At 63.3% G+C, this 56,592-nt stretch carries 50 protein-coding genes and 3 tRNA genes (1 of these 53 only partly in view); 28 read left to right on the forward strand and 25 right to left on the reverse strand.

From position 1 onward, the window contains the following. The first annotated feature begins 195 nt into the window (after positions 1-195). Positions 196-272: transfer RNA gene (locus tag CHR90_RS02430), tRNA-Met, on the forward strand. Between the two features lie 273 nt (positions 273-545). Here the strand turns inward: CHR90_RS02430 and CHR90_RS02435 are convergent. Beyond that, the gene (locus tag CHR90_RS02435) at positions 546-1,421 is read right to left on the reverse strand and encodes a GNAT family N-acetyltransferase (RefSeq protein ID WP_094407364.1); all 876 of its coding nucleotides are present in this window, start codon (positions 1,419-1,421) and stop codon (positions 546-548) included. Positions 1,422-1,554: 133 nt separating this feature from the next. Here CHR90_RS02435 and CHR90_RS02440 point away from each other — a divergent pair, with 133 nt between their 5' ends. Further along, complete coding sequence (locus CHR90_RS02440) at positions 1,555-2,520, forward strand: glycosyltransferase family 2 protein (RefSeq protein ID WP_094407366.1); 966 nt, start codon at positions 1,555-1,557, stop codon at positions 2,518-2,520. A 26-nt stretch (positions 2,521-2,546) separates the two neighbouring features. Here CHR90_RS02440 and CHR90_RS02445 read toward each other — a convergent pair whose 3' ends face one another. Genes CHR90_RS02445 through CHR90_RS02465 form a run of 5 tightly spaced genes read right to left on the reverse strand, consistent with a single transcriptional unit; the run spans position 2,547 to position 10,954 of the window. Continuing rightward, positions 2,547-3,689 carry an NAD(P)/FAD-dependent oxidoreductase gene (locus CHR90_RS02445; protein WP_094407368.1) on the reverse strand — a complete coding sequence of 381 codons (1,143 nt, stop codon included), beginning with the start codon at positions 3,687-3,689 and terminating at the stop codon, positions 2,547-2,549. Beyond that, positions 3,686-4,117, reverse strand: a complete 432-nt coding sequence (locus tag CHR90_RS02450; RefSeq protein ID WP_094407370.1) for a hypothetical protein — start codon at positions 4,115-4,117, stop codon at positions 3,686-3,688. The genes CHR90_RS02445 and CHR90_RS02450 overlap by 4 nt, the downstream gene beginning before the upstream one ends. Continuing rightward, positions 4,114-6,753, reverse strand: a complete 2,640-nt coding sequence (locus tag CHR90_RS02455; RefSeq protein WP_094407372.1) for a LodA/GoxA family CTQ-dependent oxidase — start codon at positions 6,751-6,753, stop codon at positions 4,114-4,116. Before CHR90_RS02455 ends, CHR90_RS02450 begins: the two co-directional genes overlap by 4 nt. Positions 6,754-6,813: 60 nt before the next feature. After that, positions 6,814-8,847 (reverse strand): tyrosinase family protein, encoded by a 2,034-nt coding sequence (locus CHR90_RS02460; RefSeq protein WP_094407375.1) that lies wholly within the window; start codon positions 8,845-8,847, stop codon positions 6,814-6,816. Next, positions 8,834-10,954, reverse strand: a complete 2,121-nt coding sequence (locus CHR90_RS02465) for a multicopper oxidase family protein (protein WP_094407377.1) — start codon at positions 10,952-10,954, stop codon at positions 8,834-8,836. The genes CHR90_RS02460 and CHR90_RS02465 overlap by 14 nt, the downstream gene beginning before the upstream one ends. A gap of 220 nt (positions 10,955-11,174) precedes the next feature. Here CHR90_RS02465 and CHR90_RS02470 point away from each other — a divergent pair, with 220 nt between their 5' ends. Further along, positions 11,175-11,825: a copper chaperone gene (locus CHR90_RS02470; protein WP_170941265.1), complete on the forward strand. Its 651-nt coding sequence runs from the start codon at positions 11,175-11,177 to the stop codon at positions 11,823-11,825. Positions 11,826-12,279: 454 nt separating this feature from the next. On the opposite strand, the gene CHR90_RS02475 is transcribed toward CHR90_RS02470, so the two are convergent. The 3 genes from CHR90_RS02475 to cobS all read right to left on the reverse strand — a co-directional run bounded on the left by CHR90_RS02475 (position 12,280) and on the right by cobS (position 13,905). Then, a tRNA-Thr gene (locus CHR90_RS02475) sits at positions 12,280-12,354 on the reverse strand. Between the two features lie 169 nt (positions 12,355-12,523). Beyond that, entirely contained in the window at positions 12,524-13,141 is a 618-nt protein-coding gene (locus CHR90_RS02480; RefSeq protein ID WP_094407381.1) for a histidine phosphatase family protein, read from the reverse strand. Further along, positions 13,138-13,905, reverse strand: a complete 768-nt coding sequence (gene cobS, locus CHR90_RS02485; protein WP_094407383.1) for an adenosylcobinamide-GDP ribazoletransferase — start codon at positions 13,903-13,905, stop codon at positions 13,138-13,140. Before cobS ends, CHR90_RS02480 begins: the two co-directional genes overlap by 4 nt. 166 nt (positions 13,906-14,071) lie before the next feature. Between cobS and cobT the strand changes: the two genes are divergently transcribed. From cobT to CHR90_RS02510, 5 genes are all read left to right on the forward strand, one after another. Next, positions 14,072-15,154, forward strand: coding sequence for a nicotinate-nucleotide--dimethylbenzimidazole phosphoribosyltransferase (cobT, locus tag CHR90_RS02490; protein WP_094407385.1), 1,083 nt, complete (start codon positions 14,072-14,074; stop codon positions 15,152-15,154). Between the two features lie 124 nt (positions 15,155-15,278). Then, on the forward strand, positions 15,279-15,647 hold the full coding sequence (locus CHR90_RS02495) for a YciI family protein (protein ID WP_094407387.1): 369 nt from the start codon (positions 15,279-15,281) through the stop codon (positions 15,645-15,647). An 11-nt stretch (positions 15,648-15,658) separates the two neighbouring features. After that, positions 15,659-16,867, forward strand: a complete 1,209-nt coding sequence (locus tag CHR90_RS02500) for an RNA polymerase sigma factor (RefSeq protein ID WP_094407390.1) — start codon at positions 15,659-15,661, stop codon at positions 16,865-16,867. Positions 16,868-17,122: 255 nt separating this feature from the next. Next, positions 17,123-18,838 (forward strand): DEAD/DEAH box helicase, encoded by a 1,716-nt coding sequence (locus CHR90_RS02505; protein WP_094407392.1) that lies wholly within the window; start codon positions 17,123-17,125, stop codon positions 18,836-18,838. A gap of 131 nt (positions 18,839-18,969) precedes the next feature. Further along, positions 18,970-19,890, forward strand: a complete 921-nt coding sequence (locus tag CHR90_RS02510; protein WP_094407482.1) for a bifunctional helix-turn-helix transcriptional regulator/GNAT family N-acetyltransferase — start codon at positions 18,970-18,972, stop codon at positions 19,888-19,890. On the opposite strand, the gene CHR90_RS02515 is transcribed toward CHR90_RS02510, so the two are convergent. The 3 genes from CHR90_RS02515 to CHR90_RS02525 are packed head-to-tail and all read right to left on the reverse strand — an operon-like array spanning position 19,891 to position 21,940. Then, positions 19,891-20,694 carry an ABC transporter permease gene (locus tag CHR90_RS02515; RefSeq protein ID WP_094407394.1) on the reverse strand — a complete coding sequence of 268 codons (804 nt, stop codon included), beginning with the start codon at positions 20,692-20,694 and terminating at the stop codon, positions 19,891-19,893. It abuts the gene before it with no gap. Then, entirely contained in the window at positions 20,691-21,434 is a 744-nt protein-coding gene (locus tag CHR90_RS02520) for an ABC transporter ATP-binding protein (protein WP_094407396.1), read from the reverse strand. Before CHR90_RS02520 ends, CHR90_RS02515 begins: the two co-directional genes overlap by 4 nt. After that, positions 21,431-21,940, reverse strand: a complete 510-nt coding sequence (locus tag CHR90_RS02525; protein WP_094407398.1) for a GNAT family N-acetyltransferase — start codon at positions 21,938-21,940, stop codon at positions 21,431-21,433. The genes CHR90_RS02520 and CHR90_RS02525 overlap by 4 nt, the downstream gene beginning before the upstream one ends. A 90-nt stretch (positions 21,941-22,030) precedes the next feature. Here CHR90_RS02525 and CHR90_RS02530 point away from each other — a divergent pair, with 90 nt between their 5' ends. The 8 genes from CHR90_RS02530 (at position 22,031) to CHR90_RS02565 (ending at position 28,828) form a co-directional block, all read left to right on the forward strand. Next, positions 22,031-23,563 carry an ActS/PrrB/RegB family redox-sensitive histidine kinase gene (locus CHR90_RS02530; RefSeq protein WP_094407400.1) on the forward strand — a complete coding sequence of 511 codons (1,533 nt, stop codon included), beginning with the start codon at positions 22,031-22,033 and terminating at the stop codon, positions 23,561-23,563. Between the two features lie 112 nt (positions 23,564-23,675). Beyond that, positions 23,676-24,263: an ActR/PrrA/RegA family redox response regulator transcription factor gene (locus tag CHR90_RS02535; protein ID WP_094407403.1), complete on the forward strand. Its 588-nt coding sequence runs from the start codon at positions 23,676-23,678 to the stop codon at positions 24,261-24,263. Further along, positions 24,264-25,094, forward strand: a complete 831-nt coding sequence (gene mutM / locus CHR90_RS02540) for a bifunctional DNA-formamidopyrimidine glycosylase/DNA-(apurinic or apyrimidinic site) lyase (protein WP_094407405.1) — start codon at positions 24,264-24,266, stop codon at positions 25,092-25,094. Positions 25,095-25,107: 13 nt separating this feature from the next. After that, entirely contained in the window at positions 25,108-25,470 is a 363-nt protein-coding gene (locus CHR90_RS02545; RefSeq protein ID WP_094407407.1) for a hypothetical protein, read from the forward strand. 24 nt (positions 25,471-25,494) lie between these two features. Then, the gene (locus CHR90_RS02550) at positions 25,495-26,274 is read left to right on the forward strand and encodes an enoyl-CoA hydratase (RefSeq protein ID WP_094407409.1); all 780 of its coding nucleotides are present in this window, start codon (positions 25,495-25,497) and stop codon (positions 26,272-26,274) included. 115 nt (positions 26,275-26,389) lie between these two features. After that, on the forward strand, positions 26,390-26,659 hold the full coding sequence (rpsT, locus tag CHR90_RS02555; protein ID WP_094407411.1) for a 30S ribosomal protein S20: 270 nt from the start codon (positions 26,390-26,392) through the stop codon (positions 26,657-26,659). Positions 26,660-27,197: 538 nt separating this feature from the next. Then, complete coding sequence (dnaA, locus tag CHR90_RS02560; protein ID WP_094407413.1) at positions 27,198-28,676, forward strand: chromosomal replication initiator protein DnaA; 1,479 nt, start codon at positions 27,198-27,200, stop codon at positions 28,674-28,676. A gap of 77 nt (positions 28,677-28,753) precedes the next feature. After that, positions 28,754-28,828: transfer RNA gene (locus CHR90_RS02565), tRNA-Gln, on the forward strand. Between the two features lie 12 nt (positions 28,829-28,840). Here CHR90_RS02565 and CHR90_RS02570 read toward each other — a convergent pair. The 8 genes from CHR90_RS02570 to CHR90_RS02605 form a co-directional block, all read right to left on the reverse strand. Beyond that, a complete protein-coding gene (locus CHR90_RS02570; RefSeq protein ID WP_094407415.1) occupies positions 28,841-29,179 on the reverse strand; it encodes a hypothetical protein in 339 nt (112 codons plus the stop codon). A gap of 162 nt (positions 29,180-29,341) precedes the next feature. Beyond that, positions 29,342-30,235, reverse strand: a complete 894-nt coding sequence (locus CHR90_RS02575; RefSeq protein WP_094407418.1) for a LysR substrate-binding domain-containing protein — start codon at positions 30,233-30,235, stop codon at positions 29,342-29,344. A gap of 74 nt (positions 30,236-30,309) precedes the next feature. Next, on the reverse strand, positions 30,310-31,773 hold the full coding sequence (locus CHR90_RS02580) for an NAD-dependent succinate-semialdehyde dehydrogenase (protein ID WP_094407420.1): 1,464 nt from the start codon (positions 31,771-31,773) through the stop codon (positions 30,310-30,312). Between the two features lie 11 nt (positions 31,774-31,784). Beyond that, a complete protein-coding gene (gabT, locus tag CHR90_RS02585; protein ID WP_094407422.1) occupies positions 31,785-33,059 on the reverse strand; it encodes a 4-aminobutyrate--2-oxoglutarate transaminase in 1,275 nt (424 codons plus the stop codon). 30 nt (positions 33,060-33,089) lie between these two features. After that, positions 33,090-33,884 carry an ABC transporter permease gene (locus tag CHR90_RS02590; RefSeq protein WP_094407423.1) on the reverse strand — a complete coding sequence of 265 codons (795 nt, stop codon included), beginning with the start codon at positions 33,882-33,884 and terminating at the stop codon, positions 33,090-33,092. Between the two features lie 3 nt (positions 33,885-33,887). Beyond that, positions 33,888-35,066, reverse strand: a complete 1,179-nt coding sequence (locus CHR90_RS02595; RefSeq protein WP_094407424.1) for an ABC transporter permease — start codon at positions 35,064-35,066, stop codon at positions 33,888-33,890. Continuing rightward, a complete protein-coding gene (locus CHR90_RS02600; RefSeq protein ID WP_094407425.1) occupies positions 35,063-36,130 on the reverse strand; it encodes an ABC transporter ATP-binding protein in 1,068 nt (355 codons plus the stop codon). The genes CHR90_RS02595 and CHR90_RS02600 overlap by 4 nt, the downstream gene beginning before the upstream one ends. A gap of 68 nt (positions 36,131-36,198) precedes the next feature. Continuing rightward, positions 36,199-37,248: an ABC transporter substrate-binding protein gene (locus CHR90_RS02605; RefSeq protein WP_212668593.1), complete on the reverse strand. Its 1,050-nt coding sequence runs from the start codon at positions 37,246-37,248 to the stop codon at positions 36,199-36,201. Positions 37,249-37,554: 306 nt separating this feature from the next. Here CHR90_RS02605 and CHR90_RS02610 point away from each other — a divergent pair, with 306 nt between their 5' ends. From CHR90_RS02610 to CHR90_RS02625, 4 genes are read left to right on the forward strand one after another with little or no spacing between them, the layout of a single operon-like run. Continuing rightward, positions 37,555-39,444, forward strand: coding sequence for a potassium transporter Kup (locus CHR90_RS02610; protein WP_094407426.1), 1,890 nt, complete (start codon positions 37,555-37,557; stop codon positions 39,442-39,444). Between the two features lie 42 nt (positions 39,445-39,486). Beyond that, entirely contained in the window at positions 39,487-40,704 is a 1,218-nt protein-coding gene (gene trpB, locus CHR90_RS02615) for a tryptophan synthase subunit beta (protein WP_094407427.1), read from the forward strand. Further along, a complete protein-coding gene (trpA, locus tag CHR90_RS02620) occupies positions 40,704-41,537 on the forward strand; it encodes a tryptophan synthase subunit alpha (protein WP_094407428.1) in 834 nt (277 codons plus the stop codon). Before trpB ends, trpA begins: the two co-directional genes overlap by 1 nt. Beyond that, positions 41,534-42,013 (forward strand): nucleoside deaminase, encoded by a 480-nt coding sequence (locus CHR90_RS02625; RefSeq protein ID WP_229671612.1) that lies wholly within the window; start codon positions 41,534-41,536, stop codon positions 42,011-42,013. Before trpA ends, CHR90_RS02625 begins: the two co-directional genes overlap by 4 nt. Positions 42,014-42,015: 2 nt before the next feature. Here CHR90_RS02625 and CHR90_RS02630 read toward each other — a convergent pair whose 3' ends face one another. Beyond that, the gene (locus tag CHR90_RS02630; RefSeq protein ID WP_094407429.1) at positions 42,016-43,476 is read right to left on the reverse strand and encodes a methyl-accepting chemotaxis protein; all 1,461 of its coding nucleotides are present in this window, start codon (positions 43,474-43,476) and stop codon (positions 42,016-42,018) included. A 222-nt stretch (positions 43,477-43,698) separates the two neighbouring features. On the opposite strand from CHR90_RS02630, the gene CHR90_RS02635 reads away from it, so the two are divergent. Next, on the forward strand, positions 43,699-44,064 hold the full coding sequence (locus tag CHR90_RS02635; protein ID WP_094407430.1) for a CidA/LrgA family protein: 366 nt from the start codon (positions 43,699-43,701) through the stop codon (positions 44,062-44,064). Next, positions 44,061-44,783, forward strand: a complete 723-nt coding sequence (locus CHR90_RS02640) for an LrgB family protein (RefSeq protein WP_094407431.1) — start codon at positions 44,061-44,063, stop codon at positions 44,781-44,783. Before CHR90_RS02635 ends, CHR90_RS02640 begins: the two co-directional genes overlap by 4 nt. On the opposite strand, the gene CHR90_RS02645 is transcribed toward CHR90_RS02640, so the two are convergent. Genes CHR90_RS02645 through CHR90_RS02660 form a run of 4 tightly spaced genes read right to left on the reverse strand, consistent with a single transcriptional unit; the run spans position 44,784 to position 49,617 of the window. After that, on the reverse strand, positions 44,784-46,019 hold the full coding sequence (locus CHR90_RS02645; protein WP_094407432.1) for an SAM-dependent methyltransferase: 1,236 nt from the start codon (positions 46,017-46,019) through the stop codon (positions 44,784-44,786). A gap of 1 nt (position 46,020) precedes the next feature. Continuing rightward, positions 46,021-46,827, reverse strand: coding sequence for a DUF1365 domain-containing protein (locus CHR90_RS02650; protein WP_094407433.1), 807 nt, complete (start codon positions 46,825-46,827; stop codon positions 46,021-46,023). Between the two features lie 14 nt (positions 46,828-46,841). Beyond that, positions 46,842-48,146, reverse strand: a complete 1,305-nt coding sequence (locus CHR90_RS02655; RefSeq protein ID WP_094407434.1) for an NAD(P)/FAD-dependent oxidoreductase — start codon at positions 48,144-48,146, stop codon at positions 46,842-46,844. 1 nt (position 48,147) lies between these two features. Continuing rightward, positions 48,148-49,617 (reverse strand): cryptochrome/photolyase family protein, encoded by a 1,470-nt coding sequence (locus CHR90_RS02660; RefSeq protein ID WP_094407435.1) that lies wholly within the window; start codon positions 49,615-49,617, stop codon positions 48,148-48,150. Positions 49,618-49,798: 181 nt separating this feature from the next. On the opposite strand from CHR90_RS02660, the gene msrP reads away from it, so the two are divergent. The 6 genes from msrP to CHR90_RS02690 all read left to right on the forward strand — a co-directional run. Next, positions 49,799-50,740: a protein-methionine-sulfoxide reductase catalytic subunit MsrP gene (msrP, locus tag CHR90_RS02665; protein WP_094407436.1), complete on the forward strand. Its 942-nt coding sequence runs from the start codon at positions 49,799-49,801 to the stop codon at positions 50,738-50,740. A 158-nt stretch (positions 50,741-50,898) separates the two neighbouring features. Continuing rightward, on the forward strand, positions 50,899-52,335 hold the full coding sequence (locus CHR90_RS02670; protein WP_094407437.1) for a circularly permuted type 2 ATP-grasp protein: 1,437 nt from the start codon (positions 50,899-50,901) through the stop codon (positions 52,333-52,335). Positions 52,336-52,354: 19 nt separating this feature from the next. Next, complete coding sequence (locus CHR90_RS02675; protein WP_094407438.1) at positions 52,355-53,290, forward strand: alpha-E domain-containing protein; 936 nt, start codon at positions 52,355-52,357, stop codon at positions 53,288-53,290. A gap of 51 nt (positions 53,291-53,341) precedes the next feature. Continuing rightward, on the forward strand, positions 53,342-54,211 hold the full coding sequence (locus CHR90_RS02680; RefSeq protein WP_094407439.1) for a transglutaminase family protein: 870 nt from the start codon (positions 53,342-53,344) through the stop codon (positions 54,209-54,211). 28 nt (positions 54,212-54,239) lie between these two features. Continuing rightward, a complete protein-coding gene (locus CHR90_RS02685; protein WP_094407440.1) occupies positions 54,240-54,980 on the forward strand; it encodes a proteasome-type protease in 741 nt (246 codons plus the stop codon). Between the two features lie 104 nt (positions 54,981-55,084). Beyond that, positions 55,085-56,592, forward strand: partial view of an MFS transporter gene (locus CHR90_RS02690; RefSeq protein WP_094407441.1) — the 5' portion only. 151 nt of this gene lie beyond the right edge of the window; only the first 1,508 of its 1,659 coding nucleotides appear in the window; its start codon is at positions 55,085-55,087; its stop codon lies beyond the right edge, outside the window.

The raw sequence follows: 56,592 nt of genomic DNA on the forward strand, positions 1-56,592 counted from the left end.
CAACACATATAACTCCGTCACCCTCTCCAAAAATAAACCCGCTCAAGTAGGCGCAAGCCGATAGCGCAAAAAACACCGTCCTCAAGCAGCGCTACGCGCGGTAGGACAAACAAACACCGTCCTCAAGTAGCGCTACGCGCGGTAGGACAAACAAGCGCGCTCAAGTAGGCGTAAGCCGATAGCGCAAAAAAATAACGCGGGGTGGAGCAGCCCGGTAGCTCGTCAGGCTCATAACCTGAAGGCCGCAGGTTCAAATCCTGCCCCCGCAACCAAAAAAGACCAAAATCCCCGCAAATCAAACGATCTGCGGGGATTGTTATCTCTTTATTCTGGGATCGGTGGAACTGCGGGTAGAGGCTGCTGCCGACCGCTCTATTTGGGGGCGGGGGCAGCAGATATCGCAGGATTAAATCCGCGCCACCACGCTTTTCAGTTTGCAGTAGCTGCGCAAGCCTTCCATGCCCTTTTCGCNTGCCGCTAATCTCATTCAGAGATCAGCGGCTTTCTCATTTTAACCTGAGGCCATTCAGGCTGGATGACCGACTTCAGCCGAATTCGAAAGAGCTGACACCGAAGACCCGGGAGACCGGCGGCGCGCTGTTGGCGCCGAGCACCATGCGAGCACAGCCGAAGGATTGACGCCAGCCACGCGCCTCGACGAGGTGTTGGGCAGGCCGGTTTGGTTCCGGCACGTCCAGCGCTACCGGGGCGCCAGCGATGGCGGCGAGCAGGGTTTCTAGCAGGCGACCGGCGTCTTCCGCACTGTCGGCATAGAGCGGTCCGATCTTGTAGCCGCTGTGGCAGGGGCGGGCAAAGCCATAGCCGCTGATCGCCCCGCTTTCCGACCGCACGGCAAAGCCCTTGCCGCCGGGCACCGTTAGCCAGCGACGCATGAAATCGGCGCGGTCGAGACCAGAGACCGCTGCGTCGTACCCTAGCACCGCGTCCCACCCGATCCGGTCCAGCGCCACCGCGCCTGCATCGGCTTGCCCCTGGGCGATGTCTTCATAGCGCAGGTCGCGATAGAGCAGCGTGAACCCATCGGCAGCATAGACGGGGGCCATGTTGAAGACGCCGTCCAGGCCGATGGGCGCCCCCGGCTTTAAGCGGGTTCGATGGCGGCGGAGGATGTCTTGCCAGAAGGGGCGTCCCAGCCCCTGACGGCGCAGGTCGCGGCGCAGGATATAGAGGCCCAAGAACCCGGCGGTGCCGCCATAGGCGATGATGCTGGCCCCACCCGCGAGAGCGCCATCCTGGCGCAGCGCTATAAAGGCGCCGGGATCATAACCCCAGGCGACATCGATATCGGCAAGGCCGGGATTCCATCCTTCTTCTGCCGCCCAGTCCCCGAGTTGATCGGCTTCGGCGCGCGTCATCGGCGCGATTTCATACCCTGGCGGAAAGCCCTCGATCCTTGTCATGCGCTGGTAGGCTCCCGGAAAAGACAGAGTCTTTATGCATCTGCAAGGTAGCCAATCATGCCAGTCGAAAACAGGGGGAGGATATCGGGCTTTCGCTGCGGCGGGTTGGCGCGATACAGGCTATGGTGCCCGAATGCGCCACCGCCCCCTTGTGACCCTCATCGTTCCTGGCTTTGATGTTGCGCCTTACGCGCCGGAGGCCCTCGCCTCGTTGCAGGCGCAGACCCTGACCAACTGGGTTGCGATCCTCGTCGACGACGCCTCCAGCGACGCGACCGGCGCGATCTTCGAGCGCGCTGCGGCGGCTGATCCGCGGTTCCGCGCCGTGCGGCTTTCCCGGTGCGGCGGTCTGGGGGCCGCGCGCAATATTGGCCTGGGTCACGTTGAGACGCCCTATGTCGGCTTTCTCGATGCCGACGATGTGCTGATGCCGGGGGCGCTCGCGCGCCTCGTCGGCATGCTTGAGGCGAGCGGTAGCGATTTCGTACTCGGCGCCTATGTGCGGCTGCGCCCCAACGCGGACGGCGGTTATTCGGCGGGCGAGGTGCAGCCCTGGATCGCGGCAGCGACGGCGCCGGAGCGCATCGGCACGACGATTGACGCGCACCCCGAGGCCTCCGCGAATATCGTGGCTTGGTCCAAGGTCAGTCGGCATGATTTTTGGGTCCGCCACGGTCTGCGCTTCCCCGAGGGGAAGCTTTATGAGGACCAAATCGTCGCCCAGACCATGTATGCGCGCGCCCGTCGCTTCGATGTCGTCCCCGATGTGATCGTGCAGTGGCGGGTGCGGGCTGATGGCTCGTCGATCACCCAGCGCGAGGCGCAGCTTGACGTGCTGCGCGATTGTCTGGAGGCGATGGAGGCCGGGCTGTGCGTCTTGGAGACGACGGGGCATGCGTTGGCCGCCCAAGTGCGCGTCCGCACGATCTTGACGATGGATCTGCCGCGCCTGAGCCAAATCGCGCGGGATCATCCGTCTGGTGCTTACCGCTACGCGCTCGGCCAATTCGCGCGGGGCATGGCGGACCGCGCCGTCGCCGCCCGGATCGGGCTACCCCCTGAGGCTGAGACGGCTTTGACCGAGGCCTGCGGCTGGTAATACCTGCCCGAGACAGGTGACCGACTTTATCGAGCACCTTCGAGCGTCAGGTGCGGCTGGGCTGTCCGCATGTCCGCCGGAAACGCGGAGTGTGCGAGGCGCCGGTGCCAGAACACTGCCGTCGGCCAGCGGGTTTCCGCGCGGTAATGTTGGGCAAGGGTGGCGCGGTAGTGGCTGAATTCCCCCTGCACCAAGGTCTCATAGCGGGCGCGCGCGGTATCGGCTTTGCCGTCCAAGCAGTCGAGCGCGGCATAGGCGGCGAAGCAGCCGGAGCGGAGGGCCTTGGCGATGCCTTGCGAGGAGAGCGGCTCGAACGTGCAGGCGGCGTCCCCCGCCGCGATCCAATCGGGACCGGTGAGGGGGGAAATCACGCTGGAAGAGGCTGAACAGGTATGGGTGCCGAGGAGGGTTGCGCCTTGACTCAATCCGGCCGCGATGAGGGTGGTTTTGCCCAAGCGCGCCGCCCAATCGGGGCTGTCGCGGAAACTTTGGCGCAGCAGATCGGCATCGGTCAGAAAGCCGATGGTTCGCCCGCCGCGGGGGGGTGCGGCGGCGTACCACCAGCCCTCTGGCGTGGCTTCGAGCAGAAACCGGTGGTCGCCCGGCGTCTCTTCCCGATAGAAAGCGAGATGGGCGGCCAGCCGGTCGCTTACTTGGGGTTTCGCCCCAACGGCCCCTAAAAAACCGCGCCGCCGCCCGGTAGCCCAGATGGTGAAACCGGCGTCGAGGGGCGGGCGGTGTGCGATGGATAATCGCCAGCCGCCGCCCGGTAGCGGTTGGGCAGTGGTGACGCGGGCTTTCTGGTCCAGCTTAGCCCCGCGTTCGGCGGCGGCGTGCGCGAGCAATTGATCGAAGCGGTTGCGGTCGAGGTGCCAGTCACCGCCCTGTGCCGCGAACAGGGCATTGCGTTCAGCCACCCGGTCACTGCCCCAGAGCAGCGCGAGGCCCGGGGCGGGGACGGCAGCCGGGGCCACCGCCGCCGCCACGCCCAACTGCCGGAGCATTTCGGCCCCGGCGGCGGGTAGCACTTCCCCCGGCCTGAACCGGGGGGCGTCACCGGCGTCGAGCAGCCGAACCGTCAAACCAGGGGCGTGCGCCCTGAGCGCCAGCGCCGCCGCCGATCCCGCAGGACCGGCGCCGACGATGGCGATATCGACCCGGTCGGTCACACCGACTGCCGGACAGCGTAGAAGGAGGCGACGACCCCGGCGGGGTTCACCGTCCCCGGCGAACTGCCCGAATGGGGGATAACGCGGGTGATGGAGCCGATCAGCGCCGGGGTTTGCAGCGTCGGGCTGCTATTCGGCCAGACGGGCACGGCAAGGGCGAAATAATCGTAGATCCATTCCTCGCCATTGACGACGCCCGACCCGCGAAAGCGCGTCGGTTCCGCCGACCCGAAGCCGAACCCGCCGTACAGCGCCAACTGCCAGCCGGGGCCGCCGATGGTGCCGGTCAGCGATCCGGCGGCATCTTGGGCGATGACTAACGTGCCGCGCCCAAATTCCAGATCGTTGAAATCGGTGGCAAGATTGGGATCGTTCAGCAGGCTGCGATAAGCCCAGGTGCCGATAAAGGGATTGAGCGGGGCAGTCATGGCGTATCCTTTCCACGTTCGACGCCGATGAAGCGCGGCTGATCGAGTTGAGGGCTGTTGAGCACATCGGGCGGCAGGGTGGGGTTGAGGACGACGAAGCTAAGGCCGGTCCAGCCCGTCACCATTTTCAAATCGCCCGCGCTGGTTTGCGGAATGCCGCGCGACCAGTTGAGGGCGCTGGTGGTTTGAAGATTGCCGCTGCCGTCGTCGATTAATTCGGCCACTTGCAGCGGGCGATGGGCGGGCCACCACATGGTTTCCCAGGTCTTTTGTTCGCGCGCCATCACCGGATCGGCTGGATTGGTCGGGTCGATCTGGTTCCACATCTCATAGGTGATGTTGATGGTCTGGGTGGTGCATTCGTTGAAATCCGCCTGCCAGGGCAGGGCGCTGGTCTTGGTTAGATCGCCCGGTTGCAGGCCCACGGCGTAATTACTGTCCTGGGACAGATCGTCTTCCGCATAGCCGATATAGGTCATAGGGTTGACGGTGCCCCGGCGGGCATTGGCTTGGGCGGCGGTTTCCGCGAAGCTGGCGAAGGTCGGGTCGGCCTTCAGCCGGTATGGTTCGTACCAAACGCCGGGGTTGCGGATGATCCAGCAGACCTCCGCCCCCGGGAAAAACGCCCCGCCGAGCATATTGCTGAGCACACCTTGGTCGAGCTGCCGTCCGGTAACAATCGGCCCGCGCGGGTAGGGCTGCCACGGATTGACCGCAGCCGCCGGAACGAAGCCCGCCGTTACCTCGTTGATGAATTTCCCTTCCGCCCATTGCCGCAGCAGATAAAGCTGCAGGTCGGTCAGGCGCAGGAACTTCGACGGTGTGTCATTATACTTGGGATTATCGCCCGCCAGCAGCGGCATCAGCGGCAGATGGTAGGTGCGCGTGGTGGGATCGCCCTGGACGCGGAAGACGTTTTCCTCCCCCGGACGGCGCAGCACATCGAATAGAAACTGCCGCATCGGCCCATAGGGATCGTTGAGCGCCGCTAGTTCCGCCGCTTCAAACGCCTGCACCAGCAGCCTGCCGGAACGGAATTCCGTCAGGACGCGGGCGATGGCATCGACCAAATGTTCATTCGGATCGGCGGGTTTGGCGGCCTTATTCTCCGCCCGCCGCGCCAGCAACCGGGTGACGGCCTGGGGCGGCACCAGCAGGGTGTGAACGGCATCGCGCAGGGTTTGCCCGGCTTTTTCATAGGCTTCTGTCGGCGCCTGATGCAGTTTTTGCCAGCGCTTTAAGTAAGCGTCCGGCGTTTCTTCCGGTTTCAGCGGCGCGACCGTCTGAACGAAATCGGCAAACGCCTGATTGAGTTTGACGATCAATCCGTCGAGATCGGCCCCATCCGGCGCATCCCGTTCCCGCCGCATCAGGGCCGGTTCCAGCGCTTCCGCGCCGAGGGTGCCGAGCGAATGGCTGTAGAGGGCCAACTCCTTGCGGCGCTTCAATTGCCCCGGCGACAGGAAAGGCTGTTCGCCCAGCCGGTAGGGATCGAAGGTGCCGCGCTGCGATTGGTCGTGCGGCATATTCGATTGCAGCAGGATATTACTGACCCAATTGAATTCATTGGGACGGAACAAAATCGGCCAGATATCGCGCCAGAACCACGGTTTATAGTCCGGGTTCCATTCCAGCCTGCCGTCGCGCCAGAAGCTCAATTCCCCTTCGTTGTGGGGATCGATGCGTTGCGGGTCTTTGAACGTGCCCGCCGTGCCGTAGAGATCGGGGCGATAGGCGAATTGTTGGACCGCGACATCCTCGATCACCTCATCAAGCGTGATCATATCCAGCATTTCCGGCGCATAGCGCGGATAGCCGCTGATCACCCAGGCGGGATATTCGACGTCGATAAAGCGGGTGCTCTGCACGTCTTCCGAAAACATCACCAGCCGCGCCGTGACCGAGCCATCGGCGGTATCGTCGAACCAGCCGTCGGTATTGGCGTAATTATCGATGCGCGGTTGACCGACGCCGCTTTTGTAGCTGCCGGAATTGCCGAAACCGCCGAGGACGAGCAGTCGCCCGTCGTCATCGACCAGCGCCGTGCCGAGCGTGTCGATATCCTTCGGCCAGAGGCCTTTCGGTGGAAAGGTGGTGGCATAGCCGGGGTTGCCGTCGCGGCTAAACTCCGCCCGGCGCCGGTCGCGCAGGTTCACGATCTGCGGGCCGGGGTCGATGATCAACTGCTGGCGGGCGTTCGGGTCGGTAATATCGGCATTGCGGCGCGGATGGTCCGCCGGATAGCCGGTTTCGCCGGAAAGCCCGCGAAATTCGTACCAGACCGCCTTTTTATTGGCGACATGGACCTGCCAGATAATATCGACCAGCGTGCCGCTATTGCCGCCGCCCTTGATCCGGTCGCCGATTTTCAGCACCCGACCGTCCGGGTGCTCGTCGTCGTAGACATAGAGTTGGAAGCGGGCGGCCTGGCGCTTGATGCGGCCTTCGGCATCTTTGAAGGTCGAAACCGGGATGTCCTTCAGCCCATCGGGCGTGCGCTTCGGGTTGCCAAGCGCGTCGCACTCGATGGGGCGGGCGGCGGGATGTTCGGGGGCAATATAAAACTCGTCGGGACTATTCCCCAGTCGGGCGATGCCGATAGCGGGGTGAATCTGATACCGGGGGGTGGTGGCCATTCGGGTTCCCTCGCGCTCAGGCAGAGCACTCCCTTACCAAGGGCGTGCTCTGCGGCGGCCTTAATCGTGGAAGTTCAGCGATACGCCGTCGAGGCGCAGCAATTCCTTGTCTTCCTGATAATCCGCGCCGATCACCACCAGGGTCAGGGTGATCTGCGCCGCGCCAGCGTCGATCAGCCGTCGGACGGTCTGGGTGACATCGATCCGGTGATTGCGCGGGGTATTCATCGTCCGATTGCGCGGATCGCTGGCGCGGTCCTGCACCCGGCCCTGAACGCTGGGAATATCGCAATGCCCCGGCCCGCCGTAGCAGGGGCCGTGACCGAAGACGGCGAGATACCCGGCATAGCCGGTATCGGGGCGCAGTGGCGTACTGGCGTCGGCCTGCGGATTGTTCAAAAAGACCCGGATGAAGCAGGAGCGCGGGAGCTGCGGCACGCGGTGCAACCGCACCTCCGCCGATCCGAAGCCCGCCTTGACCGCCGCCGGGACCGGAATTTCCTTGGACCGGAACCGCCCAACCGGCGCGGTCAGCCCGACCGGGACGATATGGGTGCTTTTGACATATTCATAGCCGAAGCGATGAATATCGAGCGTGTTCTGCACCGTATACCCCCAGGGGGTCATCACCGCATCCAGGTTTTGCGGCAGGCTGTCCGGGTGGGTCTGCTGCCATTCCCACCAGATGCGGTCGATGTTGGAATGCACCGGCCAAAAGACGGGATCGTAGGAGGCCGTCAGATTGCTGAACATATCGCCGAACTGCGGCTGGCTATACAGGTCTTCCCGCTTGTGGAAGCGTCGCCCCGAAACCCGCACGCCCGAAGGCGTATTGGGGTCGTACTGCGGGTTCATCCCCCCGGTCCAGATATGCATCGTGTTATGCGGGTTCTGGTCGAGGAAGCCGAAGCTGTCGTTGTAAAGACTGCCGCCGCCAAAATCGCGGTAGGTGCGCAGGCTTAGAATTTGGCGAATATCGTCAGCGGTCGGGTAATGGTAGTGGATGGCCTGATTGATCGTTTTGCCGTTGTATTCGCCGGGGTAACGCAGGGGATACCACAGCGAATTGGCTTCCAGCAGCACATCAAGGAAGGCCGGGCGCAGCGGGTTAGTAGAATAATCCACCCCGGTTGCCGCCGTCACCGCCGCGAAGAAGGTATCCTGGCTATAGAAGGTCTGGCCGACCATCGGCTGTAGCGCTTTCGCCTGCTCGGCGGGCAGCCCGGCCTTCACGAGCTCCGGCAGCGCGGCTTCGGTCAGGAAGCACATGAAGGACTGCGGGATGCGTTGACCCGTCTCCGGCTGTTCCGGGTGATAGGCCGCCATCGTGAAATCCCAGTAGGGCATGGTCACATCGGGGCAGATCGCCTGCAACGCCTGCTCGAACTCATAAAGATAGACGCGGTGCCACGGTAGGAAACGTTCCCAGCCGTGCTGGCAATGGTTCTGGTGGATCAGCGCGAGGTTATTGTAGTTGCGCGCATCCTCCGTCCATTTGTTCAGCTCATAGAGCCCTCGGAAGGCAAGGCGCAGCCGCTCAATCTGCCAGTCGCTCATGCAGTCGAGGTTCATGCGCTGCACGGGTTCGCCACGCTCGTAATGATAGGCGTTGGGATCGCCGGTTAGCAGGCCGAAGACCGGTCCCGCCAGCCCGACGACCTCGACGCGCGGCATTGCCTCGCCATCCTCAATCTCGGTGCTCAGGCTGGCCCGGCTTTCGCCAGGACATCCATCATCGATCCATTGCGCCACGGTGGCGATTTCTGCTGCTGTCAGGGCGATGCCGCCCCACGGCAGGCGGGGGTATTGCGCGCCGTCGAAGGGGGCTTCGCCCTTAAGCCCTTTGATGAGGGCCGAGCGGGCGGAGCGTGACGCCCCGCCTTTCACCGGATTGCCGCAGCACGTCAGCTCAACTTCTGGCGCGATCAGCGGCAGATCGAAAAGTTTGGCGTCCAGCAGCGCCGCGCGGTCCAGCGTCCAGAAGGCTTTCAAGCCGCCGTGATCGGCCACGGTGCCATTGGCCGCCTTTGCCAGCAGCGCCTGAACATCCGCATAGAAAACCGGTGCGTCGAGCAGGGTCTCAGTGGTGGGCATGGCTCAGGCCCCCCTTACCGTCGGGAATACCGATGGTGACGTTCTGCATCATGCCTTGGTCTTCATGGTCGAGGATGTGGCAGTGCAGAACAAACTCGCCGATATAGCGCTGATAGCGGGTGCGGATGACGATGCGGTAGTAATCCTTCGGCGGATTGGTCAATTGGCCCGGATTAAGGTTGGTCTTGACGAAGATCGTATCCTTCCACGCGCCGCTTAGGCCCGCGAATTGATTGTCGCCATCGGCCTCGGTCACGCCGGGCAGGCTGACGTCCTTACCATTCGGATCATAAACCCCGACGATCTGGAACGGGTTCACATGAATATGGAAGGGGTGGCTGACGCTGTAGGAGCGCAGTTCCCATTGTTGGGTCGCGCCGAGCAACAGATTGCGGTCCGACCGGGTAGGGTCGTAGGGAGCGGCGCCTTTCGGCACCAGATAATCGGCATAGGGAATGACGTCGAAGCTATTGCCGACCGCGAACTGCGTCGCGTTGGCATCGCCGGTGCCGATGAAGAACACCAATTCTTCCAGCTTCTGGCCGGAAGCCTTCACCTCTTCCTCCGTCACGGTCGGGTGCGGGACGAAGCGGGTCAGCTTCGGCGTCGGCTTGCCGTCCTTATCCTTGGCATTCAGGTCGGCGACGACTTCCTCCACCACGTCGGCGGGCATATGCGCCTTGGCCGATTTGGTGAGTTCTTCCACTAGCACCTTGGTCACATCCGCCGGGGCGATCTTCTTGCTGCCGCCGACCGAGACGAAGCCAAGGAAATTCACCGGTTCGTCTTGATTGGACACGCTGCCCGCCTTCGGCGTCGCGGGTTCCATCAAGCAATAAACGCCGCTTTCGGGAAAGACGGTCAGCAGATCGAAACGATAGCCAGGCTGAAGGGTTACATTCGTGCTGGTGAACGTATCCTTCATGGTCAGACCATCGGCGGCGGCGACCTGATAGGGCACCTCAAAGCCAGAACAGATCTGCTTCAGGAAGGTCGGCAGGGTCGCCTTGGTGGGCTGCGTCGGTGCGCCATTCACTGCGTTGAAGTTCGCCCGCACGATCTGCAGGTTGATGGTATCGCGCACCCCGGCGTGGATCGTGCGCCAGCGTTCGACTTGCCCGGCTTCGAGGCCCAAGAACGTCGGCAGCACGGTGCCGTTGATGCTGGTCCAGCGGCCCGACTGTTGCCAGGTGCCGGGGCCGAACTGATTGTAGCTTTCAATCACGCCGGTTTCGCCGGGTTTGCAGCTCCAATCGATCGTGCCGTCTTTATTGTACTTCAGCTTCCCCTCGGTGCCGGTGCAGGCATATTGGATCTGCTGGAAGACCAGAGTGCGGTCGGGGAAAGGTTTGGCGTCCGCCCCGGCGGAGACCAGCAGCGTATCGAGATCGCCATTGGTCGCCCCGACGCTGCCCGCCTTGCCCTGGGGCTTGCGGTCGCCCTTGATGATCAGCGCGCCCGCCATGCCGCTCGACACCTGGAGGGCGGTAGAGCCGTGGCGATGCGGATGGTACCAAAACGTGCCGGCCGGATGATCGGCGGGAATATTATATTCGTATTGGAACTTCACGCCGGGGTTCAGCGACAGCAGCACATTGTCGCTATTGCCGGTCGGGCTGACCCATAGACCGTGGGAATGAAGATTGGTGCCGTTGAAGCAATGGGGGCTGTCGGGCGTGCCGCTGGCGTTATTGCAGCTCGGATCGTCGGGAAGCTGGTTATCCAGTGAGACACGCACGGTATCACCCGGCGCCGCTTCGATCAGCGGAGCGATGAAGGGGGATTTGCTGTCGGTATCGCCGACATAGCTGCGCAGACGGACCTTCTGATAGGTATCCGTCGTTGGGTCGTAGATATCGCCTTCGGTATATTTGATGGCAAGGTCATACGCCCGTTCGGTCCCGGTGTGGGGCTTGCCCGTCGGCAGGGCGTAATTCATCTTCGGGGCGGGCAGCGGCGTCTGCTTCAGCAGCGGCGGATTGAGAAAGCTGCGCTGGGCAGGTTGCTGCGCGTGCGCGCCACCAAACCCCAGGGCGATCACCGCCGCGCCCGCCAGAACCGCCGAGACCCGCCAACCGGGGGTCTGCGTGATCAAATTTCGCCGCATGAGACACCTTTCCCATATATAAATATGCTTATAAGGCGCGATATCCTTTGACGATCGCATCGTATTTAAATACATAATAAGCAGGTTTGCGCAATTTTAAATTTAATCAGTCACAAAGGTTTAAAATTTTAAAAAAGAAGTCATGCTATAAGCACACGCATAATAATATTGGGTTGGTGCCGATAAAAAGATCAATCCTGACAGGATGAGGAGAAGCATCATGACGTTGCGTCCGTCGGCGCTGCAAATTCTTCTCCTGATGGTGGCCGCGGCGGGTTGGGGGGTGCTCTGGCATAGGGGGGGGCATCTCGCGCTGCCTGGGCAATGCGGGATTAGCTTTCATCATTGGCTAGATTGGGGATGGGACGCGCTGGCCCTGCTGATGCTGCTGAACCCGCCCGGGCCAATGCTGATGATGTGGGGGATCATGGTTGCGGCGATGATGGCGCCGCTGCTGGCCGCCCCGCTTAGCGCCGGGCGGTGGCGCGACGGTTTGGCGTTTGTGGGGATCTATTTCACGCTCTGGCTGATCGTGGGTGTGGGGGTGATGGTCTTTGCCCTCGCCCTATCGCTGCTGCCGGGCGCGCCGCTAGCCTATGGGTTGTTGATCGCCGGGCTGTGGCAGATAACCGCCTTGAAACAGCGCAGCCTGCGCCGCTGCCATGCCCACGGGCGGGACGGTGCCGTGGGCTTCACCCTCGCCTGCATCGGCGCCTGCTGGCCCTGGATGCTGCTGCCCCTGCTGGTGCCCGACAGGATGCATTTTATCGCCATGTTTGCGGCCACACTGTTGATGGCGGCGGAACGCAGTTTAGGGAGGGTGCGTTCTCTGAAAATTGGCTCGGTGAACAATAGAAAATTTTATTTTTAAATAAGATTGTAGCGGAGTCATTTATGGGGTCCGCACGGCGGCGCCATTCCAAAAGGCCACGTCTTAAGGCTGGCGAGAATAATATGTCGCGTGTTCGGGGGGAGCCTTCCCCATGTGCCGTTCGCGATACCAACCGGCTGCGTTGCGTCTCCCGGCTGGCTGGGTAAGACTTGGCGACACGCTGCACAGGTGGACCTAGTGGCCCTTCTCGTGTCCTTGCGCGCTTTCATCGGCCCAGAGACAGGCGTAGCGGATAACCGATCCCCGTTCGAGTCCGACAGGAATCTAGTGGGGCTACCGGCGGCCAACAGCTCAATATCGGCGAGGAAATGCTTCGGCGTATCAGCCGCCATGAAAGCTTGCTGGTCGAGCAGCTTTAGTCGCTTGTATTCCTCGACAGAAAGAAAACCGTTTATGGCTTCCAATCCCTAAAACGCTCATTTTTTTAGTAAACTGGTGCCGGCTCGCGGAATTGAACCGCGGACCTACTGATTACGAATCAGTTGCTCTACCCCTGAGCTAAGCCGGCAACCGGGCCTTGGGGAAACCCCACAGGCGATGCGGGCCGCACACTAGCTTTGGTCAGGGGGCTTGGCAAGAGCGAAATCTCGGCGACTCCCGTCTAATTGCACTGTCGGTCGCGTGGCGTTTCGCAGGCTCCGATAACCCCGGTCGGAGGTCGCCGTCCTTGCGAGCCGTTAACGCGCGTCGTCTTCCGATAACAGGTTGACGCCGCCGATCCGCCAACCGGGGCCGATGGCATCGATCCGCGTTAGTGATAGCGGGTCGATGCAGAACCCCAGGCTGGCGGCCAGCGGCGGCGGCTGACGGCCCTCGGTCAAGGCTAGCGCCAGGGCGGCGCGGATTGTTCCGGCGTGGGCGACGAGGATGAGATCAAGGCCTGTATGCTCGGTCGTCAAATCCCGGATTGCGGCGGCGGTGCGGGCGAACTGCGCGGCGTAGCTTTCGCCGCCGGGCGGGGCCTTATAGACCGGATCGTCCCAATAAGCGCGATAGGCGGCCTCTCCGCTGTCCCACAAATCGGCGTGGCGCTGGCTGGTCCAGGCGCCGAAATCCTGTTCCGTTAGGGCCGGTATCAGGAGGGGGCGAACATGGGTAAGGGCCTTCACCGTTTGCACGGCGCGGCGGGTGGGGGAGGCGATCCAGAGTGCCCGCGCGGGCAGGCGGCGATGCAGCGTGGCAAGGCGGGCGGCACCCGATACATCGGCCTCGGCGTCGGCATCGGGAATACGGCCCTCGGTTTGGGCGGCGGTGGGGGCGTGGCGCAGCCACCAGAAGCGGGTTGTGTCGGTCATTGCAGGCTCAAAAGACAAAGAAGGGTGATTTCAGCAATTTGTTGGCTGCCGCCGAGGGTATCGCCGGTGACGCCTTGGATTTGACGGCGGCACAGGCGGTGCATTGCCCACCAGACAAGGCCGAGGGCAAGGGCGACCGCCAGCGTAGCGGTTATTCCCTCCAGAAGAAGCGGCAGCAGCAGGCTCGGTACGGCGGCGCGTAGGCTGACCGGCAGCGCATCGGTTGCTGCGACGGCGGCGGTCAGCCCGCCCCCCTCCTCTGCGCGGCGGGCGGCGGGCAGGCCGATCCTAAGGGCGGACGGCAGCCAGCGCGACGCGCCTTGAGCGATAGCGAGCAGCGCCGGGGCGGCGGCAGGCGGTGTGGCGGCAAGCAGCCCGGCGCGGATCAGCAGCGACAGCACTAGCGCGGCGCCGCCATAGGTACCGAGGCGGCTGTCGCGCATAATCTCCAGCTTGCGGTCACGGGTCAGGCCGCCGCCGAACCCATCGGCCATATCGGCCAGCCCATCTTCGTGCAGGGCGCCGGTTAGGGCCATTTGCGCCGCCAGCGCCAGCCCGGCGGCGGCAAGCGCGGGCAGGCCAGCGGCCGAAAGCCCCCAAAACAGCCCGCCCGTTACCGCACCGATGGCGGCGCCGATCACGGGGAAGCAGTCCCCCGCCGCAGCGATCTCGGCGGCTGTCGGGGGTGGATCGAGCCGCACCGGAATCCGGGTGAGGAACAGCACGGCAAGGGCGAGGCGGCGGGGCAGGGACGGTACTGTCATGGTGACAAAACAAGTGGCGGACAATCGGGCACATGGCAATCGCTTCCGTTTCCGCCCAAGGTGCCGCCGCCTTTGGCTTTTTCGGTGCGTTGCGCGCTTGTGGTTGTGCGCTAGCCCGGCTATAGGGGCAAGGCCCGCAGTCGAGATTTGGGAAAGGTCCCTTCGCATGAGTTCCACCCCGTCGTCCGGTCGTCCCGCCAACGATACGCCCGCCCCCGATGCGCCGGTGACGCTGCAGGAACTGCGCGATTTGTTCGGCAAGCTGCCGGGGCCCGATCTGGGCGCGGCGAGCGCGGTGGCGACGCGCGAGGCGCAATTGACCAAACCGGCGGGCTCGCTTGGGCGGCTTGAAGACCTCAGCCAGTGGATGGCGGCGTGGCAGGGGCGCGCGACGCCGAAGCTGACCCGGCCGCGCGTTGCGGTTTTCGTCGCCAACCACGGGATCGCCGATCGCGGCGTTTCGGCCTATCCGGCCAGCGTGACCAAGCAGATGGTTGAAAATTTCATCCAGGGTGGCGCGGCGATCAACCAGCTTTGCACGCTGATCGACGCCGATCTGCGGGTGTACGAGCTTGATCTCGATGCCCCCACGCAGGATTTCGTCGATGCGCCCGCGATGGACGAGGCGGACTGTGCCCGGGCGATGGCCTACGGCATGATGGCCGTGGAGCAGGGCATCGACGTGCTCTGCCTCGGCGAAATGGGCATCGGTAATACCACGGTGGCGGCGGCGCTCTGTCATGGGCTGTACGGCGGCACGGCAGAAGACTGGACCGGGCCGGGAACCGGTGTGGCGGGCGATGCGCTGGCGATGAAGCGGCAGGTTGTGCAGGCGGGCGTCGCCCGGCACCGCGACCGGCTGACGGCGGCGGGCGTGGCGGATGATCCGATGCAATGGCTGGCCGCCGTCGGCGGGCTTGAGATTGCGGCGATCTGCGGTGCCATTCTGGCGGCGCGCATGGGCCGGACCCCCGTTCTACTTGACGGCTATGTGGTAACGGCGGCAGCGGCAGTGCTGCATAAGATCGACCCGCGCGCGCTCGATCATTGTCAGGTCGCCCATCTGTCCGCCGAACCCGCGCACCGGCTGCTGTGCGAGAAGATCGGCAAGAAACCGATTCTCGACCTCGGCATGCGGCTGGGCGAGGGCAGCGGCGCGGCCTTGGCGGTCACGGTTCTGAAGGCAGCGGTCGAGTGCCATACCGGTATGGCGACCTTCGAGCAGGCGGGCGTTTCCGGCCCAGTATAAAAAGCAGAAAATTTATCTGCGTCTGTCGAAATCGGGCAGGCTCGCGGCTCATGGGGGTGAGGGGAGCGTTCCTCTCCACCCCGACCGACGATTGGGGTGATCGATACCAACGGGAGACGATCCGATGCAGTATATGATCATTTTCAGCGAAACCGACGCCCAGTTCGCCCAGCGCACCGATCCTGTCCAAAGCGGCAGCTATTGGGGGGCGTGGGGGGCCTATGTTGGCGCCCTGCAAGCCTCTGGCATCGTTGTCGGCGGGCATGGCTTGCAGCCGCCCCATACGGCGACGACCGTGCGGGTGCGCGACGGGAAGCGCCAGGTGCAGGACGGGCCGTTCGCCGACTCGAAGGAACAGTTGGCGGGCTATTTTGTCGTCGATGTTCCCGATCTCGATGTGGCGTTGGAATGGGCGGCGCGCGCCCCGTCCGCCAGCTATGCCTCGGTCGAAGTGCGGCCGGTTCTACCGCCGATGCCCGCCCCCGGCGCGTAAGGCGGCCCGATATGGAGGCGCAGCGCACGGCGGAAACGGTCGCCCGCGCCTCCTATGGCCGTCTCGTCGCGCTGCTGGCGATCCGCAGTCGTGATATTGCCGCGGCGGAAGATGCGCTAGCCGAAGCCTTTCGGACTGCGCTGGAGCTTTGGCCGGTTCAGGGGGTGCCGGACCGGCCCGAGGCTTGGCTGCTAACGGCGGCGCGGCGGCATCTTGGGCATAGTTACCGGCACTCCCAAGTGCAGGCTGGGGCGGCGGCGACTCTTGACCTCTTAGCGGAAGAACGGGCGGAGGCCACGGAAGCGTTTCCCGATTCGCGGCTGAAACTGCTGTTTGTTTGCGCCCATCCGGCCATCGACCCGGCGGTGCATACGCCGCTGATGCTGCAAACCGTGCTGGGGCTGGACGCGGCGCGGATCGGCGCGGCTTTCCTGGTGCCGCCCGCCACGATGGGCCAGCGCCTTGTGCGTGCCAAAAGCAAAATCCGCGACGCGGGCATCCGCTTTGACGTGCCCGAGGCGCCCGACCTGCCCGCGCGGCTCGATGCCGTTCTGGCCGCCGTCTATGCCGCCTATGGCTCGGCCTGGGAAGCACAGCCCGGCACAGCGGTCGGGCTTGCCGAAGAAGCGCTTTATCTCGCCCGTTTGCTTACCGCGCTTCTGCCAGAGGAGCCGGAGGCGCTGGGCTTGCTGGCCCTAATCCGTTACTGCGATGCGCGCGCGGCGGCCCGGCGCGATGGGGCGGGGCGCTTTGTCCCGCTGGCAGATCAGGAGACGGCGCTTTGGTCGCGCCCAGCCTTGATCGAGGCGGAGGAGGCTTTGACCCGCGCCGCCCGGTTGCGACGGTTCGGGCGGTTTCAGACGGAAGCCGCAATCCAATCCTTTCACTGTCAGCGGCGGCTGGGGGCGGCGGTGCCGCTGACGGCCCTGGTCGCGCTCTATGACGTTTTGATGCAGATGGCCCCCTCGGTCGGCGCGGCGGTGGCGCGGGCGGCGGCGGTTGGGGAGGCCTATGGGCCGGAAGCCGGATTGGCGCAACTTGCCGCGCTCGACCCGGCAGAGGTTGCCGCCTATCAACCCTTCTGGGCGGCACGCGCCCATCTGTTGCGCTTAGCGGGCGACGGGGAGGCCGCCCGGGCCGCCTTCGACCAAGCTATTGCCTTTTCTGTCGATCCCTCCGTCCGGGCATATCTGGAAGATCAGCGTTCGGCGTGCGGTTAACATGGCTGCCCTGCGTTGCTGCGTCGCAGCATGGCTTGACTTTCCCGCGCAGAAAGGTCAGCTTCTCGCCCACATATTGGCAGCGCGTGACCGCTCGCGATTCTGTCGGCCCTTGCATTAAGGGTGCGACGCTTAGAGCGACCTGCCTCTCTCCTCCCGATAGGGCGACCCGGACACGCGGGGGGCGTCTTGATCCCCGCGCTGCCTCCTGGCCTCACTGATAGGCCGGGCCGCGCCCGTTTTGACGAGTTTTTAATGACAACTTTTGCTGACCTGGGTCTTTCCCAGGCCCTTCTCGCTTCTTTGGCGCAAGAAGGTTACGAAACGCCGACCCCGATCCAGGCCGGGGCGATTCCGACCCTGTTGGCGGGTAAGGATTTGCTGGGGATTGCCCAGACCGGTACCGGCAAGACGGCGGCTTTCGCCCTGCCGATCCTGCATCAACTCAGCCAATCGAAAATCCGCCCGTTCAAGCGCACCTGCCGTACGCTGATCCTCAGCCCGACGCGCGAGCTTGCCGGTCAGATTGCCGATAATATCCGCCTCTATGGCCGCAACCTGCCGCTGACCACCGCCGTTGTGTTCGGCGGGCAGCCGATTTTCCGCCAGGCGCGCGCGCTGGAACGCGGCGTGGATGTGCTTGTTGCCACGCCGGGCCGCCTGCTCGATCTCGTCAGCCAGAATGCCGTTTTCCTCGATAAGGTGGAAATTCTGGTGCTGGACGAAGCCGATCAGATGCTCGACCTCGGCTTCATTCATCCGATCCGCCAGATCGTGAGCATGATCCCGAAAGAACGGCAGACGCTGCTGTTCTCCGCCACCATGCCGGACAGCATCGCCAAGCTGGCCAAGGATCTGCTGAACCAGCCGGAACGGGTGGAAGTCACGCCGGTCGCCACCACCGCCGAACGCATCGTTCAAAAGGCGATTTTCGTGGATCGCGACGATAAGCGCGGCATGCTGGCCGAACTGCTGAACGATCCGGCGATCACCCGCTCGCTGGTTTTCACCCGCACGAAGCATGGCGCCGATAAGGTCGTCCGCCACCTCGATAGCGAAGGCATCCGCTCCGAAGCCATTCACGGCAATAAGTCGCAGCCGCAGCGCGAAAAGGCCCTGGCCGCTTTCCGCAACGGTTCCGTGACCGTGCTGGTTGCAACCGATATTGCCGCGCGCGGTATCGATGTCGATGGCGTCAGCCACGTTATCAACTTCGACCTGCCGAACGTCCCCGAACAATATGTCCACCGCATTGGCCGCACGGGCCGCGCGGGCCGGGAAGGGGAGGCGATTTCGTTGGTCGAACATGAGGATCGTCCGCATCTGCGCACCATCGAAACGCTGATCCGTCAGCGTTTGCCGATCGACGACCGCCGCCGCGAACCGCGCGATGATCATGATCGCGCTTTCGGTCCGGCTAAGCGTCCGGGTCGGGGCAATGGTGGCGGTGGCCGTGGCCGTCCGCAGGGTGGCGGCGAAGGCCGTTCCTTTGAAAACCGTCCGCCGCGCTCGGATCGTCCCGCCGCGCCGCGTGGCCCGCGCCCGATGGAAGCCCGGGGCGGTGACGACCGTCCGCGTCAGGACCGGCCGTTTGGCGACCGTCCCCGTCAGGATGGCCCGCGCCCGGATGGTTTCCGTCAGGAACGCTCCTTCGGCGACCGCCCGCGTGGGGATCGCCCGCAAGGGGATCGTCCGTTCGGCGACCGGCCGCGCGGTGATCGTCCTCAGGGGGATCGCCCCTTCGGTGATCGTCCGCGTGGCGAGCGCCCCCAGGGAGACCGTCCGTTCGGGGATCGTCCGCGTGGTGAACGGTCGTTCAGTGACCGTCCGCAGGGTGAACGCTCCGACCGTCCGCGCACCGGCGACCGCCCGAAAGGCGACCGCTTTAAGGGCGGCGGCCAGGGCGCCCCTGCCGGTCGCAGTTTTAGCGGTAAGCCCGCCGGTCGCAATCAGCGCCGCTCTGGGTTCTAAGATCTGCCGCTGCGGCGGTTAATCTTCAGCGGAAAGGGCCAGAGGGCGATTGTCCTCTGGCCTTTTTTCTGTCTCTATAATTGACAAAGGCAATTAATAAGATTGCTATAAGCAATTATAAGGAGGCCGCCATGACCCCAGAGACCGAGGTGTTGGATGCCGTGCGGGCGTTCAATCGGTTTTACACCGCGCGGATCGGTGTGCTGGAAGAAGGGCTGCTCGATAGCCCCTATTCGCTGACCGAGGCGCGGGTGCTATACGAAATCGCCCATCGTCCGAGCGTGACGGCGGCGGATTTGGCGCGCGATCTGGGCTTGGACCCTGGGTATCTTAGCCGTCTCTTGAAGAAATTCACCGCCCAGGGGCTGATCGACCGGCGTAAATCGCCGGAGGATGCGCGGCAGCATTTGCTGGCCTTGACCGAGGCGGGGCGGGCGGTAGTCGAGCCTTTGGAAGCACAATCACGGGCGGAGGTGGCTGCGCTTCTGGCGCCTTTGTCCCCGCCGGACCGGGCAAAACTGCTGACGGCGCTGAAGACCGTACAGTCCTTGCTCACCCCCGGCGCGCAGGCGGGGCCTGTGGTGCTACGCCCACATCGGCCCGGCGATCTCGGTTGGGTCATCCAGCGGCAAACGCTGCTCTATGCCCATGAATATGGGTGGGACGGCAGCTTCGAAGCCATGGTGGCAGAGATCGCCGCGCGCTTTATCACCAACTTCCAGCCGGATAAGGAAGCCTGCTGGATGGCCGAGCGGGACGGCGAGATTCTGGGGTCGGTGATGCTGGTCGAAAGTGCCCCCGGCATCGCGCAGTTGCGCATGCTGTATGTCGAGGCACGGGCGCGCGGCCTGGGCGTCGGCGCTAAACTGGTGGCGGCCTGCGATCATTTCGCCCGGCAAGCGGGGTATCGCGCCATTCGCCTGTGGACCAACGCCAACCTGCTTTCCGCCCGCCGCCTCTATGAAGCAGCGGGCTATCGGTTGATCGAAAGCGAACCGTATCAGGGTTTCGGTCAGTCGCTGGTCGGCGAAACCTGGGAAAAGACCCTCTGACTATTCCCCCGTCTGCAGCAGTTTCCCCGCCCGGCGCGCGGCGTTGAAACAGGCGGAGAAGACCAGGGCCGCACCAAGGAGATAGACCGCATTCAGTCCCATCGCCGCCGCCAGATGGCCCCAGGGGACCGGCTGGCCGAACAGCACCGCGCGCATGCCTTCGAAGACATGAGAGGCGGGAAGGGCGTAGGACATCGGCTGAATCCAGCCGGGCAGGCTGGCGACCGGATAATAGATCCCAGCGATGGGGGCGAGGATGAACATGCCCATCCAGGCCAAATTCTCCGCCCCCAGACCGACGCGCAGGATGATGCCGGATAGCGCAATCCCCATCGCCCAGCCCATGAGGATCAACTGGCTAAAGAACAGCAGTAGCACCGGCCCCATACTGAAGACGGAGTAATCGTAAAACGCCCAGGCCAGCAGCGCGGCAGGCCCGACGCCGAGGATGACGCGGGCAAGGCCCATGCCGGCCAAGGCCCCCGCAAACTCGATGGGCCGCACCGGCGTGACGAACAGGCTGCCGAGATTGCGCGACCAGATTTCTTCCATGAACGCCAAACAGACGCCGATCTGGCTGCGCACGGTAATTTCCCACAGCAGCACGCCCGCGATCAGCACGCCGAAGGCTTGTTCCAGATAGGGGCTGCGGCTGGAAAAGAAGCTGGTGAAGAAGCCCCAGATCAGGAGTTGCACGGTCGGCCAATAGACGAGTTCCGCCATCCGGGCATACGAGCCGCGAATGAGGTAAACATGGCGCAGCATCAGCCCGCTCATGCGGGTGAGGGAGGCGGGGAGGCTCATGCGGGGTCTTTCTGGCGGGCAATGTCGAGGAAGACTTCTTCGAGCGTGCTGCGCCCATAGCGGGCGATCAGCCCTTGCGGTGTATCGTCGTCCACCAGCTTACCGCCGCGCATCATCAACACCCGGTCGGCGAGCCGTTCCACTTCCATCATATTGTGGCTCGCCAGCAGCAGGGTGGCGCCGGTCTTTTGCCGATAGGCTGCGAGATAGCTGCGCACCCAATCGCCGGTATCGGGGTCGAGTGAGGCGGTCGGCTCATCGAGCAACAGCAGCTCCGGCTTGTTGATCAACGCTTTCGCCAACCCGGCGCGCGTCTTCTGTCCCGCCGACAGGCTACCGAGCGGGCGCTTGCGCAGGGCAGTTAGGCCGAGGTCTTCCAGCAGTTCGTCTATCCGTTCGGCAAGGCGCGGGAGGTTATAGAGGCGGCCATAAACGCCGAGGTTCTGTTCCACCGTCAGCCGGAAGGGCAGTTCCACATAGGGGCTGGAGAAGTTGAGGCGCGGCAGGGCGGCATAGCGGTTGCGCACCATATCGACGCCCAAAACCTCAATCTGCCCACTGGTGGGGACCAAGAGGCCGAGCAGCATCGAAATCGTCGTCGTCTTGCCCGCGCCATTGCCGCCCAGCAGCGCCGTAACGCTACCGGGGGCGACGCTAAAGCTTAGCCCATCAACCGCCGCCGGAGTGCCGGGTGGGCCGAAGTGTTTGACGAGATCGGTGACGCGGAGGGGAGGGGTCACGCCGCGACTCCTGCCGCCTGTCGCCGCATATCCACATGCGGAATACCGTCTTCGAGATACTCCTCCCCGACCGCTGTGAAGCCGTAGCGCCCATAAAACCCCTGCAAATGCGCTTGGGCCGAAAGTTGGAGGGTCGGGGTGTGGCGGGTAACCTCGATCTGGCGGATGGCTTCCGCCAGCAGCGTGCCGCCCAGTTTGACGCCGCGATAGGCCGCATCGACAACGATGCGCCCGATGGTTGTCGCCTGATCGGCGGGCAACGCGGGGAGGGAGCTACCGTGCGGGGCGGCGGCACCGTCCAGCAGCCGCAGTGCACCAATCAGCGTGCGTACCTTGCCGCTGGGATCGAAGGCCAGAAGATGCTCCGCCGTGGGGTCGCGCCCGTCGATATCGGGGTAGGGGCAGTTTTGTTCCACGATGAAAATATCTTGCCGCAGCCGCAGCAGATCGTGAACTTGGCGCCCGGTCAGCGTATCGAAAGGCGCCCAAAGGAAGTGGGGGGTCATGGTGACGTTCCGTCGCATCGTCTAATCGCGGCAGATGGTGCATCCAGACTCCCTATGCGTCCAGCCCCGATCCGTCCTATATCTCATGCCATGCTGGGATTTCGGGCGTGGAAACAGAATCGCGCGGCCGCACGGGCGGCGGAACCGGGGGAGGCCCCGGCGCCGTCGGCTGAGCCACAACCTGGGGCGGCGCGCGCGGCGGGTGGCGGTTGGACGGCTCCGCGCCTGCCCGGGCGGGCAAACCGATCCCTGCTGAATACCGAAGAACTTCCGGCGACGCGCGGTGCGGTGCGCGTGCGCACGCTGCTCTATCTGCGCTGGATCGGCCTCTGTGGGCAGTTGCTCGCGGTCTATATCACTGAAGTTCTGTTGCACCTGGATACGCCGCTCAGCGCCTGCTTGCTGGTCATCGCCGCTTCGGCGGTGGCGAACTTGCATCTACTGAGGGTCCGGCCCTCCGCCTCTTGGTTGGGGCGGCGGATGGCGACGCTGCATCTCGCCTTCGATGTCACCCAGGTCAGTGCGCTCCTCTATCTCACGGGGGGGCTGCATAATCCCTTCGCGATGATCATCATGGTGCCGGTCACGATTTCGGCGACGATCCTGCCCTTGCGCTCCACGATGGCGCTGGGCGCGATGGCGATTGGCGCGGTGACGCTGCTGGCGTTTTTCTTCCGACCGCTGCCGTGGCCCGATGCCTTTGGGCTGACGTTGCCCCGGCTTTATGTCGGCGGCGTTTGGGTGGCGCTGGTGACGACGGTTCTCTTCGTCGGCGGCTATGCCTGGCGCGTTGCGGCGGAAGCGCGCAGCATGGCGAATGCCTTGACGGCGACCAAGATGGCCTTGGCGCGCGAACAGCGCCTATCGGCGGTCGGCGGCGTTGCGGCGGCGGCAGCCCATGAACTCGGTAGCCCGCTCTCGACCATCGCTGTGGTGACGAAGGAGCTGCTGCGCGACGTGCCGCTCGATAGTCCGCTGCGCGACGATATCGAGCTTTTGCAGAGCGAAGCCGCGCGCTGCCGGGAAATTCTGGCCGGGCTGACCGATGCGCCGGAACGCAAATCCGAATCGCCGCTCGACCTGACCCCCGTTTCCGTACTGCTGACCGAACTGGCCGAAGCCGCCGAAACCCTGGCGACGGAAGTCGAGGTGATCGTCAATCCCGACTGCGAGGGGGACGAGCCGACGCTGCCGCGCACCCCGGAACTCGTGCATGGGCTGACCAACTTTATCCATAACGCCACGCAGTTTGCGCAAAGCCGGGTGGAGGTGAGCGTTTTCTGGGATGCCGACGATCTCGCCATCCTGGTCGAAGACGATGGGCCGGGGTTCCCGGCGACCGTGCTGGACCGGCTGGGCGAGCCGTATATTTCGACGCGGGAGGGGGAGAGCGGCCATATGGGGCTGGGCGTTTTCATCGCCACGACGCTCTTGTCCCATACCGGCGCGACGGTGGAATTCGGCAATGGCGATAAGATCGACCCCGATGCCGATGGACTAAGTGGCGCGCGCGTGCTGATCGCCTGGGAACGGGCGCGCTTGACTGGCGATCTGGCTTGGGGCGGCAAGACCTGGGGGGTGCCCATCGTCCCCGTGTCGCCGCGCGAGACAGCCGCGGAATAAGCATGGCAAACTGTCGCGCGACGACCTAGTAAGCGCTTTGAAAAACCGATACCCCTCTCAGGGGGAACCCATACGTGTAGTAGGGTTATAAAAAGACGAACGGGGAAACGCTATGACCGATGCTCCGCTGCCCGACGCTTCCGATCCCGGATTTCTGGCGGATGGCGATCTGCCGCGCCTGCTGCTGGTGGATGATGATCTACCGCTGCTGACCCGCTTGGCCCGGGCGATGGAAAAGCGCGGGTTCGTCGTCCAAACGGCCAATTCGGTCGCCGAGGGGATTCGCCAGGCGCAGGATGATCCGCCCGATTATGCGGTGGTCGATCTGCGGTTGGCGGACGGCAATGGTCTCGACGTGGTGGCCGCCCTACGCGAAGCGCGGGAGGATATCCGCATCGTCATGCTGACCGGCTATGGCAATATCGCGACGGCGGTGGCCGCTGTTAAGGCCGGGGCGGTGGATTATCTGCCGAAACCCGCCGATGCCGATGCCATCGAAGCCGCCCTGCGCGTCAATGGCCCGGGGGCGCCGTTGCCGCCGCCGCCGGAATTGCCGATGTCGGCGGAACGGGTGCGGTGGGAGCATATTCAGCGCGTTTTTGAACAATGCGACCGCAACGTCTCGGAAACCGCCCGCCGTTTACGCATGCACCGCCGCACGCTGCAACGTATCCTCGCCAAACACGCGCCACGGTCTTAAATGCCGGAATTACCCGAGGTTGAAACCGTGCGCCGGGGGCTGGAGCCGGTGTTGTCCGGCGCGCGGCTGGTCGAGGTTCTGGTGCGCCGCCCCGATCTGCGTCGGCCCTTCCCGCCGCGCCTTGCGGAACGGCTGACCGGGCGGCAGATCACCGGGCTGCGGCGCCGGGCGAAATACATTCTGATCGATCTTGAGGGCGGCGATGCGCTGCTGCTCCACCTCGGCATGTCCGGGCGGATGGTGATTTCCCCCGCGCGCCCGAACACGTTGGAAGCCCATGATCATGTGGTTTTCTATACCGAGGCGGGGCCGGTGGTGCGCTTTAACGACGCCCGCCGGTTTGGCTCCCTCGATTGGATCGAGGCTGGGGCGGAAGCAGGGCATCCGCTGCTGCGCGATATTGGGCCAGAGCCGCTGGAGGCTGGGTTTTCTGCGGAAAGCTTTGCGAAGGCCCTGGAAGGCCGTCTCGCGCCAATCAAAGCCGTGTTGCTCGATCAGCATCAAGTTGCCGGGATCGGCAATATTTACGCTTGCGAAGCCTTGTATAAAGCAAGGGTTCATCCCACCCGCCCGGCGAAAGACTTGACGCGCGCGGAAGTTTCCAGTCTCGTAGAGGCCGTGAAAGAGGTTCTGGCGGTGGCGATTACGGCGGGGGGATCGACCTTGCGCGATCATCAGCAGCCGAATGGCGAGTTGGGCTATTTTCAACACCGGTTTCAGGTTTATGGTCGGGCCGGGGAAGCCTGTGCGCGCTGCGGGGATGCCGCGCGGATTGAACGGCTGGTGCAATCCGGCCGGTCCAGCTTCTTCTGTGCGACCTGCCAGCCGTAAGAGAGTTTTCAGCATGCGCCGCCGTTCTTTGCTTTGCTCCCTCGCCCTTCTGCCGGTGGCTGTGACCGGGCCGGTGGCGGCCCAGCAGCGCCGCTATGTGGCGGGGCTGGAAGATGTGCCGCTGGCGCCGGGCCTTGCCTCGCCCGAGGCGCCGACGAGTTTTGACAGTCCGCAGGGGCGGATCGTTATCACCTATGCGCAGGGTGCGGCCGACCGCGCTGGTGTGCTGGCGTTCTACAGCGCCTCCCTGCCGCAACTCGGTTGGCGGCGGGAGGAAGAAACCCTGTTCCGGCGCGAGGGCGAAAGCCTGCGCCTCGAATTCGGCCCGCCCGGCCGAGTGCTCACCGTGCGCTTTACGCTGGCGCCCGTTTTATAAGAATCAATCGAGTGGGGGAGACCGATGGCTTTTGAAACGATCCTGACCGAAACGCGCGGCCCGGTGGGGCTGATCACGCTGAACCGTCCGAAGGCGCTGAATGCCCTGTCGAAGCAGCTTGTGACCGAGTTGGCCGCCGCGCTCGATGCTTTCGAGACGGATGACGCGATCGGCTGCATCGTCATCACCGGGTCGGAGCGCGCCTTTGCTGCCGGGGCCGATATTAAGGAAATGAAGGATAAAACCTTCGTCGAAGCCTTTTTGCAGAATTTCATCGGCCCCAATGATTGGGAGCGGGTGACCCATACCCGCAAGCCAGTGATTGCGGCGGTGGCGGGCTATGCCCTCGGCGGCGGCTGCGAGCTGGCGATGATGTGCGATTTCATCCTGGCGGGGGACAATGCCCGCTTCGGTCAGCCGGAAATCACCATCGGCACGATCCCCGGGTCGGGCGGCACGCAGCGCCTAACCCGCTTCGTCGGCAAGTCGAAGGCAATGGAAATGTGCCTGACCGGGCGACAGATGGACGCAGCGGAGGCCGAGCGCGCCGGTCTCGTCTCGCGCATCATCCCTGTGGCCGATTTGGTCGAGGAAGCCGTGAAAGTCGCGACCCAGATCGCCAACCTATCGCGCCCCGTGGTGCTGATGGCCAAGGAAGCCGTGAATCGCGCCTATGAAACCACGCTGGCGGAAGGCGTGAAGTTCGAACGCCGTCTGTTCCACAGCAGCTTTGCGCTAGAGGACCAGAAGGAAGGCATGAACGCTTTCGCCGAAAAGCGCCCGCCCAACTTTAAGCACCGCTGATTCGCCGCTGGGGCGGAAGTCTTTCAGGTCTGTGACAGACTGCGCTTGACTCTGCCCCAGTCACCCGGTACAAGCACGCCTCTGTTTTGGCCCGTAGAAATGAGTTTCGAGAGCAATGGCTCACCATCTGTCCGCTAAGAAGCGTATCCGCCAGACCGAACGCCGCACCGCCGTCAACAAGGCGCGTGTGAGCCGGATCCGCACCTTCGTGAAGAAGGTGGAGCTTGCCATCGCCGGTGGCAGCTATGATGAAGCCCGCAGCGCCTTCCTGGCTGCCCAGCCGGAAATGGACCGGGGCGTCAGCAAGGGCGTCCTGCATCGCAACGCCGTGGCGCGCAAACTGTCGCGTTTGTCGGCCCGCGTGAAGGCCCTGAAGGCCGCCTAAGGCTTTCCCGACCCTTTCGGTCGGATCTCAGGGAAAGCGGCAGGGCTTCGCCAAACGGTCGCGCTTCTATTGAGATAAATGCTTGAAAAATGCCTGACCCGAGTTTGTTCGGGCCGGGCTTTTTCTTTTTTAGGGTGGTTTATTGTTTCGATCGGCGCTGTGAGGTCTGTCAGGCAATCCTTTTGGATTATCGGGCATCTGTGACCTTACCGCGACAGTCGGATGACAGACCTATGTTCCCGCTAAGATCACCTTGCCAACGGCCCCCGCTCACGCCTACAGTAATCCCGATGATTCGTGCGATGGTTTCAGGGTGAAAACCCCAGAAAACAGCGGGTCAACGGCGTGAGATGAAACAATTCGTCAAGGCATCTTGACTCCGATTCTAGACCATAGAAGCGAAGATATTCACCATGAAACGCCGAATAATCCAACATTGGTTATTATTGTTTCAGCGCGGCTGACGCATTCAACTATTGTTGATAGTTCGGACTAATTGGTAATCCCTTCTTAATTCTCAGGTCTGTCGATCTTAGCAATGCCCCCTTCCGCCGGAATTTCCCCCATCCCCCATACCACCGACGAGTTTGCCGGGCTGCCATCGGCCTTGGCCGAGTGCTGGGACCGCGTTCGCAGCCGTTTGGTGGCGGAAGTGGGGGAGGCGGCGTTCAAAAGCTGGCTGGCGCCGCTGGCCGTGCAGGATGTGACCGATGGCGCCGTGCGCCTATCGCTGCCGACCCGTTTCATGCGCGACTGGGTGGCAACCCATTACGTTGACCGAGTGCGCCGGGTTTTGGGCGAAGAAATGCCCGACCTGCGCTCGCTTGATCTCGTCGTGGCGCCGAAGCTGAAGCCGGTTGCCGGTCCTGCTCCGGTGGTCCGCGCTGACCCCGTGCCGCTGACCCTGCCCCCTGCCGCCAATCGAATCGAAGCGCCCGCCCGGCCAGCGATCCGGGCGGAAGCGGTGGAGGCCGATCCGCTGTCGCCCGATCAAGTCTCGGTGCCGCTCGACCCGCGCCTGACGTTTGAAACCTTCGTTGTCGGCAAGCCGAACGAACTGGCGTTTGCGGCCGCCCGCCGGGTGGCAGAAAGCGCCGCTGTATCGTTTAACCCGCTATTCCTCTACGGCGGTGTCGGCCTCGGCAAGACCCATCTGATGAATGCCATCGCGTGGCACATTCGCCAGCGCGACCCGTCCCGCCGGGTGATTTACCTGTCGGCGGAAAAATTCATGTATCAGTTCATCCGGGCGCTGCGGTTTAAGGATACGGTCGCGTTCAAGGATCAATTCCGCTCGGTCGATGTGCTGATGATCGATGATGTGCAGTTCATCAGCGGCAAGGATTCGACCCAGGAAGAATTTTTTCACACCTTCAACGCCCTGGTCGATCAGAACCGGCAGGTGATCGTTTCCGCCGATAAATCCCCCTCCGATCTCGAAGGGCTGGAAGAGCGGCTACGCTCGCGCCTCGGGTGGGGGCTGGTTGCCGATATTCATCCGACGACGTACGAGCTGCGCCTCGGTATTCTTGCCTCGAAGGCGGAGCAGCTTGGCACGCCGGTGCCGGAAAAGGTGATGGAGTTTCTGGCCCATAAGATCGCCTCCAACGTTCGCGAGTTGGAAGGGGCGCTCAATCGCCTTGTGGCGCACGCGCAGCTCGTTGGGCGGGCGATTACGCTGGAGACCGCGCAGGACGTTTTGCACGACCTGATTCGCGCCCACGACCGCCGGGTGACGGTGGAGGAAATTCAAAAGCGCGTGGCGGAACATTATACGATCCGCGTTGCCGATATGTCGTCGGCCCGCCGGGCGCGTCAGGTCGCCCGCCCGCGCCAAGTGGCCATGTATCTCTCGAAAGCGCTAACGTCGAAATCCTTGCCGGAAATTGGCCGGAAGTTCGGCGGGCGCGACCATACGACCGTGATGCATGCCGTCCGCAAGATCGAAGAGCTGACGGCCACCGATGCCGCCTTGGCGGAAGATATCGAACTCTTGCGCCGCATGCTGGAAAGCTGAGGCGTCCCGGGGGCTATCCCCCGCAGGAAAGGCTTGATCCTATCCCGCGACCCCGCTAATTTCCCCCAGCTTATCGATGGGACGTCGCCAAGCGGTAAGGCACCGGATTTTGATTCCGGCATTCGGAGGTTCGATCCCTCCCGTCCCAGCCAAGCTCTTGCCCTCTATTGGGGGCGCAAGACGTAGCTTTGCAGCAGATCGAAAGCCGCATTACTCAAGCGATGAAAGCGAAAGCGCGCCGGGGCAGACCGATGGCCGGGCGTGACCAGTTGGGCGACAAAAGTGCCCAGCACCCGATCATCCTCATCCAGAAGCGCCCCATCGAAGAATTGTCCGACGGCGGCGGCGGACCAAAAGCCTGACGCGCGAAACCCGCCGAGGCTCCAATCCTCCGTGTCGCATCGGCGTCCGCCGAGGTTGAGGTGAAGAACCGGGTCGCGGTAGCGTTTGTCGTGGCGCTGGTAAGGGCCGCGTGCCGGGCTGCTGCGGTGGAGTGTGGTCATGATGAGCCTCCCTCCTGATCGTTAGGGGCACCGTTCGGCGATGAGCGGCTGTCCCCTCCTCAAGGATATAGGACGTCTGTGAGCGGATTGGGAGGGGGCGACCGACCCGTCAATCGCGATTGGCCCTGTGCAACAGGTTTGGTCAACTGAAGACGGTGCCCCTTACGGGCGCGGCCGGGTCTCCAGGCGGATTTCCGCCAACAGCCACCGGCGAAAGCGGACCAAAGCCGGTTCGTCCCAGCGGTCGCGGCGGGTGATGAAGACGTAAGGTTCTAGCGCGACATTGGTTGTACCGATTTCCACAAGACGTCCGGCCGCAACATCCTCGCCGCAGATCAAATCATTCCCCAGCGCGACGCCTTGGCCGTGCTTGGCGGCTTCCAGCGCCATATGGGCGTGCCACAGGCGGGGGCCTTTCAGCGGTTCGGGCGCGGGGATGCCGATCTTGCGGAACCAGCGCCGCCATTGCTCGTGGCTATCTTCGTGCAGCAACGAGGCGCCGCCTAAGTGCTCCGGCCTCGTCACGTCGGGATGGGCAGCGCCCCAGCCGGGGCTGGCGACGGGGAAAACGCGCGGCGTCGCGATATGGGTGTAGCGCAATTCCGCCTCGGTCGGGGTGCCATAGAGGATTTCGGCATCGGCATGGAAGCCGATCAGATTGGCGCGCTCCTCGCTGGGGCGGACGGCGATATCGATATTGGGGTTGCGGCGCTGAAAATCCGGCAGGCGCGGGGTAAGCCAGCGCAGGGCGAAACCGGGCAGGGAGGCAATGGTCAGCGGCCGGGTTTGCTTGGTTTCTTGGAGCTTCACCGTCGCCTGGGTGATCTGGCCGAGGGCGGCGGAAAGGGCGGCGGCATACTCCGCCCCGGCTTCGGTCAGCACCACCCCCTGGCGGGACGTATAGAGTAGCGGTACGTCGAGGTTTTCCTGAAGCCCCCGGACATGGCGGCTAACGACCGTGTGATCGACCCCGAGTTCCTTCGCGGCTTTGCGCAGGCTCTTGTGACGGGCGACGGCCTCGAAGGCGCGCAGAGCAGTGAGGGACGGCAAAAACATGGGGCGGCCCGGGAATTCCTGAACCGCCCCAGTGTGGAAGGCCACGGGCAAAAAAGCTAGCGTGGTTAGGGGGTTTAGGCGCTCATGGCGAGGTACTTGATTTCAAGATAGTCATTCAGCCCGTATTTCGACCCTTCGCGCCCGGTGCCGCTGGCCTTGATGCCGCCGAAGGGGGCGACTTCGGTGGAAATCATGCCGTCGTTGATGCCGACCATGCCGTATTCCAAGGCTTCGGCGACGCGCCAGACGCGCCCCAGGTCGCGGGCATAGAAATAGGCGGCGAGGCCGTATTCGGTATCATTCGCCATCGCAATCGCGTCGGCTTCCGTTTCGAAACGGAACAGCGGCGCAACCGGGCCGAAGACTTCTTCCTTGGCGATGCGGGCGGTGGTGGGTACATCGGCCACCAAGGTCGGTTCGAAGAACAGCCCACCCAAGGCGTGCGGCGTGCCGCCGGTGACGATGCGCCCGCCTTTCGCAACGGCATCGGCCAGAAGGCTTTCGACCTTATTGACCGCCACCTGATTGATCAGCGGCCCCTGCGTAACGCCTGCCGTCAGCCCGTCGCCGACGTTGAGCTTGCGGATGGCTTCGGCGAATTTCTCGGCAAAGGCGTCGTAAACACCGCTCTGCACCAAAAACCGATTGGCGCAGACGCAGGTTTGGCCGGAGTTGCGGTATTTGGACGCCAAGGCCCCAACCACCGCCGCATCCAGATCGGCGTCGTCGAAGACAATAAAGGGCGCATTGCCGCCGAGTTCCAGCGAGACCTTCTTCACCCCCTCGGCGCATTGGGCCATCAGCAGTTGGCCGACGCGGGTGGAGCCGGTGAAGGAGATTTTCCGCACGATAGGATTGCCGGTCAGTTCCTGCCCAATGCGGGCGGGATCGCCGGTGACGATATTCAGCACCCCGGCGGGGATGCCCGCTTCCTCCGCCAGCACGGCTAGCGCCAGGGCCGACAGCGGCGTTGCCTCCGCCGGTTTCACCACGGCGGTGCAGCCGACAGCCAGCGCTGGGGCGATCTTGCGGGTGATCATCGCATTGGGGAAGTTCCACGGCGTGATCGCGCCGACGACGCCGACCGGCTGCTTCAGCACCAGCAGCCGCGCCCCCGGCTTATGGGCGGGGATCACATCGCCATAGGCGCGCTTGCCTTCCTCCGCAAACCATTCGATGAAGGAAGCGCCATAGGCGATTTCCCCGCGCGCTTCCGCCAGCGGCTTGCCTTGTTCGAGGGTCAGCAGGCGGGCGAGATCCTCCTGGTTCTCCATAATCAGCCGGTACCAGCGCATCAGCAGGGCGGACCGGTCCTTCGCGGTGCGGGCACGCCAAGCGGGGAGCGCCGCCGCTGCCGCTGCAATCGCTGCGCGGGTTTCCGTCTGTGTCATCAGCGGAACGGTGGCAAGAACGGCCCCCGTGGCGGGATTGGTAACGTCAAAGCGCTGGCCGTCCGCCGCGTCCGTCCAGGCGCCGTTGATATAGGCATCGCTACGCAGCAGATCGCCGCGCGTCAGGCCGAGGGTAGAAGAGGTCATGCTGCGTCCCCTTAAGCGGCCAGGGCGGCTTCGAACCGGTCCAGCCCCTCGGCCAGCACGGCATCGGAAACCGTCAGTGGGACGAGAATGCGCAGCACATTGCCGTGGGTGCCGCAGGACAGCAGGATAAGCCCGAGATCAAGGGCGCGCTGCACCACTTTCTGCGTGGTTTCCTTATCCGGCTCCTGCGTGCCCGCCTTAACAATGTCGACGCCGATCATCGCGCCATAACCGCGCGCATGGGCCAGCGGCACGCGGTCGTTGCGGCGCTGGATGTCGGCGATGCGCTGCAAGATGCGTTCGCCGATCACATTGGCGCGGTCGCACAGCTTTTCTTCGTCGATCACGTCCAGCACGGCCAGGGCGGCGGCGCAAGCCAGCGGGTTACCGCCATAGGTGCCGCCGAGGCCGCCTGCTTCCGGCGCATCCATGTATTTCGCGCGGCCAAGTACGCCCGACAGCGGGAAGCCCCCGGCCAGCGATTTCGCCATCGTTACCAGATCGGGTTCGACGCCGGAATGTTCGATGCCGAACAGTTTGCCGGTGCGGGCGAAGCCGGCCTGGACTTCATCCGAAATCAGCAGAATACCGTGTTCGTCGCACAGGGCGCGCAGGGCCTGCAAGAGTTCGGTCGGGGCGATCAGGAAACCGCCTTCGCCCTGTACGGGTTCGAGGACGATGGCGGCGATGCGGTCCGGCCCAATGTCCGCCGCAAACAGGAAGCGTAGGGCTTTCAGCGATTCTTCTACCGTCACGCCATTCTGCGGCGCGGGGAAGGGAACGTGGAACACATCGCCCGGCAGGCTGCCGAAGTGGCGCTTATAGGGCAGCACCTTGCCGGTCATCGCCATCGTCATCAGCGTGCGCCCGTGGAACCCGCCGGTGAAGCAGACGACGCCGGGGCGGCCCGTGGCGGCCCGGGCGATCTTCACGGCGTTTTCCAGCGCTTCCGCCCCGGTGGTGAAGAAGGCGGTTTTGGCGGGGCCGGAGAAGGGGGCGCGGGCGTTCAGTTTTTCCGCCAATTCCACGTAAGGCTCGTAGGCCATGACCTGGAAGGCGGTATGGGTGAAGCGTTCCGACTGGGCGGCAACGGCGGCCATCACGCGCGGGTGGCGGTGGCCCGTGTTCAGCACGGCGATGCCGCCGCCGAAATCGACGTAGCGGTTGCCCTCGACGTCCCAGATTTCGGCATTGTCGGCGCGGTCGGCAAAAACCGGGGTGGCGACGGCAATGCCGCGCGGAACAGCGGCGAGGCGACGGGCGAGAAGCGCAGCATTCGTGGTCATGGCGTCAGTCTCCAGGAAGCAATCTTACGGTTAAACGGGGGCGGCAGCCTTCATCCGGGCGGCGGTGCGGCGGCGGAGCAGCAGCACGAGCGCGGCGAGGAGCAGGGTGCCGAGGATGAAGAGGAAGGCGGCGGCGGCAATCGCTGGGCTAATGTTTTCGCGGATGGTGGAGAACATCTGGCGGGCCAGCGTGCGCTGGTTCGGCCCGGCGACGAAAAGGGTCAGCACCACTTCGTCGAGCGAGGTGGCGAAGGCGAGCACAGCGCCCGATACGACGCCGGGCGCCGCCAGCGGCAGGGTCACCCTCCAGAAAACCGTGACGGGCGGGGCGCCGAGGCTGAGGGCCGCCCGCTCCACGCGCGGGTCGATCCCGGCCAAGGCGCCGCTGACGCTGACCAGCACGAAGGGCACCGCGACGACGGTATGGGCGACGATCACCCCGAGATAGGTGTTCGAAATCCCCAACCGGGCGAAGAGCAACTGCATCCCCACCCCGAGCACGACGGCGGGCACCACCATCGGCAACAGGAAGAGCGTGCGGAACACCCCCGCCAGCGGCAGTTTCCCCCGCAGCCCCAAGGCCGCCAGCGTGCCGAGCCCGGTCGAGAGGAGGGCGGTGCCGACGCTGATCAACAGCGTATTGCCAATCGACCGGCGCCAAGCGTCGGCGGTCAGCAACTCATCAAACCAGCGCAAGGACGCGCCGGGCAGCGGGTAGGTGAGGAAGACGGAGGACGTGAAGGCGAGCGGCATGATCGCCAGCAGCGGCGCCAGTAGGAAGAGGACCGCAAGGCCGCCGAAGGCCAGTTTCAGGGCGTTCAGCATGGCTTACCCCCGCGCCGTGCGGTCGGCGGACAGCCAACCATAGACGGCATAGAGCGCCAGCGTTGCCGTGAGCAGCACGAGGCCCAAGGCGGCGGCCATATTCCAATTGGCCGAACCGGTGGCGTAGAAGGCGATGACGGAGGAAATCATCTGATCTTTCGCGCCACCGATCAGCGCCGGGGTGATGTAGTAGCCGATGGCCGCCATGAAGACGAGCAACCCGCCCGACGCGACACCGCGCAGGCTGAGCGGCAATAGCACCCGCAGAAACGCCCGGATCGGCCCCGCGCCGAGGGAGGCTGCGGCGGGCATCAGGTTCTTCGGCACCGACAGCAGCACGCTGTAGATCGGCAGCACCATGAAGGGCAGCAGCACATGGGTCATGGCGATCACCACGCCCAGGCGGTTGAAGATCAGTTGCACCGGCCCGTCGATGAGATGCAGGGCGCGCAGCAGATCGTTCACCAAGCCTTGTTCCTGCAAGAGAATGTACCAGGCGGCGGTGCGGACCAGCAGGGAGGTCCAGAGCGGCAGCAGCACGGCGGCCAGGAGGGCTTGGCGCTTCCAACCGCTGACCGAGGCGGCGAGCATCGCGTAAGGAAGGCCGATGGCAAGGCACGCCAACGTCACCAGCCCGGCCACCCAGAAAGTCCGACCCAGAATGGCGCGATGGGCGGAACTATCGGCGGGCATCGCAGCCAGATCGCCGCTGGCGTCGCGGGTTAGGTCGAGGGCCGCCAGCATGTGCCGGTCGGTATAGGGGGCGGCGGCATCGGCGATGGCGCGCCAATAGGGCACTTCCCCCCAGCGCGGGTCGATCTCGGTCAGCACGACGGGGCCGTCGGCCTGCTCCAGCGCGCGGGTAGTTTTCATCATTAGGGTGCGAAAACCCGCTTGGGCGCTATTCAGCCGCCGCACCAGATCGCCCTGCGCCTGCTTATCGGTCAATTGCCGCAAGTCCTGAACCAGCGCGCCCTTCATCAACTCGGTCGGCGGCGACTGGCGGTCCCACGGGGCAATCGCCTGCACCGTCACGGGCAGGGTGCGGCCAATGACGTGATCGGAGACGGATTCTCCCAATACCTGCACCAGCGGCCAAACAAAAAAAGCCAGAAGGAACCCGAGCAGCGGCGCCAAGAGCGCCAAGGCGGTGAGATGGCGGGAAAGATCGGCCCGGTTCATGGCGTAATCACCCAGCAATCTTCGGGCGGGAAGACGGCGGTGACGGGCATATCGGTATTCCAATCGCCGTCGCGCCGGTCCGCCTTCACGACGAAATCGAAGGCCGCGCCGTCAAGCTGCACGCGCAGGTGATCGCCCTGATAAACGCTATCGAGAATCCGCGTGGGCAGCGCATTGCCGAGGCTAATGTCGCTGCCCGCGAGGCGGATGCGTTCCGGACGGACGGAGATCAGCACTGGTTGACCGGCCGTCAACCCGTCGTGGGCGGGAACGGTCAGCATCCCGCCGCGCGCAAGGCGTACCTGGGCCGTGGGGCCAGCAAGCGTTTCCACCGTACCGTCGAGCAAATTGGTCTCGCCGATGAATTCAGCGACGAAGCGTGTGGCCGGGCGGTCGTAAATATCGCGCGGGCTGCCGATCTGCTCGATCTTGCCGCGATTGAAGACGGCGATACGGTCCGACATGGTCAGCGCCTCGCCCTGATCGTGGGTCACGAAAACCACGGTCAGGTCCAAGCGTTTGTGCAGGGCGCGGATATCGAGCTGCATCTGTTCGCGCAACTGCTTGTCGAGCGCGCCCAAAGGCTCGTCCATCAGCACCACGGCGGGTTCGAAGACGAGGGCGCGGGCCAGGGCAACGCGCTGTTGCTGGCCGCCGGAAAGCTGCGCCGGGTGCCGGTCGCGCTGGGCGGAAAGCTGCACCATATCAAGCGCGCGGGTCACCCTCTCCTCCCGCTCTGCCTTGCCGACGCCACGCATTTGCAGCGGGAAGGCGATGTTTTCGGCGATACTCATATGCGGGAACAGGGCGTAGTTCTGGAAAACCACGCCCATATCGCGCTTATAGGGCGGCAGTCGGTCGATCCGGCGGCCGTCGAGCCAGACCGACCCGGCGGTGGGGGCTTCAAAGCCCGCGAGGATCATCAGCAAGGTCGTCTTGCCGGAGCCGGAGGGGCCGAGCAGGCTAACGAACTCGCCCTTGGCGATGTCGAGGCTTAGGTCATCGATGACGCGCACGGCGCCATACGCTTTGCTAACCGCGTCGAAGCGGATACTGGGTTTCATGGCGCGTCCTTCTCCCGCAGAAAAAAAGACCCCGCCGGGCGAACCCGGCGGGAGGGGGGAGGGAGAGGCTATTTCGCCAACCAGGCGTTGAACTGCTTGGTCAGGGCTTCGGAATTGTCGATCCAGAAGTCGGCATTCAGCGGAATGGCCTGCTTCAGGTTTTCCGCCGCCGTCGGCAGGTCGGCAACATACTCGACCGGCACCTGACGGCCCGCCTGGGTATTCGGCAGCCCATAGGCGATATACTGCGGCAGCTTCGACTGGTTTTCGGGCTTGCTGGCGAAGGCGATGAAATCCAGCGCGGCGGTTTTATTCTCGGCGCCTTTCAGGATTACCCAGCTATCGACAGCATAGATGCTGCCCGGCCAGACCACTTTGAACTTGCGGCCTTCCGCCCGGTTGATGCCGGTGATGCGGCCATTATAGGCGGAGGTCATGGCAACCTCGCCCGACGCCAGCAGTTGCAACGGCTGCGCGCCCGATTCCCACCAAACGATGTTCGGCTTCAGTTCATCGAGCTTTTTGAACGCGCGCGCCACGCCTTCCGGCTTGGCCAGCACGGCATAAACATCGGTCGGGGCGACGCCATCGGCCATCAGCGCGAATTCCAGCGTATATTTTGGGCCTTTGCGCAGGGCACGCTTGCCGGGGAATTTTTTCACATCCCAGAAATCGACCCAATTGGCCGGGCCATTGGCCATTTTGGCGCTATCGTAGGCAATGGCCGTGGACCAGACGATAGACCCGACCCCGCACTCGCTGACGGCGGAGGGTAGGAAATTGCCTTTACCGCCCACCTTGGTCCAGTCGATAGTTTCGAACAGCCCATCGGCGCAGCCCAGCACCAGTTCGTCGGCTTCGACCTGCACCACGTCCCAATTAGGGTTACCCGCCTTCACCTTGGCTTGCAGCACGCCGATACCGCCGTCCCAGGGTTCGTCCAGCACGGGCTTGCCGGTTTGCTTGGCGTAGGGTTCGAAGAAAATCTTGCGCTGGGCGTCCTGGAAATTCCCGCCCCAGGAGACGATGGTTAGATCACGCGCCAAGGCCCCGGCGCTCAGTGCACAGGTGGTCAGCATGGAGGCGGCAAGACAGCGCCAGACAGTCCCTTGTTTCATTCTTAGTCCTCACTCTGTTCGGTCGATTTCTGAAAATCCGCCGGAAGGGGCGGCGCGCCGGTGAGGAGATCGTCGGGCGCCTGCGGCCCCTGCCCCCTCTTGCGGGTGGCAAAAGGTCATCACAGCGCAGGGGGCGGTGCGAAGGTGTGCCGATCAGCTTTTGTGGTGTTAAAAAGACACCACAGAAAGCGCGTCACTGCGTTCCCTTGCCTTCGGGCGCCGGGACGCGCAGAGTGCCGGACGTTCGTTAAAGGTAAACCGCCGAACTAGGGGCGAAACATGCAGACGGTACGAGGCTGAGCGATCATGGCGCACGGACACGCGACGGACGGCAGCAAATCGGCTCTTTTCAAACTGGCCCTGGCGGCGGTGGGCGTCGTTTTCGGCGATATCGGCACCAGCCCGCTCTACACGCTGCGGGAATGTTTTACCGGTCACCACGCCTTACCGCTGACCGAAGATAATATCCTCGGTATTCTGTCGTTGATTATCTGGTCGATCACCTTCGTTGTGACGGTGAAATACGTCCTGTTTGTGATGCGCATCGATAACGAGGGGGAAGGGGGGGTGCTGGCGCTGCTGGCGCTCGCCCTCCGCTACGTCAAAAAGGCGCGCTATGGGGCGGGAACGCTCGTGGCCCTCGGGCTGTTCGGGGCGGCGCTGTTTTACGGCGATAGTGTTATTACCCCGGCCATCTCGGTTCTCTCGGCGATGGAGGGGCTGAAGGTCGCAACGCCGGTCTTTGATCCATTTATCGTGCCCTTTACGCTGCTGGTGATTACCGGCCTCTTCGCGATCCAGTCGCGCGGGACGGAGAAGGTTGGCACTTTCTTCGGCCCTATTGTCGCCCTCTGGTTCATTGCACTGGCGCTCGCCGGGATTTATCAGATCATCGGCAATCCGCGCGTGCTGCTGGCGATCAACCCGGCCTATGCGGTCAAATTCTTCATCCACCACGGCACTTACGGGTTCTTTACCTTGGGCGCTGTGGTGTTGGCGCTGACGGGGGCCGAGGCGCTCTATGCCGACATGGGGCACTTTGGGCGGAAGCCCATCGTGGCCGCATGGCTATGGTTCGTCATGCCGGCCCTGGTGCTGAACTACCTGGGACAAGGCGCGCTGCTGATGGATAATCCGGCGGCGCTGGAAAACCCCTTCTATCTCGCCTTCCCCGATTGGGCGCTTTACCCGATGGTACTGCTGGCGACCTGCGCGTCGGTCATCGCCAGTCAGGCCGTCATTTCCGGCGCTTTCTCCATCACCCGGGCGGCCATGCAGCTTGGCTATTCGCCGCGCATGGACGTGCGGCACACGTCTGAACAAGCCATTGGCCAGATCTATATTCCCCAGGTGAACTGGGCGCTGTACGCCATCGTCGTCGGTCTGGTGATCGCCTTCCACTCCTCCTCCAACCTTGCGGCGGCCTACGGCATCGCGGTAACGGGCACGATGGTGATCACGGCGGCGCTTTCCTATGCCATTGCTCGGCATAAATGGGCTTGGCCCCGCAGTCTGACGCTGGCAGTGGTCGTGCCGTTCCTGGTCGTCGATCTGGCCTTTCTGTCGGCAAATGCCTTGAAGATTGCCGATGGCGGCTGGTTCCCGCTGGTGATGGGCGGCATGCTGTTCGTGCTCATGACGACCTGGAAGCGCGGGCGCGAGATTGTCGCCGAACGGTTGCAGGAAGGTACCATCCCGCTGGCGTCCTTCTTCTCGCGCCAGTCCAGCAGCAAGACGCATCGGGTGGCAGGGACAGCGGTTTTCATGACCGCGAACAATCAGGTGGTGCCCTATGCCCTGCTGCATAACCTCAAACACAATAAGGTTCTGCACGACCGGGTGATCCTGCTGACGGTCAGCACCGAGAATGTGCCCTATGTGTCCGAGCGCGACCGACTGGTTTTGCAGCCGTTGGATCAAAATTTTTTTCGCATCCAGATTCGCTATGGTTTCGCTCAAGACCCGAACGTTCCTGCGGTGCTGCAACGCTGTAAGGAGTTCGGTCTGCCGATCAGCATGATGGAAACCAGCTTCTTCCTGTCGCGCGAAACGCTGATTTCCACCATTCGTCCGGGCATGGCTACCTGGCGGGAGCATTTGTTCATCAGCATGGCGAAGAATGCGGTCTCCGCGACTGACTTCTTCAAAATTCCGGCCAATCGCGTTGTTGAACTCGGCACGCAGATAGAGTTGTAATCAGCCCCCTCAGGTGTTCGAGACTAAGGGAGCGTCCCCGCCATGACCCGCGTTTTGCCTAATTCTTACCGGACCGGCCCCGATGCCGACGGCCATTTCGGGATTTTCGGCGGGCGCTATGTGGCGGAAACGCTGATGCCGCTCATTCTGTCGGTCGAGAAAGCCTATGCCGACGCGAAGGCCGATCCCGAGTTTAAGCGGCTGATGGACTATTATCTCGCCGATTATGTCGGTCGTCCCAGCCCGCTCTATTTCGCCGAACGGCTGACGGCAAAACTTGGCGGCGCGAAGATTTACTTCAAGCGCGACGAACTCAACCACACCGGCGCCCATAAGATTAATAACTGCCTCGGCCAAGTGCTGTTGGCGAAGCGGATGGGCCGCACCCGCATTATTGCCGAAACCGGCGCGGGCCAGCATGGCGTCGCCACGGCAGCGGTTTCGGCACTCTTCGGTCTGCCCTGCACGGTCTATATGGGCGCGGTCGATATCGAGCGGCAGCAGCCGAACGTCTTCCGCATGCGCCTGTTGGGGGCGGAGGTGAAGCCGGTCGAAAGCGGTTCCCGCACCCTTAAGGACGCGATGAACGAAGCCCTGCGCGATTGGGTGACGAACGTCGAAGATACGTTCTACGTCATCGGAACGGCGGCGGGGCCGCATCCCTATCCGGCGATGGTGCGCGATTTCCAGTCGGTCATCGGTATCGAAACCCGCGAGCAGATGATGGCCAAGGAAGGCCGCTTGCCGGATATGCTGATCGCGGCCATCGGCGGCGGCTCCAACGCCATCGGGCTGTTCCACCCCTTCCTCGACGATGCCGATGTGGCGATGATCGGCGTCGAAGCAGCCGGGCACGGGATTGAAACCGGCCAGCACGCGGCGTCGCTGACGGGCGGACGCCCCGGCGTGCTGCACGGCAATCGCACTTATCTATTGCAGGACGAAGACGGGCAAATCGCCGAAGCCCATTCGATTTCGGCGGGGCTGGATTATCCTGGCATCGGGCCGGAACATTCCTATCTGCACGATATTGGCCGCGTGCAGTACCATTCGGTCACGGATGCCGAGGCGCTGGACGCCTTCCAAATGCTCTCGAAGCTCGAAGGCATTATCCCGGCGCTGGAGCCGGCCCATGCGCTGGCGGAAGTGGTGAAAATCGCCCCGACCCTGCCGCGCGATAAGATCATCGTCATGAACCTCTGTGGTCGCGGCGATAAGGATATTTTCACCGTCGCCAAAGCCCTGGGAGTGAGCCTGTAATGAGCCGCCTCGACGCCACCTTCCAGCGCCTGAAGGCCGAAAACCGTGCCGGGCTGGTCACCTTCATCACCTCTGGCGATCCCGATTACGCGACCAGTCTTGCCTTACTGAAGGGCCTACCTGCGGCGGGCGCGGATATTATCGAACTCGGGATGGTCTTCACCGACCCGATGGCCGACGGCCCGGTGATTCAGCTTGCCAATCTGCGCGCGCTGGCGGCGGGGCAGACCCTGCGCAAGACCCTGGCGATGGTCGAAGATTTCCGTAAAACCGATACGGTCACGCCGATTGTGCTGATGGGCTATTACAATCCCATCCACGCGATGGGCGTCGAAACCTTCTTGGACCGCGCCAAGGCTGCGGGGGTCGATGGGTTGATCGTCGTCGATCTTCCGGCGGAAGAAGATGGCGAACTCTGCCTGCCCTCGGCCAAGGCCGGGGTGGATTTCGTCCGGCTGGTCACGCCGACGACCGACGCGCACCGGCTTGAAACGGTGATGAAGAACACGCAGGGTTTCGTCTATTACGTCTCGATCACCGGCATTACCGGGGCGGGATCGGCGACCGATCAGGCGATTTCGGCGGCGGTCGAGCGCCTGCGCGCCGCAACCGATTTGCCGATTGCCGTTGGCTTCGGCATTCGCTCCCCCGCCGCCGCCGCCGCCGTGGCGCGGGTCGCCGATGCGGCGGTGGTCGGCTCGGCCATCGTGCAACGCCTCGCCGATAGTCTGGTGGACGGTAAGGCAACGCCCGACAGCGTTGCGCAGACCCTGGCCCTGGTGCAAGACCTCGCCAACGGCGTTCGCACGGCCCGCAAGGAAACCGTGGCATGAGCGCGCTAACCCCGGCGGATTTCATGGGGCAGGCCATCGATCTCTCCGTCCGCCGGATGCGTGACGGGGCGGGCGGACCGTTCGGGGCGGTGATCGTTAAAGACGGTCAGGTGATTGCCGAGGGCTGGAATCAGGTCACTTCCACCAATGATCCGACCGCCCATGCCGAAGTGACGGCGATCCGCCGCGCCTGCCAAGCGCTTGGCACCTTCGATCTTAGCGGCTGCGAAATTTACACGAGCTGCGAGCCGTGCCCGATGTGCCTGGCCGCCATCTATTGGGCGCGGCTGGACCGCATCTATTATGGCAATACTCGCCAGGATGCGGCGGCGATTGGCTTCGATGACGAGTTTCTCTACCAGGAACTCCCGAAACCCATCGACGCGCGGTCGATCCCCACCCAGCAAATCGAAGCGGCCAAAGCCAAGGCTGCCTTCGATGAATGGGACCGGAAAGGGGATAAGATTCGGTATTAGCGCTAGGCCGCCTTCTGGCCCAAGCGTTCCAGAAACTCGCGGCTTTCCCCCTGCAACTGGCCGTTCAGACCCGTCAGGGTCTGGGCGCCGTGGGCAACCGCCTGGGCTGCGGCCATATTTTCATCCAGCGCTTGGGCCAGCGCCAGAAGATCGCGCTGCACGCTCTCCGTCGTCCGGCTAAGATCGGTGCCGATGGCGGCAATCGTGGCCCCGCAGGTGCGTTGTGTGCCAACCGTTTCGACCAGAACCGTGCTGCGCTGGTCGAACTGCCCCAGCCCGCCGAGCATCTGGGTAACCGCGCGAAGCACCGAGCCAATGGCGTCTTGCATGTCGCCCATCTTATCCCCGAGCGTGCTGGCGACGCCGCCGACCTGCCCGGCAAGCGCCTTGACCTCGGTCGCGACGACGGCAAAACCGCGCCCAGCCTCTCCGGCGCGGGCGGCTTCGATACTCGCATTCAGGGCAAGCAGCTTGGTTTGATCGGCAACCGAAACAACCTGGGTCAGCGCCGTGCGCACCTCATCGCCGGTGGTCGCCAGACTGTCGGTGGTACCTTTCACCGTCCCCAATAGGTCGGTTAGGGTCCGCGCGATCGTTACGGTGGCATCGATATTCTGTTCCAACCGGTCGCTGACCTCGGTTAAATCGCTCAGGACGGTTCCGGTTTGCCGTTGGGAGTCGAGGACCGTTTCAAACCCCTCCCGCAGCCCTTCTGCCCGCTGACGGGTCAGGGCTTCTGCCTGCTGCAACTGTTCGACCGTGCTGGCGAGGCTGGTGACCGCGCTGGAAATTCCATTGCCGATATCGCCAAGCGTGCTGCGAAACTGTGCCGTCAGCACTTGCCGGTCGGCTTGTAGGGTCTCTTCGGTCACCACCCGCGCCAGTGCGGCGGTGACATGGCTCAGTAGCCCGACAATGGTTGGCTCAAGCGCCGCTTCCGACCGGGTGAAGACCTCGAGGATCAACTCCGTCCCCTGTCGCCCGGCGACGGCGAAGGCCAAAGCGCCCTTCAAGCCATTGGCCTTGGCGGCGGCGGCGCGGGCAAATCCGGGGGCCTTAGTGACATCCAGGATCGCCTGCGGGGTGCCATCGCGCAAGACCGCCCCGACCATGCCCTTCCCGGGGGCAAAGCGGATGGTCTCGCTCGCGCTCACAAACTCCCGCACGGTTTCCGGCGCCAGATCGGGCGCGCAATGCCATAACCGCAGCGACGCGGCCATACCGTCCGGCGTGCGGCGGTAGGCGTGACCGATGGGCCAATCCAGCGCGTCGCAGAGCAAGCGGAGGACGGCCCGCGTTGCCGCCGTAACATCCGCCCCGGTCGTAACCTGATCGACGGCGTGCAGCAGCGCCAAGCAATCGGCGGCCGATAATCCCCGGCGCCCGGAACGCGCCCCGTCCGACCGGGACCGCCACGAAAGACTTCCCCACCGCGCTGAGGCGGATTGCGCTACGGCGGTCATTCTAAGCGTCTCTCCAAAAGTCGGGCTTTAAGGCGTATTTTATATATCGCTTATCCGATCTGGCGTCCGATGCAAAGCCTCTTTTGCCGCCCCGTTTTTGTATGTCACAGCCCCAACGCCCGCCGTCGATACGGGAAAGCCGCAGCGAGAGCGCAGGGGACAGCGGCGCTGGGCATGCGTTAGCATGGGAAGGGGCGGGGGGTTCAGCGGTAAGGAGCGATCATGCTGAAAGGGTTCACCATTCTGCTGGTTTGCCAGTTGATCGGCGAGGCGACCGTGCGTGGTTTGGGGCTGCCGGTACCCGGGCCGGTGTTGGGGATGGCGCTGCTGTTCTGCGGGCTATTGCTGCGCGGCGGTATTCCCCAGGATATCGAGTTGGTCGGCGGGACACTGCTCAAGCATCTTTCGCTGCTGTTCGTGCCAGCGGGGGTCGGCGTCATGCTCTATCTGCCGCTGTTTGCGGCGGAGTGGGAGGCGATTGCCGCCTCCTTGGTTGTTTCGACAACGCTGACGATTGCCGTAACGGCGATGATCATGAAGCTGCTGTTGCCGCGTGACGGCGCCGAGAAGCCGGGGGCGGCGGAATGAATAACGATCTGTATCAAGCCTGGGTCTATCTTTCGACCAGCCCGCTGCTGGCGCTAACCCTAACGCTGGTGGCCTATCAAATCGGCCATTGGATCTATGAGAAGGCCGATAAACGCCCGTTTTTCAATCCGGTGTTGATCGCGGTCTTGATTCTGGTCGGTCTGCTGATGGCGACGGGGACCGATTATAAGACTTATTTCGCCGGGGCGCAGTTCGTGCATTTCCTGCTCGGCCCAGCCACGGTGGCGCTGGCGCTGCCATTGTACCGACAGGTGAACGCGGTGCGCCGCTCGGCCTTTGCCCTGCTGGTCGCGGTGGTTGCGGGCGGGATTACGGCAGCGGTTTCGGCGGTCGGGATCGCAAAACTGCTTGGCGCGTCCGACCGCACCTTGATCTCCCTCGCCCCAAAATCGGTAACGGCGCCGGTAGCGATGGGGATTTCCGAGCAATTAGGCGGGCTGCCATCGCTGACGGCGGTGCTGGTCATGCTGACTGGCATTACCGGCGCGATGGTGACGACGTATTTGCTGAACGCCCTGCGGATCAAGGATTGGCGTGTGCGCGGCTTCGCCACCGGGGTCGCGGCCCACGGCATCGGCACGGCGCGGGCGTTGCAGATCAACGAAGTGGCGGGCGCTTTCTCCGGCCTTGCGATGGGGATCAATGCCCTCGCCAGCGCCATTCTGCTGCCTTTGCTGGTGCGCTGGCTGCTGGGCTGATCAGGTTTTCTGGATGCCGAGTTGGACCACGTCAATCGACCCGGCATCGAAGCCGCCTTCACAATAGGCGAGATAATAGCGCCACATGCGGCGGAAGCGGGCATCGAACCCCAAGGGCGCGATCTTATCCCAGGTCGCGTCGAACTTCTCCCGCCACTCGCGCAGGGTGCGGGCATAGTCGCGGCCATACCCGTCGAGCTTTTCCCACAGCATGCCCGCGCGCGCCACTTCGTGCTGAAGGCGTTCGACGGTCGGTAGCATGCCGCCCGGGAAGATGTAGCGCTGGATGAAATCCGGCGACCGGCGATAGGGTTCAAACCGCGCGGGGTCGATGGTGATCGCCTGAATGGCGGCGCGCCCCCCGGCCTTCAGCCGATCGTGAATGGCTTTGAAATAGACCGGCCAATAGGCTTCGCCGACCGCCTCGATCATCTCGATGCTGACGATGCCATCGAAAGTGCCGGGGGTGTCACGGTAATCTTGCAGCCGGATTTCGACGCGATCCGCGAGACCTGCTGCCGCGAGCCGCGCTTCGGCATAGGCCTTTTGCTCTTTCGACAGGGTGAGGCCGGTGACGCGGGCGCCGCGCCGGGCCGCCAATTCGGCAAAACCGCCCCAGCCGCAGCCGATTTCCAGCACATGATCGCCCGGCTTCAGGTCGATCAGCGCCGCCATGCGGGCGTATTTTTCGGTCTGGGCCTGCTCCAGCGTTTCGGCCCCCGTGGCAAAGACGGCGGAGGAATAGGTCATGCTCGGGTCGAGCCACAGGCGGTAGAAATTATTTCCGAGATCGTAATGAAAGGCGATATTCTTGCGGGATCCGCGCTTCGTATTGTCGCGCAGACGGTGCAGAACTAGGCTCAGCGCCCGCGTCCACCAGCGCCCATCAATCGCCAGCGCATTTTCATTGCGGGCGAGATACGAGATAAGGGCCGCAAGATCGGGGCTATCCCAGTCGCCGTCCATATAGGCTTCGGCGAAGGCAACATGGCCCCCCATCAGCACGCGGCGAAACAGGCGGTTGCGATGCAAATGCAGTTCGGCGACCGGTCCCGGTTCCTGACCGCGCACCATCAGGCGGTGGCCGTTCGGAAGAATAACGGTCAGCGTACCGCTTTTCATCCGGTCGGCGGCGCGCAGGATCGGGCGCAGCGGCGCGGGCAGCCGGGCCGTGGGCGGCAGCAGGTGCAGGCCCGGCGCCTCCGGCAAGGCGGCAGAAAAGACGGTATCGCTCATGTCACCCTCCCGAGGCGCGCGACTGTTGCGGAAGCGGATCGACCGGTAGGATAGCGGTTACCTCCTGGCCGGGCGGTTCCGGGCGGCGATGGAACGCCGCGCCCTTCTTCCAAATCCATAAGGCTTCCCAATGGATGGCTGCAATAACTTTGAGTGTCATTAACGGATGCGACAGCACAAGTTTAAGAATATTCCGGTCACACAGCGCCACCCGTTTGCCCGTTTGGGCGGCGATCAAGGTCGGCCCGGTGGCATCCGATAGGGTAATGCGCACGGCAAGCCGCTCCCCCGGCGGGGTGAGGGTGAAGGTATAGCGACCTTCCAGCGGGAAAAAGGGCGAAACATGAAACCCTTTGGCACACCCGTGTTCGATGGGCCCAACGCCCGCCGCAGTCACTGGAATCAGATAGCCATGCTTGTCGCCAAAGGTATTGCGCACGTCATAGAGCAAGGCGCGCAACTGCCCCTCTGCGTCACAGCAGAAATAAATCGATAGCGGATTGAAAACATAGCCAAACAGGCGCGGGAAACAATGCAACCAGACGCGCCAGCCGCTGGGATCATAGCCATTGGCCCGCAGCACCCCATCGATCCACGGGCGCACCGGGCTGCCGTCGCGCGCGCCGTGGTCGCGGTCGAAGAAAGCGAGGATATTCCAGCGATTATGAGAGAAAAACCGGGTTTTCGCGGTTTGTTGCGGAACCCCATCGATGTCCAACAGCATCGAAAAAACCCGGTAGGCGAAATGGTGCCGGAAAGGCGCCAGCCGAGTATGGGTGACGCTGCCTTGGTATAAACAGGGTTCCATCGCTTACAGAAACTCTATTCCGCCGCCTGCCGCGTCTCGGCACCGGTCAGCCAAGGGACCGACCCGCCGAGCGCCAGACCAGCGGTCAGGCCGCTGCGCAGCCCATCTTCATGAAAACCATAGCCCATCCAGGCCCCGGCATAAAAGCAGTTCCGATAGCCCTGCATCTGGCTTAGCCGACCCTGGGCATCCAGCGCCGCATGGTCAAAGATCGGGTGATCATAAACGATGCGCGCGTCGGTCCGTGCTGGATCGGGCGGGGTGAAAGGGTTCAGCGTAACGAAGAAATCGGTTGTGGTCGGTAGCGGTTGCAACCGGTTCATCCAATAGGTCACTGCGACGCTTGCGGCCTCGTCGCGCTGATCGTTTTGGGTTCGCGATAAATGGTTCCAGCTTGCCCAGGCGCGGCGGCGGCGTGGCATCAGGGCCGGGTCGCGGTGCAAATAGGCGATGTTCGGCTGGAAACGGAAGGCGCCCAAGAGGCTGCGTTCTGTCGCATCGGCATCGGTGAGTAGCGCCAGCGCTTGGTCGGCATGGCAGGCGAGGATGACGGCATCGAAGCGTTCCCAGGCCCCCTGGCGCCGGATTTCGACCCCGGCCCCGCTGCGGCGCAGGGCTTCCACCCCGGCATTCAGGGTAATGCCCGGCAGGTCGGCCAGCAGGCGGCGCACATAGGTCTGACTGCCCCCGGCAACCGTGCGCCACTGCGGGCGGTCGTTGACGCTCAGGAGACCGTGATTGCTGAAAAACCGGGCAAAACTGCGGGCCGGGAAGCCGCGTAAGGTTGCCATTGGGGCCGACCAGATTGCAGCCGCCATCGGCAGCAAATGATCTTGGATAAAGGCCTCGCCATAACCGCCGCGCTTAAGGAAATCCCCTAGCGTCAGATCGGGGGCGCTCGCGTCTTCCAACAACGCCTGGGCGTCGCGGAAAAAGCGCAGAATATCGCGGATCATGCCCCAGTGGCGCAGGTTTACGATATTGCGCTTTTGGGCAAACAGCGCCGCGGTGGAGGTGCCGGAATACTCCAGCCGCCCACCATCGACGGAGACGGAGAAGCTCATATCGCTTGCTGCCGTCGTCACGTCCAAATGGCGGAACATCTGGGTGAGATTCGGATAGTTGCGCTCGTTATAAACGATAAACCCGGTATCGACGGCGACTGGGCGCCCCTCTGCCATAACCTCAAGCGTATTCGAATGGCCCCCGGGGCGGGCTTCTTTTTCGAAGAGGGTAATATTTTGATTACGTAATGACCAAGCGGCGCCGAGACCGGAGATGCCTGACCCGATGATTGCGATGCGTGCAGCAGGGTTCATGCTAAGCGGTCTCCGCAGGGCTAAGGGCATGGAAAGCGGCAAGGGCACGGTCGCGCCCCTCGCTAAGACCGATGCAGGGTTTCGGGTAGGTGTGTCCCAGTTGCACCCCGGCCTCGCGCAGCACTAAGGTCGGGGCGTCCCACGGTTTATGGATGAAAGCGGCGGGCATCCGGGCCAGTTCAGGCACCCAACGGCGCACATAATCGCCCTCGGGATCAAACTTTTCGCCCTGAAGCACCGGGTTGAAGATGCGGAAATAGGGCGCTGCATCGGCGCCGCACCCAGCGACCCACTGCCAGCTTGCGGGATTGCTGGCCGGGTCAGCATCAACCAACGTATCCCAAAACCATTCCTCCCCCGCTTGCCAGGGCTGCAGCAGGTGTTTGACCAGGAGGGAGCCGACGAGCATGCGCACGCGATTGTGCATCCAGCCTGTCTGCCAGAGTTGGCGCATGCCGGCATCGACGATGGGATAGCCGGTCAGCCCCTTTTGCCACGCCCGCAGCACGGCCTCGTCGGCCTGCCACGGGAAGGCTTCGAACTGTGCGCGGATCGGGCGCGTGGCGATCTGCGGTTGATGATAGAGCAGGTGATAGCTGAACTCGCGCCAGCCCAATTCCCGCGTAAAACTCTCCGGTCCCCGCTCGGTCAACTGGCCCTGACAGGCAAGATCGGTGGCGGCCCAAATCTGGCGCGGCCCAATCTCGCCGAAGCGCAGGTGCGGCGACAGGCCGCTGGTCGCGGGCAGATCGGGCCGGTCGCGGCGGTCGGCATAGGATTTAAGGGCGGTCATGAGAAACTGGCTAAGCCGGGCCTGCGCTCCGGCGCTCCCCGGCGTCCAAGCCTCGCGCAGCCCGGCCGCCCAGTCGGGGCGAGTCGGTAGAAACCCCCAAGCCGCTAGCGCGTCGCTGGCAACGGCGGGGGCCTCCGACAGGCGCTGAACCGGCGGCTGGGGCAAGGGGGCACGATTGGCGGCGAGGGGCCGCGCGGTTTTCCAGAAAGGGCTAAACACTTGGAACGGTTTGCCCTGGCCGGTCTTGACCTCCCAAGGTTCGACCAATAAGGCCGCATTGCTGCTGGCAACCTGTACGCCTCGGGCGGTTAGATCGGCCTTCAGGGCGGTATCGACGGCAATTTCCGCCGCCTCATAGCGCCGGTTCCAGAAGAGCTGCCGAGCGCCGGTTTCGGTAACGAGACTGGGAACGACGGTGGCCGCCGCGCCCTGCCGCAGAACCAGGGGAATGCCGTAAGCGGCTAGGTCGGCCCCTAGCGCCGTCAGGCTCTGGTGCAGCCACCAGCGCACTGCACCGCCGAGCGGGCGGAAACTCGGGCTTGTTTCGTCATGGCAATAAAATGCAATCAGGCTGGTTTTCTGCTCGGTCGCGGTGGCAACTGCCGCCGCAAAGGCGGGATTATCCCCCGGCCGAAGATCATTGCGAAACCAAAGCAGCAGGGGCGGGGGTGTCGTCATCGAGCGTCCGAAGCCTTTGTTCTTTTTTCTTGTTCGGGCTGGGCCTCTCGCCGGATCACCGGAAAAATTTCGGCGGCCTGCGTCTTTCGCTAAGATCAGGCCGTAACCTTGCCGGGGGCGCAACCGAAATCCACTTGGATGGCGGTACGCCTATGTCCCGCCCTAACCGGAAGAGATCGTCATGCCGCTGCATTTTCCCCGTTCCTGGGCTTTGCCCGAGGCGTCGGCGACGCCGGAGTCCGTGTTCTTCAACCGCCGCTCTGTGTTGAAAGCGATGGGGGCGGCGCCGCTGCTGGCGAGTGCCGGGGCTTTGCTGCCGGGCGCAGCGGCGGCGGCTTACCCGTATCCGCGCACGTCCACCTATCCGGTGGACCGGCCGGAAACGCCGGAGAAGCTGGCGACCAACTATAATAATTTTTATGAGTTCGGCACGTCGAAATATGTTGCCGATGCCGCCCAGGCGCTGAAAACCAGCCCTTGGAAAGTCACCATCGACGGTCTGGTCGAAAAGCCGCTGACCTTGGATGCCGATGAGTTGATCGGCAAGATGGCCTTGGAGGAACGGGTTTACCGCTTCCGCTGCGTCGAAGCCTGGTCAGCGGTTATTCCCTGGACCGGCTTCCCGCTCGCCGCCTTGGTCAAATTAGCGGCGCCAACCAGCGCGGCCAAATATGTGCGCTTCGAGACTTTCCTCGATTCGGCTATGGCCTTCGGTCAGCGCCAGTTTTGGCAGCCTTGGCCTTATATCGAAGGCGTAACGGTTGCCGAGGCAATGAACGATCTCGCGTTTATCGCCACCGGCGCCTACGGCAAGCCGCTGCCAAAGCAGATGGGGGCGCCAATCCGCTTGGTGCTGCCGTGGAAGTATGGCTTCAAGTCGATCAAGTCGATCACCAAGATCAGCTTTACCGACAAGCGCCCGGTCAGCTTCTGGGAAAAACTACAAGACAGCGAATATGGTTTTTGGGCGAATGTGAACCCGCAGGTGCCGCATCCGCGTTGGAGCCAAGCGAGCGAACGGACCCTGACGGGGGAGCGCGTCGCAACGCAACTCTTCAACGGCTATGGCGAGTGGGTTGCCGGTCTCTACACCGGGCTTCAGGGCGAAAAACTGTATATGTAGGCGCTTAAAATTGGGGCGGCGACTGGCGCGGCTTTCGTCAGTTGCCGCTATTATGGGCAACTATCAGATAAAATCCGTTAAAAACACGTCATCCTCTTGCGGGCAGCGCCGGTTCCACGCATCGTTGTGACTGAGGCTTCACCATATAGGGGGGACGCATGGCCGAAACCGCAGCAAACCGCCCCATCTTTGACGAAATGCGCGGCACGGATGGCAAAATCCGCCCCGCTTTCGCTGGCGTCGATCAATGGTTGTCGAATATGCCGGATGGGGAACATGGCCGCATGCAATTGCAGGCCGATCTTTTGTACGAGCGTATGGGCATTACCTTCGGGGCCTATGGGTCCGCGAATGGCCATGAACGCTCGATCCCCTTCGACCTGATCCCCCGGGTCTTGGGCAAAACCGAATGGGATAAGCTGGAAGCGGGGTTGCGCCAGCGCGTGCGGGCGCTGAACGCCTTTATGCACGACGCTTACCACCGCCGCGACATCTGCCGCGCCGGCAAAATCCCGGAAGCGCAGATTGTGCGCAACGATCAGTTCCTATCGGTCATGCAGGATTTCGACCTGCCGGGCAGCATCTACGCTCACATCTGCGGCGTCGATCTGGTGCGCGTCTCCGAAGGGCAGTTCTATGTGCTGGAGGATAACTGCCGGGTGCCGTCCGGCGTATCCTATATGCTGGAGAACCGCGAGGTGATGATGCGCCTCGTGCCGTCGCTCTTCACCCAGAACCGCATTCAGCCGGTGGCGCAATATGCCGAAGAGCTGCTGAATACGCTGAAAGCAACGGCTTTTCCGGCGGCCAGCAGCGACCCCTGCGTCGTGCTGCTCACCCCCGGCCCGTATAATAGCGCCTATTTCGAACACGCCTTCCTGGCCGACGAAATGGGGGTGGAACTGGTGCGCGGCACCGATTTGTTCGTCGATGACCATAAGGTCTATATGCGCACCCCGCGCGGGCCGAAGCAGGTGGATGTGATCTACCGCCGGGTTGACGACGTGTTCCTCGATCCGCTGGCGTTCCGGCCCGACTCGATGCTGGGCATCCCCGGCATTATCGGCGCTTACCGGGCGGGGAATATCTCGTTGGCCAATGCCTGCGGCACCGGGATTGCCGACGATAAGGCCACCTATTGTTACGTTCCCGAGATGATCCGTTTTTATCTTGGGGAAGAACCGATCCTACAAAATGTGCCGACCTACCGCTGTTCAGAGGCGCAGGATCTTTTGTATGTGAAGGAGAATTTGAAAGACCTCGTGGTCAAGGAGGTTCACGGCTCCGGCGGCGCCGGCATGCTGGTCGGCCCGACGTCGACCAAGGCGGAAATCGAAACCTTCCGGGAAAAGCTGCTGGCCAATCCCGCCAATTTCATCGCCCAGCCCACCTTGTCGCTTAGCACCTGCCCGACCTTTGTGGAGGAGGGTATCGCCCCCCGCCACGTCGATCTTCGGCCCTTTGTGCTGTCGGGCGACCGAATTGCCATCATGCCCGGCGGGCTGACGCGGGTTGCCTTGCGCAAGGGCTCGCTGGTGGTGAATTCCAGCCAAGGCGGCGGCACCAAGGATACTTGGGTGCTGGCGGACCATTGATCGGAAGGGCGTAGCGAGAATGCTGAGCAGTACCGCAGGAAATATCTACTGGATGGGGCGCTATATCGAGCGCGCCACCAATACCGCCCGCATGCTGGAAGCGACCAACCGCATGTGGCTGATGGCCGGGGGCAGCCGCGAATGGCAGTCGCTGGCAATGGCCTTCGGCTTGGACGAGAATTTCGAAAAGAAATACCCGGATCGCGCGGTCGGCGATTTTGTCACCTTCATGGGGGTGGATAGCAGCAACCCGTCCAGCATCGCCGCCTCCATCCAAGCGGCGCGCTATAATGCGCGGGCGGAACGCAATAACTTGACCGTTTCGGTCTGGGAATATCTCAACGAGGCGTCGATCCAACTGCGCAGTAAGCTTGATAAGCCGCTGATCGGCAGCGCCATTCAAGATTTTCTCGATTGGACCAAGCGCCAGATGATCCTAGTGGCCGGGGCGTGCGAAACGACGCTGCTGCGCGACGAGGCCTATCACTTTCTGTCGCTCGGCACGTACATCGAGCGCGCCGATAATACCGCCCGCATCCTCGATTCGAAGTATCATATTCTGCTGCCCCAGGGCGAAAAAGTGGGCGGCGGCGTCGATTACTATCAATGGACGGAAATTCTCAACTGCATCAATGCCCTGCGCACCTACCGCCGGGTCTATAGCAGTGCGGTTTTACCGTGGCGCGTGGCGGAATTGATGATCCTGCGCTCGGACCTGCCCCGGTCTTTGCACTTTTGCTTAACCCAGATCATGGACAATCTCGATGCGCTCGCCCAGATCTACGGGACGCGCCACGAATGTCACCGGCTGTGCGGGGTGCTGGCGTCCGGTCTGCGCTACGGCAAGGTCGATGATATTTTTAAGCGCGGTCTTCACGAATTCTTGGTGGAGTTCATCGATAAAAATAATGACCTGGGGGTGGAAATCACCCGCAACTATCTGATCAACCCCTAACCCCGCCCGCAACCCCGCGCCCCCGTCCCTCCAGCGACAAGGAAACCCGCCGTGGCGTCCCGTCTGATTCTGGATATCACGCACCGTACCCGCTATCGGTTCGATGGGCCGACGACGGCGGTGCAATACCTGCGCTTGTCGCCGGGGGAGTGCAACGGCCAAAAGGTTCATGCCTGGGCCGTGGAAGCGCCGGGCGACCTGTTCCCCTGGCGCGATGGCCATCGCAACCTCGTTCACAGCCTCTATCTGCACGAACCGCTGACCGAAATCGAATTGGTGGCGCGCGGCCGGGTTGAGACGGTCGATCAAGCGGGGGTGCTGGGCGAGGATGGGGCGGGCGCCCTGCCGCCCGAGTATTGGCTGCGCGAGGGACCGTTGACCGGCCTCGGCACGGGGGAGGCGGGCCTCCAAATGCGGGCGTTCAACCGCGATGTGACCCGGCACCGCCCGGCCCAGCGCCTGGATTTCCTGCATCACCTGCTGCGCGCGATTGTCGATCGGATGCCCTATCAGCCGGGGGTGACGGTAGCGGGCACCACGGCGGCGGAAGCCTTGGTGAAGGGCGCCGGGGTGTGCCAGGACCATGCCCATGTGTTTATTGCCATCGCGCGGGCGAATGGTATTCCGGCCCGCTATGTCTCGGGCTATCTCCTGTCCGGCCCGGTCTCCGGTCCGCAGGACGTTGGGCACGCTTGGGCGGAAGCCTATGTGCCGGGCCTTGGCTGGGTGGGATTCGACCCGTCGAATGGTATCTGCCCAACGGCCTCTTATGTTCGCGTTGCCATCGGCACCGATTACAGCGACGGGTGCCCGGTGCGCGGAATGCGCGGCGGCGGGGGCGGCGAGACCTTGGCGGTCAATGTCTCCGTTTCCCCGCTGGAACGGCGGCCCAACAATCCCTACACTGCGACCCAGCAATAAGGCTCTAAAACAAAAACAAAGAAAAACAATGACCTACTGTCTTGGAATGCGGTTGCGCGATGGGCTTGTCATGGTGTCGGACTCGCGCACCAATGCCGGTATCGACCATATTTCGACCTTCCGCAAAATGCATGTTTGGGAAGAACCGGGCGACCGGACCATTTTGCTGGCGACGGCGGGCAATCTGGCCATCAGCCAATCGGTCGTGCATTTCATCAACGAAGGGCTGGTGTTGCCCGGGCATGACGAGCCCAGCACGATGAAAACCGTGCGCAATCTGTTTGAAGCCGCGCAATTGATCGGCGAGGCGATTCGCACGGTTCACAAGATCGATGGATCGCGGCTGGAAGCCAAGGATGGCAGCGGTTTTAATATCTCTTGCCTGCTGGGCGGCCAAATCAAGGGCGAGGCGCCCCGGCTTTTCCTGATCTATTCTGCCGGGAATTTTATCGAAGCGACCGACGATACCCCCTATTTCCAGATCGGCGAGACGAAATACGGCAAGCCGATCCTCGACCGCGCGCTTAGCCACGATTTGGCGTTGGAGCAGGCGGTGAAGCTGGCGCTGATCTCGATGGATTCGACCCTTCGCTCGAACCTCTCGGTTGGACTGCCGCTCGATCTGGTACTCTATCGCACCGACGCGCTGACGCTGGCCCTACACCGCAAGATCGATGAGACCGACCCCTATTTCAGCACCATTCGTCAACAATGGTCGAGTTCGCTGAAAAACGCTTTCGCGGCCCTGTCCGATCCGGTCTGGTCCTAGGCTTAAATGGCCCCGGTGATTTACACCGGGCCAAAAATCCTTAAACTCACCGCAGGGAGTGATCCGCACGAAGCCGCCGCCAGAGCGGCCAGGGGAGAACAGCGGTGATTTCGGGGGATGCTACCGGCGCGCCGCCACGGGCGCCCGGGAAAGGGCGGTATAATTCATTTCGGATCATCGGTGGGGCCTCGTTAGGGGCTTTATTCGAATGGTACGATTTCTATGTGTACGGTGCCCTGGCGTCGGTGCTGGGGCATGTTTTTTTTCCGCCTATCGACGAAAGTTTCGCCTTTTTCGCCAGTCTGGCCGCCTTCGGCGCGGGGTTTGCCGTTCGGCCCTTCGGCGCGCTGGTCTTTGGTTGGCTTGGGGATTTTATCGGGCGAAAATATGCGTTTCTGCTGACCATTCTCGTGATGGGCAGTTCGACCGCGCTGGTCGGACTGTTGCCGACCTATGAACAGATCGGCCTTGCGGCGCCAATTCTACTGATCATCCTGCGGCTCGCCCAAGGCCTCGCCCTTGGCGGCGAATATGGCGGCGCGGCGATCTTTGTTGCCGAACATGCACCAGCCAACCGGCGCGGGTTGCACACCAGTTGGATTCAGACGACGGCAACCCTCGGCTTCGGCTTATCGTTGATCGTGGTTTTGATTTGCCGGGCCAGTTTAAGCCCAGCAGAATTTCTGGAATGGGGCTGGCGGCTACCCTTTATCGCCTCCATCCTGCTGCTCGGCCTATCGGTCTATATCCGCGTCCGCCTGCACGAATCGCCGCTGTTTACCGAGCTTAAGGCGCGCGGGCAGACGTCGAAACAGCCGATCACCGACTCGCTGCTGCGCTGGCGCAACCTGCGCTGGATGTTGCTGGCGCTGTTCGGGGCAACGGCGGGGCAGGCGGTGATTTGGTATGCTGGGCAATTCTATGTGCTGTTCTTCCTGCAAAGCACGCTGAAGGTGCCGCACGATACCGCAACCCTGTTGGTTGCCGCCGGGCTGCTGTTGGGAACGCCGTTTGTCGTCCTGTTTGGCTATCTCTCTGATCTGATCGGGCGCAAACCAATCATGATTGCCGGTTGCCTGATTGCTGCCGTTAGTCTCATCCCAGTTTTTAAGGGGCTGACACTGGCGACCAATCCCGCCCTTGTGCGCGCCTCCCAGGCGGCGCCGATTAGCGTCAGCGGCAGCGATTGTTCGGCGATGCTGTGGCGAAGCGAGGCGACGATTTGCGATCTGGTGCGCGCCCAACTGTCGCGCGGCGGCATCCCCTACGAGTGGGAAACGTCGCCCGGCCAGCCGCTGAGCGTGAAGATTGCGGGGCAGGGCATTCCGGTCGATGAAACCCTATTGGGGCTGACGATGGCCTTGCGCACGGCGGGCTACCCGGAGCGGGCCGACCCGGCGCAAATCAACTTCCCCCTCGCCATCGGATTGCTGACCGTGCTGATGACCTTCGTCGCGATGGTCTATGGGCCGATTGCCGCCTTTCTGGTCGAACTGTTTCCCACGCGGGTCCGCTTTACCTCGCTGTCGCTGCCCTATCACCTCGGTAACGGTTGGTTCGGCGGTATGTTGCCGGTGATTGCCTTCGGCATGGTGCTGGAAACCGGAAATAT

The sequence above is a fragment of the Elstera cyanobacteriorum genome (genome assembly GCF_002251735.1).
GTDB lineage: Bacteria > Pseudomonadota > Alphaproteobacteria > Elsterales > Elsteraceae > Elstera > Elstera cyanobacteriorum.

What these genes read in the sequence shown, in the direction of transcription:
- CHR90_RS02435 (WP_094407364.1), bottom strand. Translation starts at nt 1,421, where the DNA reads ATGACAAGGATCGAGGGCTTTCCGCCAGGGTATGAAATCGCGCCGATG.
- CHR90_RS02440 (WP_094407366.1), top strand. Translation starts at nt 1,555, where the DNA reads ATGCGCCACCGCCCCCTTGTGACCCTCATCGTTCCTGGCTTTGATGTT.
- CHR90_RS02450 (WP_094407370.1), bottom strand. Translation starts at nt 4,117, where the DNA reads ATGACTGCCCCGCTCAATCCCTTTATCGGCACCTGGGCTTATCGCAGC.
- CHR90_RS02455 (WP_094407372.1), bottom strand. Translation starts at nt 6,753, where the DNA reads ATGGCCACCACCCCCCGGTATCAGATTCACCCCGCTATCGGCATCGCC.
- CHR90_RS02460 (WP_094407375.1), bottom strand. Translation starts at nt 8,847, where the DNA reads ATGCCCACCACTGAGACCCTGCTCGACGCACCGGTTTTCTATGCGGAT.
- CHR90_RS02465 (WP_094407377.1), bottom strand. Translation starts at nt 10,954, where the DNA reads ATGCGGCGAAATTTGATCACGCAGACCCCCGGTTGGCGGGTCTCGGCG.
- CHR90_RS02470 (WP_170941265.1), top strand. Translation starts at nt 11,175, where the DNA reads ATGACGTTGCGTCCGTCGGCGCTGCAAATTCTTCTCCTGATGGTGGCC.
- CHR90_RS02480 (WP_094407381.1), bottom strand. Translation starts at nt 13,141, where the DNA reads ATGACCGACACAACCCGCTTCTGGTGGCTGCGCCACGCCCCCACCGCC.
- cobS (WP_094407383.1), bottom strand. Translation starts at nt 13,905, where the DNA reads ATGACAGTACCGTCCCTGCCCCGCCGCCTCGCCCTTGCCGTGCTGTTC.
- cobT (WP_094407385.1), top strand. Translation starts at nt 14,072, where the DNA reads ATGAGTTCCACCCCGTCGTCCGGTCGTCCCGCCAACGATACGCCCGCC.
- CHR90_RS02495 (WP_094407387.1), top strand. Translation starts at nt 15,279, where the DNA reads ATGCAGTATATGATCATTTTCAGCGAAACCGACGCCCAGTTCGCCCAG.
- CHR90_RS02500 (WP_094407390.1), top strand. Translation starts at nt 15,659, where the DNA reads ATGGAGGCGCAGCGCACGGCGGAAACGGTCGCCCGCGCCTCCTATGGC.
- CHR90_RS02505 (WP_094407392.1), top strand. Translation starts at nt 17,123, where the DNA reads ATGACAACTTTTGCTGACCTGGGTCTTTCCCAGGCCCTTCTCGCTTCT.
- CHR90_RS02510 (WP_094407482.1), top strand. Translation starts at nt 18,970, where the DNA reads ATGACCCCAGAGACCGAGGTGTTGGATGCCGTGCGGGCGTTCAATCGG.
- CHR90_RS02515 (WP_094407394.1), bottom strand. Translation starts at nt 20,694, where the DNA reads ATGAGCCTCCCCGCCTCCCTCACCCGCATGAGCGGGCTGATGCTGCGC.
- CHR90_RS02525 (WP_094407398.1), bottom strand. Translation starts at nt 21,940, where the DNA reads ATGACCCCCCACTTCCTTTGGGCGCCTTTCGATACGCTGACCGGGCGC.
- CHR90_RS02530 (WP_094407400.1), top strand. Translation starts at nt 22,031, where the DNA reads ATGCTGGGATTTCGGGCGTGGAAACAGAATCGCGCGGCCGCACGGGCG.
- CHR90_RS02535 (WP_094407403.1), top strand. Translation starts at nt 23,676, where the DNA reads ATGACCGATGCTCCGCTGCCCGACGCTTCCGATCCCGGATTTCTGGCG.
- mutM (WP_094407405.1), top strand. Translation starts at nt 24,264, where the DNA reads ATGCCGGAATTACCCGAGGTTGAAACCGTGCGCCGGGGGCTGGAGCCG.
- CHR90_RS02545 (WP_094407407.1), top strand. Translation starts at nt 25,108, where the DNA reads ATGCGCCGCCGTTCTTTGCTTTGCTCCCTCGCCCTTCTGCCGGTGGCT.
- CHR90_RS02550 (WP_094407409.1), top strand. Translation starts at nt 25,495, where the DNA reads ATGGCTTTTGAAACGATCCTGACCGAAACGCGCGGCCCGGTGGGGCTG.
- rpsT (WP_094407411.1), top strand. Translation starts at nt 26,390, where the DNA reads ATGGCTCACCATCTGTCCGCTAAGAAGCGTATCCGCCAGACCGAACGC.
- dnaA (WP_094407413.1), top strand. Translation starts at nt 27,198, where the DNA reads ATGCCCCCTTCCGCCGGAATTTCCCCCATCCCCCATACCACCGACGAG.
- CHR90_RS02570 (WP_094407415.1), bottom strand. Translation starts at nt 29,179, where the DNA reads ATGACCACACTCCACCGCAGCAGCCCGGCACGCGGCCCTTACCAGCGC.
- CHR90_RS02575 (WP_094407418.1), bottom strand. Translation starts at nt 30,235, where the DNA reads ATGTTTTTGCCGTCCCTCACTGCTCTGCGCGCCTTCGAGGCCGTCGCC.
- CHR90_RS02580 (WP_094407420.1), bottom strand. Translation starts at nt 31,773, where the DNA reads ATGACCTCTTCTACCCTCGGCCTGACGCGCGGCGATCTGCTGCGTAGC.
- gabT (WP_094407422.1), bottom strand. Translation starts at nt 33,059, where the DNA reads ATGACCACGAATGCTGCGCTTCTCGCCCGTCGCCTCGCCGCTGTTCCG.
- CHR90_RS02590 (WP_094407423.1), bottom strand. Translation starts at nt 33,884, where the DNA reads ATGCTGAACGCCCTGAAACTGGCCTTCGGCGGCCTTGCGGTCCTCTTC.
- CHR90_RS02595 (WP_094407424.1), bottom strand. Translation starts at nt 35,066, where the DNA reads ATGAACCGGGCCGATCTTTCCCGCCATCTCACCGCCTTGGCGCTCTTG.
- CHR90_RS02600 (WP_094407425.1), bottom strand. Translation starts at nt 36,130, where the DNA reads ATGAAACCCAGTATCCGCTTCGACGCGGTTAGCAAAGCGTATGGCGCC.
- CHR90_RS02605 (WP_212668593.1), bottom strand. Translation starts at nt 37,248, where the DNA reads ATGAAACAAGGGACTGTCTGGCGCTGTCTTGCCGCCTCCATGCTGACC.
- CHR90_RS02610 (WP_094407426.1), top strand. Translation starts at nt 37,555, where the DNA reads ATGGCGCACGGACACGCGACGGACGGCAGCAAATCGGCTCTTTTCAAA.
- trpB (WP_094407427.1), top strand. Translation starts at nt 39,487, where the DNA reads ATGACCCGCGTTTTGCCTAATTCTTACCGGACCGGCCCCGATGCCGAC.
- trpA (WP_094407428.1), top strand. Translation starts at nt 40,704, where the DNA reads ATGAGCCGCCTCGACGCCACCTTCCAGCGCCTGAAGGCCGAAAACCGT.
- CHR90_RS02625 (WP_229671612.1), top strand. Translation starts at nt 41,534, where the DNA reads ATGAGCGCGCTAACCCCGGCGGATTTCATGGGGCAGGCCATCGATCTC.
- CHR90_RS02630 (WP_094407429.1), bottom strand. Translation starts at nt 43,476, where the DNA reads ATGACCGCCGTAGCGCAATCCGCCTCAGCGCGGTGGGGAAGTCTTTCG.
- CHR90_RS02635 (WP_094407430.1), top strand. Translation starts at nt 43,699, where the DNA reads ATGCTGAAAGGGTTCACCATTCTGCTGGTTTGCCAGTTGATCGGCGAG.
- CHR90_RS02640 (WP_094407431.1), top strand. Translation starts at nt 44,061, where the DNA reads ATGAATAACGATCTGTATCAAGCCTGGGTCTATCTTTCGACCAGCCCG.
- CHR90_RS02645 (WP_094407432.1), bottom strand. Translation starts at nt 46,019, where the DNA reads ATGAGCGATACCGTCTTTTCTGCCGCCTTGCCGGAGGCGCCGGGCCTG.
- CHR90_RS02650 (WP_094407433.1), bottom strand. Translation starts at nt 46,827, where the DNA reads ATGGAACCCTGTTTATACCAAGGCAGCGTCACCCATACTCGGCTGGCG.
- CHR90_RS02655 (WP_094407434.1), bottom strand. Translation starts at nt 48,146, where the DNA reads ATGAACCCTGCTGCACGCATCGCAATCATCGGGTCAGGCATCTCCGGT.
- CHR90_RS02660 (WP_094407435.1), bottom strand. Translation starts at nt 49,617, where the DNA reads ATGACGACACCCCCGCCCCTGCTGCTTTGGTTTCGCAATGATCTTCGG.
- msrP (WP_094407436.1), top strand. Translation starts at nt 49,799, where the DNA reads ATGCCGCTGCATTTTCCCCGTTCCTGGGCTTTGCCCGAGGCGTCGGCG.
- CHR90_RS02670 (WP_094407437.1), top strand. Translation starts at nt 50,899, where the DNA reads ATGGCCGAAACCGCAGCAAACCGCCCCATCTTTGACGAAATGCGCGGC.
- CHR90_RS02675 (WP_094407438.1), top strand. Translation starts at nt 52,355, where the DNA reads ATGCTGAGCAGTACCGCAGGAAATATCTACTGGATGGGGCGCTATATC.
- CHR90_RS02685 (WP_094407440.1), top strand. Translation starts at nt 54,240, where the DNA reads ATGACCTACTGTCTTGGAATGCGGTTGCGCGATGGGCTTGTCATGGTG.